This is a genomic window from Vibrio porteresiae DSM 19223, assembly GCF_024347055.1.
Classification (GTDB): domain Bacteria; phylum Pseudomonadota; class Gammaproteobacteria; order Enterobacterales; family Vibrionaceae; genus Vibrio; species Vibrio porteresiae.
Genome location: NZ_AP024895.1, coordinates 2,937,052 through 2,994,722 on the forward strand (window position 1 = coordinate 2,937,052; position 57,671 = coordinate 2,994,722).

The 57,671-nt window shown below is 44.2% G+C and carries 47 protein-coding genes, 3 tRNA genes, 3 rRNA genes and 1 other annotated feature (2 of these 54 only partly in view); of the genes, 15 read left to right on the top strand and 38 right to left on the bottom strand.

Going from position 1 to position 57,671, the window contains the following annotated elements:
* The 7 genes from hscA to trmJ form a co-directional block, all read right to left on the bottom strand.
* A protein-coding gene (gene hscA / locus OCV11_RS13380; RefSeq protein WP_261893437.1) for a Fe-S protein assembly chaperone HscA crosses the window boundary here: on the bottom strand, positions 1 to 1,597 show its 5' portion. 257 nt of this gene lie to the left of the window's left edge; only the first 1,597 of its 1,854 coding nucleotides appear in the window; its start codon is at positions 1,595 to 1,597; its stop codon lies off the left edge, out of view.
* A gap of 21 nt (positions 1,598 to 1,618) precedes the next feature.
* Positions 1,619 to 2,134 carry a co-chaperone HscB gene (gene hscB, locus OCV11_RS13385; protein WP_261893438.1) on the bottom strand — a complete coding sequence of 172 codons (516 nt, stop codon included), beginning with the start codon at positions 2,132 to 2,134 and terminating at the stop codon, positions 1,619 to 1,621.
* 69 nt (positions 2,135 to 2,203) lie between these two features.
* On the bottom strand, positions 2,204 to 2,527 hold the full coding sequence (iscA, locus tag OCV11_RS13390; RefSeq protein ID WP_261893440.1) for an iron-sulfur cluster assembly protein IscA: 324 nt from the start codon (positions 2,525 to 2,527) through the stop codon (positions 2,204 to 2,206).
* Between the two features lie 65 nt (positions 2,528 to 2,592).
* Positions 2,593 to 2,973 carry a Fe-S cluster assembly scaffold IscU gene (gene iscU, locus OCV11_RS13395; protein ID WP_261893442.1) on the bottom strand — a complete coding sequence of 127 codons (381 nt, stop codon included), beginning with the start codon at positions 2,971 to 2,973 and terminating at the stop codon, positions 2,593 to 2,595.
* A 37-nt stretch (positions 2,974 to 3,010) separates the two neighbouring features.
* Positions 3,011 to 4,225, bottom strand: a complete 1,215-nt coding sequence (locus OCV11_RS13400; RefSeq protein ID WP_261893443.1) for an IscS subfamily cysteine desulfurase — start codon at positions 4,223 to 4,225, stop codon at positions 3,011 to 3,013.
* A gap of 26 nt (positions 4,226 to 4,251) precedes the next feature.
* Positions 4,252 to 4,773 carry a Fe-S cluster assembly transcriptional regulator IscR gene (gene iscR / locus OCV11_RS13405; RefSeq protein ID WP_261893444.1) on the bottom strand — a complete coding sequence of 174 codons (522 nt, stop codon included), beginning with the start codon at positions 4,771 to 4,773 and terminating at the stop codon, positions 4,252 to 4,254.
* 112 nt (positions 4,774 to 4,885) lie between these two features.
* On the bottom strand, positions 4,886 to 5,617 hold the full coding sequence (trmJ, locus tag OCV11_RS13410) for a tRNA (cytosine(32)/uridine(32)-2'-O)-methyltransferase TrmJ (RefSeq protein ID WP_261893446.1): 732 nt from the start codon (positions 5,615 to 5,617) through the stop codon (positions 4,886 to 4,888).
* A gap of 180 nt (positions 5,618 to 5,797) precedes the next feature.
* Between trmJ and suhB the strand changes: the two genes are divergently transcribed.
* Positions 5,798 to 6,601: an inositol-1-monophosphatase gene (gene suhB, locus OCV11_RS13415; RefSeq protein ID WP_261893448.1), complete on the top strand. Its 804-nt coding sequence runs from the start codon at positions 5,798 to 5,800 to the stop codon at positions 6,599 to 6,601.
* Positions 6,602 to 6,720: 119 nt separating this feature from the next.
* Here the strand turns inward: suhB and OCV11_RS13420 are convergent, their stop codons facing one another.
* The 6 genes from OCV11_RS13420 to queA form a co-directional block, all read right to left on the bottom strand.
* Positions 6,721 to 7,272 (bottom strand): isochorismatase family protein, encoded by a 552-nt coding sequence (locus OCV11_RS13420; RefSeq protein ID WP_261893450.1) that lies wholly within the window; start codon positions 7,270 to 7,272, stop codon positions 6,721 to 6,723.
* A gap of 78 nt (positions 7,273 to 7,350) precedes the next feature.
* Entirely contained in the window at positions 7,351 to 8,298 is a 948-nt protein-coding gene (gene secF, locus OCV11_RS13425; RefSeq protein WP_261893452.1) for a protein translocase subunit SecF, read from the bottom strand.
* A gap of 14 nt (positions 8,299 to 8,312) precedes the next feature.
* Positions 8,313 to 10,166, bottom strand: a complete 1,854-nt coding sequence (gene secD / locus OCV11_RS13430) for a protein translocase subunit SecD (RefSeq protein ID WP_261893454.1) — start codon at positions 10,164 to 10,166, stop codon at positions 8,313 to 8,315.
* Between the two features lie 21 nt (positions 10,167 to 10,187).
* On the bottom strand, positions 10,188 to 10,526 hold the full coding sequence (gene yajC, locus OCV11_RS13435) for a preprotein translocase subunit YajC (RefSeq protein WP_068714755.1): 339 nt from the start codon (positions 10,524 to 10,526) through the stop codon (positions 10,188 to 10,190).
* A 100-nt stretch (positions 10,527 to 10,626) separates the two neighbouring features.
* Complete coding sequence (tgt, locus tag OCV11_RS13440) at positions 10,627 to 11,766, bottom strand: tRNA guanosine(34) transglycosylase Tgt (RefSeq protein WP_261893457.1); 1,140 nt, start codon at positions 11,764 to 11,766, stop codon at positions 10,627 to 10,629.
* Between the two features lie 106 nt (positions 11,767 to 11,872).
* The gene (gene queA / locus OCV11_RS13445) at positions 11,873 to 12,925 is read right to left on the bottom strand and encodes a tRNA preQ1(34) S-adenosylmethionine ribosyltransferase-isomerase QueA (protein WP_261893458.1); all 1,053 of its coding nucleotides are present in this window, start codon (positions 12,923 to 12,925) and stop codon (positions 11,873 to 11,875) included.
* 337 nt (positions 12,926 to 13,262) lie between these two features.
* Here queA and OCV11_RS13450 point away from each other — a divergent pair, with 337 nt between their 5' ends.
* Complete coding sequence (locus tag OCV11_RS13450; protein WP_261893460.1) at positions 13,263 to 13,718, top strand: CBS domain-containing protein; 456 nt, start codon at positions 13,263 to 13,265, stop codon at positions 13,716 to 13,718.
* A gap of 210 nt (positions 13,719 to 13,928) precedes the next feature.
* On the opposite strand, the gene aceA is transcribed toward OCV11_RS13450, so the two are convergent.
* The 3 genes from aceA to OCV11_RS13465 form a co-directional block, all read right to left on the bottom strand.
* Complete coding sequence (aceA, locus tag OCV11_RS13455; RefSeq protein ID WP_261893461.1) at positions 13,929 to 15,239, bottom strand: isocitrate lyase; 1,311 nt, start codon at positions 15,237 to 15,239, stop codon at positions 13,929 to 13,931.
* 101 nt (positions 15,240 to 15,340) lie between these two features.
* Positions 15,341 to 16,963, bottom strand: a complete 1,623-nt coding sequence (aceB, locus tag OCV11_RS13460) for a malate synthase A (RefSeq protein WP_261893462.1) — start codon at positions 16,961 to 16,963, stop codon at positions 15,341 to 15,343.
* Positions 16,964 to 17,537: 574 nt separating this feature from the next.
* Positions 17,538 to 18,443, bottom strand: coding sequence for a hydrogen peroxide-inducible genes activator (locus OCV11_RS13465; RefSeq protein ID WP_261893463.1), 906 nt, complete (start codon positions 18,441 to 18,443; stop codon positions 17,538 to 17,540).
* A 197-nt stretch (positions 18,444 to 18,640) separates the two neighbouring features.
* On the opposite strand from OCV11_RS13465, the gene OCV11_RS13470 reads away from it, so the two are divergent.
* Both OCV11_RS13470 and OCV11_RS13475 read left to right on the top strand, forming a co-directional pair.
* Entirely contained in the window at positions 18,641 to 19,255 is a 615-nt protein-coding gene (locus OCV11_RS13470) for a peroxiredoxin (protein ID WP_261893465.1), read from the top strand.
* 169 nt (positions 19,256 to 19,424) lie between these two features.
* On the top strand, positions 19,425 to 20,174 hold the full coding sequence (locus OCV11_RS13475) for a copper homeostasis protein CutC (protein WP_261893466.1): 750 nt from the start codon (positions 19,425 to 19,427) through the stop codon (positions 20,172 to 20,174).
* Here OCV11_RS13475 and phoU read toward each other — a convergent pair.
* Genes phoU through OCV11_RS13495 form a run of 4 tightly spaced genes read right to left on the bottom strand, consistent with a single transcriptional unit; the run spans position 20,171 to position 25,574 of the window.
* Positions 20,171 to 20,869, bottom strand: coding sequence for a phosphate signaling complex protein PhoU (gene phoU, locus OCV11_RS13480; RefSeq protein ID WP_261893468.1), 699 nt, complete (start codon positions 20,867 to 20,869; stop codon positions 20,171 to 20,173). The genes OCV11_RS13475 and phoU overlap by 4 nt on opposite strands.
* A gap of 27 nt (positions 20,870 to 20,896) precedes the next feature.
* A complete protein-coding gene (gene pstB, locus OCV11_RS13485) occupies positions 20,897 to 21,718 on the bottom strand; it encodes a phosphate ABC transporter ATP-binding protein PstB (protein ID WP_261893469.1) in 822 nt (273 codons plus the stop codon).
* Between the two features lie 2 nt (positions 21,719 to 21,720).
* Positions 21,721 to 23,373, bottom strand: a complete 1,653-nt coding sequence (gene pstA / locus OCV11_RS13490) for a phosphate ABC transporter permease PstA (protein WP_261893470.1) — start codon at positions 23,371 to 23,373, stop codon at positions 21,721 to 21,723.
* A gap of 11 nt (positions 23,374 to 23,384) precedes the next feature.
* On the bottom strand, positions 23,385 to 25,574 hold the full coding sequence (locus OCV11_RS13495; protein WP_261893471.1) for an ABC transporter permease subunit: 2,190 nt from the start codon (positions 25,572 to 25,574) through the stop codon (positions 23,385 to 23,387).
* 188 nt (positions 25,575 to 25,762) lie between these two features.
* Here OCV11_RS13495 and ppk1 point away from each other — a divergent pair, with 188 nt between their 5' ends.
* Together ppk1 and ppx are read left to right on the top strand one after the other, a co-directional pair.
* A complete protein-coding gene (gene ppk1, locus OCV11_RS13500; protein ID WP_261893472.1) occupies positions 25,763 to 27,868 on the top strand; it encodes a polyphosphate kinase 1 in 2,106 nt (701 codons plus the stop codon).
* Positions 27,852 to 29,351: an exopolyphosphatase gene (gene ppx / locus OCV11_RS13505; RefSeq protein ID WP_261893473.1), complete on the top strand. Its 1,500-nt coding sequence runs from the start codon at positions 27,852 to 27,854 to the stop codon at positions 29,349 to 29,351. Before ppk1 ends, ppx begins: the two co-directional genes overlap by 17 nt.
* Positions 29,352 to 29,411: 60 nt before the next feature.
* Here the strand turns inward: ppx and OCV11_RS13510 are convergent, their stop codons facing one another.
* Genes OCV11_RS13510 through phoB form a run of 3 tightly spaced genes read right to left on the bottom strand, consistent with a single transcriptional unit; the run spans position 29,412 to position 32,397 of the window.
* On the bottom strand, positions 29,412 to 30,395 hold the full coding sequence (locus OCV11_RS13510; protein ID WP_261893474.1) for a PstS family phosphate ABC transporter substrate-binding protein: 984 nt from the start codon (positions 30,393 to 30,395) through the stop codon (positions 29,412 to 29,414).
* A complete protein-coding gene (phoR, locus tag OCV11_RS13515) occupies positions 30,373 to 31,689 on the bottom strand; it encodes a phosphate regulon sensor histidine kinase PhoR (protein WP_261893475.1) in 1,317 nt (438 codons plus the stop codon). The genes OCV11_RS13510 and phoR overlap by 23 nt, the downstream gene beginning before the upstream one ends.
* Positions 31,690 to 31,707: 18 nt before the next feature.
* Positions 31,708 to 32,397 (bottom strand): phosphate regulon transcriptional regulator PhoB, encoded by a 690-nt coding sequence (gene phoB / locus OCV11_RS13520; protein WP_261893476.1) that lies wholly within the window; start codon positions 32,395 to 32,397, stop codon positions 31,708 to 31,710.
* Positions 32,398 to 32,587: 190 nt separating this feature from the next.
* On the opposite strand from phoB, the gene rdgC reads away from it, so the two are divergent.
* The 3 genes from rdgC (at position 32,588) to OCV11_RS13535 (ending at position 35,300) form a co-directional block, all read left to right on the top strand.
* Entirely contained in the window at positions 32,588 to 33,502 is a 915-nt protein-coding gene (rdgC, locus tag OCV11_RS13525; protein WP_261893477.1) for a recombination-associated protein RdgC, read from the top strand.
* Positions 33,503 to 33,642: 140 nt separating this feature from the next.
* Entirely contained in the window at positions 33,643 to 35,043 is a 1,401-nt protein-coding gene (trhP, locus tag OCV11_RS13530; RefSeq protein ID WP_261893478.1) for a prephenate-dependent tRNA uridine(34) hydroxylase TrhP, read from the top strand.
* A gap of 2 nt (positions 35,044 to 35,045) precedes the next feature.
* On the top strand, positions 35,046 to 35,300 hold the full coding sequence (locus tag OCV11_RS13535; RefSeq protein WP_261893479.1) for a YfhL family 4Fe-4S dicluster ferredoxin: 255 nt from the start codon (positions 35,046 to 35,048) through the stop codon (positions 35,298 to 35,300).
* Positions 35,301 to 35,339: 39 nt separating this feature from the next.
* On the opposite strand, the gene nfsA is transcribed toward OCV11_RS13535, so the two are convergent.
* From nfsA to rluD, 13 genes are all read right to left on the bottom strand, one after another.
* Positions 35,340 to 36,062 carry an oxygen-insensitive NADPH nitroreductase gene (nfsA, locus tag OCV11_RS13540; protein WP_261893480.1) on the bottom strand — a complete coding sequence of 241 codons (723 nt, stop codon included), beginning with the start codon at positions 36,060 to 36,062 and terminating at the stop codon, positions 35,340 to 35,342.
* Positions 36,063 to 36,080: 18 nt separating this feature from the next.
* Positions 36,081 to 36,413 (bottom strand): DUF1904 domain-containing protein, encoded by a 333-nt coding sequence (locus OCV11_RS13545; RefSeq protein ID WP_261893481.1) that lies wholly within the window; start codon positions 36,411 to 36,413, stop codon positions 36,081 to 36,083.
* Between the two features lie 321 nt (positions 36,414 to 36,734).
* On the bottom strand, positions 36,735 to 37,634 hold the full coding sequence (locus OCV11_RS13550) for a dienelactone hydrolase family protein (protein ID WP_261893482.1): 900 nt from the start codon (positions 37,632 to 37,634) through the stop codon (positions 36,735 to 36,737).
* A 99-nt stretch (positions 37,635 to 37,733) separates the two neighbouring features.
* Positions 37,734 to 38,912, bottom strand: coding sequence for an AAA family ATPase (locus OCV11_RS13555; protein ID WP_261893483.1), 1,179 nt, complete (start codon positions 38,910 to 38,912; stop codon positions 37,734 to 37,736).
* Positions 38,913 to 39,566: 654 nt separating this feature from the next.
* Positions 39,567 to 39,643, bottom strand: a tRNA-Trp gene (locus OCV11_RS13560).
* Between the two features lie 8 nt (positions 39,644 to 39,651).
* Positions 39,652 to 39,728, bottom strand: a tRNA-Asp gene (locus OCV11_RS13565).
* Positions 39,729 to 39,817: 89 nt separating this feature from the next.
* A 5S ribosomal RNA gene (gene rrf, locus OCV11_RS13570) occupies positions 39,818 to 39,933 on the bottom strand.
* 86 nt (positions 39,934 to 40,019) lie between these two features.
* A 23S ribosomal RNA gene (locus OCV11_RS13575) occupies positions 40,020 to 42,906 on the bottom strand.
* Between the two features lie 330 nt (positions 42,907 to 43,236).
* Positions 43,237 to 43,312: transfer RNA gene (locus OCV11_RS13580), tRNA-Ala, on the bottom strand.
* A gap of 98 nt (positions 43,313 to 43,410) precedes the next feature.
* Positions 43,411 to 44,953 (bottom strand): 16S ribosomal RNA (locus OCV11_RS13585).
* Together the 16S, 23S and 5S rRNA genes with 3 tRNA genes alongside form the textbook arrangement of a ribosomal RNA operon.
* A gap of 498 nt (positions 44,954 to 45,451) precedes the next feature.
* A complete protein-coding gene (gene clpB / locus OCV11_RS13590) occupies positions 45,452 to 48,025 on the bottom strand; it encodes an ATP-dependent chaperone ClpB (RefSeq protein WP_261893484.1) in 2,574 nt (857 codons plus the stop codon).
* 106 nt (positions 48,026 to 48,131) lie between these two features.
* On the bottom strand, positions 48,132 to 48,863 hold the full coding sequence (gene pgeF / locus OCV11_RS13595; RefSeq protein ID WP_261893485.1) for a peptidoglycan editing factor PgeF: 732 nt from the start codon (positions 48,861 to 48,863) through the stop codon (positions 48,132 to 48,134).
* A 2-nt stretch (positions 48,864 to 48,865) separates the two neighbouring features.
* Positions 48,866 to 49,840 carry a 23S rRNA pseudouridine(1911/1915/1917) synthase RluD gene (gene rluD, locus OCV11_RS13600; RefSeq protein ID WP_261893486.1) on the bottom strand — a complete coding sequence of 325 codons (975 nt, stop codon included), beginning with the start codon at positions 49,838 to 49,840 and terminating at the stop codon, positions 48,866 to 48,868.
* A 158-nt stretch (positions 49,841 to 49,998) separates the two neighbouring features.
* On the opposite strand from rluD, the gene bamD reads away from it, so the two are divergent.
* The 6 genes from bamD to yjjX all read left to right on the top strand — a co-directional run bounded on the left by bamD (position 49,999) and on the right by yjjX (position 56,908).
* Positions 49,999 to 50,727: an outer membrane protein assembly factor BamD gene (bamD, locus tag OCV11_RS13605; RefSeq protein WP_261893487.1), complete on the top strand. Its 729-nt coding sequence runs from the start codon at positions 49,999 to 50,001 to the stop codon at positions 50,725 to 50,727.
* 385 nt (positions 50,728 to 51,112) lie between these two features.
* Positions 51,113 to 51,436 carry a ribosome hibernation-promoting factor, HPF/YfiA family gene (gene hpf / locus OCV11_RS13610; protein WP_261893488.1) on the top strand — a complete coding sequence of 108 codons (324 nt, stop codon included), beginning with the start codon at positions 51,113 to 51,115 and terminating at the stop codon, positions 51,434 to 51,436.
* 100 nt (positions 51,437 to 51,536) lie between these two features.
* Positions 51,537 to 51,656: a sequence feature (Phe leader region), on the top strand.
* Between the two features lie 16 nt (positions 51,657 to 51,672).
* Positions 51,673 to 52,848 carry a prephenate dehydratase gene (gene pheA, locus OCV11_RS13615; protein WP_261893489.1) on the top strand — a complete coding sequence of 392 codons (1,176 nt, stop codon included), beginning with the start codon at positions 51,673 to 51,675 and terminating at the stop codon, positions 52,846 to 52,848.
* Between the two features lie 188 nt (positions 52,849 to 53,036).
* Positions 53,037 to 54,077, top strand: a complete 1,041-nt coding sequence (locus tag OCV11_RS13620) for a polyamine ABC transporter substrate-binding protein (RefSeq protein ID WP_261893490.1) — start codon at positions 53,037 to 53,039, stop codon at positions 54,075 to 54,077.
* Positions 54,061 to 56,418 carry a putative bifunctional diguanylate cyclase/phosphodiesterase gene (locus tag OCV11_RS13625; RefSeq protein ID WP_261893491.1) on the top strand — a complete coding sequence of 786 codons (2,358 nt, stop codon included), beginning with the start codon at positions 54,061 to 54,063 and terminating at the stop codon, positions 56,416 to 56,418. Before OCV11_RS13620 ends, OCV11_RS13625 begins: the two co-directional genes overlap by 17 nt.
* A complete protein-coding gene (gene yjjX / locus OCV11_RS13630) occupies positions 56,381 to 56,908 on the top strand; it encodes an inosine/xanthosine triphosphatase (protein ID WP_261893492.1) in 528 nt (175 codons plus the stop codon). Before OCV11_RS13625 ends, yjjX begins: the two co-directional genes overlap by 38 nt.
* 37 nt (positions 56,909 to 56,945) lie before the next feature.
* Here the strand turns inward: yjjX and trpR are convergent, their stop codons facing one another.
* Positions 56,946 to 57,242 carry a trp operon repressor gene (trpR, locus tag OCV11_RS13635; protein WP_261893493.1) on the bottom strand — a complete coding sequence of 99 codons (297 nt, stop codon included), beginning with the start codon at positions 57,240 to 57,242 and terminating at the stop codon, positions 56,946 to 56,948.
* 54 nt (positions 57,243 to 57,296) lie between these two features.
* Positions 57,297 to 57,671, bottom strand: the final stretch of a protein-coding gene (locus OCV11_RS13640) for a transglycosylase SLT domain-containing protein (protein WP_261893494.1). 1,572 nt of this gene lie beyond the right edge of the window; the window shows 375 of its 1,947 coding nt (coding positions 1,573-1,947); its start codon lies off the right edge, out of view; it ends in the stop codon at positions 57,297 to 57,299.

The following is a 57,671-nucleotide window of genomic DNA, read 5'->3' on the forward strand; positions in this document are numbered from 1 at the left end:
GTTGTTCAACAAGAGCACGAGCTTTCATGTCTTCTTCAGCGAAGCTCATTGAATCACGCAGCATATTAGCCACTTCATCATCGCTCAAACCGTAAGAAGGCTTCACTTGAATCTCTGATTGAACGCCAGTGCTTTTTTCCATCGCTGTGACAGACAGCAATCCGTCAGCATCAACTTGGTAAGTCACGCGGATATGTGCAGCGCCAGCTGCCATTGGTGGAATACCTTTTAGCGAGAAACGTGCTAGTGAACGACAGTCATCGACCAATTCACGCTCGCCTTGCACTACGTGCACGCTCATCCCAGTTTGACCATCTTTAAAGGTGGTAAATTCCTGAGCACGAGCAACAGGGATAGTGGTATTACGCGGGATGATTTTTTCCACCAAACCACCCATGGTTTCAATACCAAGGGAGAGAGGAATCACATCCAGCAGCAGCATTTCTGCATCAGGCTTATTACCGACTAACACATCAGCTTGCAAAGCAGCACCAATCGCAACCACTTCGTCTGGGTTGATACTGGTTAGTGGTGTGCGACCAAAGAATTCGCCAACCATTTCACGAACAAGTAGCGTACGTGTTGAACCACCCACCATAACGACTTCAAGAACATCATCGTTTGTGACATCGGCATCTCGTAGAGCGCGACGACAAGACATCAAGGTTTTCTTAACCAGTGGCGTGATCAGATCATTTAGCTCTTCGCGAGCTAAAGTACCTTGCCAGCCCAATACATCGATAGATGCCTGTTCTTGCGTCGACAAATCAATCTTCGCTTGAGTTGCAGCGTTAAGCAGTGCTCGATAATCTTCGGCACTAAGTTTACCGCTAAGGCCCATCTGCTCTTTTAAATGATCAGCAACTAAATGGTCAAAGTCATCGCCACCTAAAGCAGAATCGCCACCCGTGGCAAGAACTTCAAAAACGCCTTTGGATAAACGCAAAATGGAGATATCAAAAGTACCGCCACCCAAATCATAAACTGCAATTACGCCTTCTTGACCAGAATCTAGACCGTAGGCAATTGCTGCAGCCGTCGGTTCATTGAGCAAACGCAGCACATGCAATCCTGCCAAATTCGCCGCATCTTTAGTACCCGCACGCTGCGCGTCATCGAAGTATGCTGGAACCGTGATAACCACACCAGCTAGCTCACCATTGAGTGCTTCTTCTGCTCGAGCGCCTAAAGAACGTAGGATGTCGGCTGAAATCTGAATTGGATTACGATCACCTTGCGCAGTCTCGATGATTGGCAAGCCTTTCTCACTCGCTTTAAAACGATAAGGCAAATTTGGGTAACGCGCTTGAATGTCGCTAAGCGAGCGACCAAGAAGACGTTTTACCGAAATTACGGTGTTCTCTGGATCCACTTTTGCACGTTCACGCGCTTCATAACCGACGCATACCTCTTCTTGTGAATAGTTCACAATCGAAGGAAGAATGCTACGTCCCTCAACATCATTAAGAGTAATCGCGGTACCACTGCGTACAGAGGCCACTAAGGAATTGGTCGTCCCAAGATCGATCCCTACCGCCAATTTATGTTGATGCGGAGCAGAGCTTTGACCTGGTTCTGCAATTTGAAGTAATGCCATGGATGGGTCCTTGTTCTTGAATTAGCCGAGTAGTTTTTCTTCTACTTTGGCCACTTCATCTTTTAATTTTGCGATAAATTTCAGCTTACGTACGGTGTCAGCAGCGATGTCCCATGTGGCATCGTTCAACTGTTGTTCCACTAGTTGGAGATAGCTTTTCAACATACGCGAAACTTTACTGTCAAAATCAAACAAGGCACTTTCAGCATCAGCACTTTGTTCTACTGCCTCAAGCTCTTCGCGCAGCTCCATCTGTTCCATGAGAAACATTGGATCTTGAAGGGTTTGCTGTTCACCACGTAATTCGATGCCGTGCAATAAAATAAGATATTCAGCCCGGCTAATCGGGGCTTTTAACACTTGATAGGCATCGTTGATCTCCGCAGCCTTTTGCACTGCCATTAAACGGTCACGTTCAGAAGCAGCAGCAAAATTGTCCGGATGAAAACGTTTTTGTAACTCTCTAAATTGAGAAGAAAGAAGGCTACCATCCAGTGCAAACTGAGTTGGTAGCCCAAATAATTCGAAATAATTCATAACAGAAGCCGGTCCTTTATTTCGGCTTCGGAACGCAAGTGAACGTTCCGAACTACCGAGGATTAACCGTTAAACGTTGAAGCTTTCACCACAACCACATTCGCCTTTGACGTTTGGGTTGTTAAACTCAAAACCTTCGTTTAACCCTTCTTTTTTGTAATCCAGCTGAGTACCGTCGAGGTAAACCAAACTTTTGGTATCAACAATAACTTTCACGCCATTGTTCTCAAAAACCTGGTCTTCTTCGTTAAGTTCATCAACGAACTCCAGTACGTACGCCATTCCAGAACAACCCGTCGTTCTTACGCCTAGACGTAAGCCGATCCCTTTTCCACGATTATCGAGAAAAGATCTCACACGATTCGCTGCGCTCTCTGATAGGGTAATGGCCATACTACAACCTTAGTAATCTAAATTAATAAACAGAGTGGGATTATCTCCCACTCGCTGGCAAATGACTATTGATGTTTTTTCTTGTAGTCAGCAACCGCTGCTTTGATTGCATCTTCAGCCAAAATTGAACAGTGAACTTTCACTGGTGGCAACTCTAGCTCTTCAGCAATTTCAGCATTTTTGATCGCTGCCGCTTCATCAAGAGACTTACCTTTTACCCATTCAGTTACGAGTGAGCTAGATGCGATAGCACTGCCACAGCCATAGGTTTTAAATTTTGCATCTTCAATGATACCTTCAGGAGATACCTTGATTTGCAGACGCATAACGTCACCACAAGCAGGCGCACCTACCATACCACTACCGACGCTTGGATCTTCTTTGTCGAATGAGCCAACGTTGCGCGGGTTCTCATAGTGGTCAATTACTTTTTCGCTGTATGCCATGGTATTTTACCTCGAATCCTTAATGTTTCTGGTGTGCTTAGTGGCTAGCCCACTCAACAGTGTTTAGGTCTACACCTTCTTTGTACATATCCCAAAGAGGTGACAGTTCACGTAGCTTAGTTACTGCTGAACGGATCTGAGTCACTGCATAGTCCACTTCTTCTTCCGTTGTATAACGACCGAATGAGAAACGGATTGAGCTGTGCGCAAGTTCATCATTTAGGCCTAAAGCACGTAATACATAAGATGGCTCTAAACTTGCTGATGTACATGCACTACCTGAAGAGACAGCAATGTCTTTCAGTGACATCAATAGTGATTCACCTTCAACAAAGGCAAAACTGATGTTCAGGTTGTTTGGAAGACGTTGTTCTAAATCACCGTTAACGGTCACGGCTTCCATATCTTTTAGACCATTAAGTAGGCGGTCACGTAGTGCTTTTGCATGGTCGTAATCATGTTGCATTTGCTCTTTAGCGATGCGGCATGCTTCACCAAAACCAACGATTTGATGAGTAGCTAGTGTACCTGAACGGAAACCACGTTCATGACCACCACCGTGCATTTGCGCTTCAAGACGAACACGAGGTTTACGACGAACATACAGTGCGCCAATACCTTTAGGTCCATAAATTTTATGCGCAGAAAGAGAGATCAAATCGACTTTCATTTCTTGCACATCAATTGGCAATTTACCCGCTGATTGAGCTGCATCAACGTGGAAAATAATTTTGCGCGAGCGGCAAAGTTCACCAATCGCAGCGATATCTTGAATCACACCGATTTCATTGTTTACATGCATGATTGAAACCAAAACGGTATCTTCGCGCATTGCTGCTTCCAGCTTCGCCAGATCAATAAGACCATTGGTTTCTGGTTGCATGTAAGTCACTTCATAACCTTCACGTTCAAGCTGACGACAAGTGTCTAGAATCGCTTTGTGCTCAGTTTTAGAAGTGATGATGTGTTTACCTTGCTTACCGTAGAAGTGCGCAGCACCTTTAAGTGCAAGGTTATCTGATTCGGTAGCACCAGAAGTGAACACGATCTCACGCGGGTCTGCGTTAATTAAATCTGCTACTTGCTCACGAGCAGTATCAACTGCTTCTTCTGCCTGCCAGCCATAACGGTGTGAACGCGACGCCGGGTTACCAAAGGTGCCGTCCATCGTCATGTACTGAACCATCTTTTCAGCAACGCGAGTGTCAACAGGACAGGTCGCTGAATAGTCTAAATAAATAGGCAGTTTCATTTTCTACTCCAATGTATAAATTGCCGCTACGAGCGTGCATTAATACCTACGGGTGCCGCACCGACGGTGACAGAGTTCGAATTCTTGTGTGTCAGCCCGTGGTTTACCGCAAGACCAAAGTCTTGACGATCTGAAATTTCTAGCACTTCATTGTCAATCATTAACTCGCCAAGAGTAATGTTGTTCAAGAAGTCGCTGATACGTGAGCTTAGGTCACGCCAAAGAGTGTGCGTTAAACAACGCGTGCCACCTTGACAGTCGCCTTTGCCATTACATTTAGTTGCATCAACGGATTCATCAACTGCGGCAATAACAGTGCCAACAGAAATGTCGGTTGCTTCAGCACCTAAACGATAACCGCCCCCTGGGCCACGAACAGAAGCCACTAGCCCAGCTTTGCGCAGTTTGGAAAATAACTGCTCTAAGTAGGAAAGTGAAATTCCTTGTCGTTCTGATATATCTGCCAAGGGTACTGGGTTCTGTTGCGAGTGAAGAGCCACATCCAGCATGGCTGTCACAGCATATCTTCCTTTTGAGGTCAGTCTCATATCACACCGTATCCACATTGATTATGTGGAGTAAGTGTTCCATACCCGACAAATTTGGTCAAGTATTTATTTGACTAATTTACTCAACTATTCATCCCTGAGATATATAGGGTTACTTCTTATTCAGCAGCTGCTTTTCTACTGAAGTCAAAATACCACGTAGGATATTCAGCTCTTGTGCTTCAGGACGAGCACGGCTAAACATTCTGCGTAGCTTATTCATCACTAACCCTGGCTGCTCTTTAGAGATAAATTGAGTCTCTGTAATGACTTTTTCAAGATGCGCGTAGAACAATTCCAGCTCTTGTTGCCGTGGATACTCTTGCTCTTGTACCTCAGCATATTGCTGCGCTTCTAGCGCTAAGTGCGCAACTCGAATTTCATAACAGAGTGTCTGCACCGCCATCGCCAGATTCAGCGAACTGTATTCTGGATTAGCGGGAATGCTGACGTGGAAATGACAGGTCTGCAGCTCAGTATTGGTTAAACCGGTGCGCTCACGACCAAACACAATCGCAACAGGATACTGGCGACCTTCTTGGGCGAACTTCTCACCGCACTCTCTTGGATTGAGCATTGGCCAATCCAATGTGCGAGAACGGGCACTCGTGCCTACCACTAGGCCACAATCTTTTACTGCTTCATCTAAGCTAGACACGATCTGTGCATTTAACGCAATATCACTCGCGCCAGCTGCTAAGGCAATCGCCTGAGCATCGACTTCACATTGAGGATTCACTAACACCATTTGGCTTAGACCCATGACTTTCATCGCACGAGCAGCTGAACCGATGTTACCGGAATGAGATGTTTCAACTAAAACGACTTTAACATTGTCTAACATGAAATAATCACACCACTCTCTAATTAGCCGCAGCAGTTTACCATAAACCTGAGTAAAATGGTCAGACCCTTTTTTACACACAGGCTTTAACTGACCAGAAAATAATCACTTCCCTTTTCTCTAACTTTTGGTATACTGCCGCCCGCTTTTTCGTTCTTTAACATCCGTTGGGAAACTCGTATGCATCCAATGCTAAATATTGCTATTCGCGCAGCGCGAAAAGCAGGCAACCATATCGCTAAATCTTTAGAAAACGCTGAGAAAATCGAATCAACTCAGAAAGGCACAAATGACTTTGTTACTAACGTAGACAAAGAAGCCGAATCTATCATTATTCATACCATTCAAAGCTCATACCCAGAGCACTGCATCGTAGCGGAAGAAAGCGGTCTTATCGAAGGTAAAGATAAAGACGTACAATGGATCATCGACCCACTGGATGGCACCACTAACTTTGTAAAAGGTTTACCTCACTTCGCTGTATCTATCGCAGTTCGTATGCGTGGTAAAACTGAAGTAGCTTGTGTTTACGACCCAATGCTAAACGAGCTATTCACAGCTCAACGTGGTGCGGGTGCTCAACTAAACAACGCACGTATTCGCGTTAAACAATTGAAAGACCTTCAAGGTGCCGTTCTAGCGACTGGTTTCCCATTCAAACAAAAACAACATTCAGAATCTTACCTGAAAATTGTTTCTTCTCTATTTGTTGAATGTGCGGACTTCCGTCGTACTGGTTCTGCTGCATTGGATCTTTGCTACCTAGCTGCAAATCGCGTTGACGGTTATTTTGAGCTAGGCTTAAAACCATGGGATATGGCAGCTGGTGAGCTTATTGCTCGTGAAGCTGGTGCAATCCTAACTGACTTTGCTGGCGGTACTGAATACTTGAAGTCTGGCAACATCGTTGGTTCAAGCGCTCGCGGCGTGAAATCAATCCTAAAACACATCCGTGAAAACGGTAACGACGCGATCCTTAAATAATCAATAACATATCAGCTTAAGTCTGGTATGACATTCCGTCACAGCTGAAAAAGCCCGAGTTAAACTCGGGCTTTTTTTTATCTCGTTTAGGTCTCACAAGACCTACAACTCTCACTTTCTTATTTGAGTAGTGACAGTAATTCCTGAGTCGTGCCAATTTCACCCAACATTGGGAAAATACACTCAACGGAATTTTTATGATTCACTAAGCTCTTATCTGTCATAGCATCTTCAATTAATACTACGTTATAGCCGAGTTCATAACCTTGGCGCGCTGTCGATTCTACGCCCATGCTGGTTGCAATCCCTACCACCACAATTTGCGATACATTGCGTGCTTGAAGCTGCTCATGCAAATCGGTATTAATGAATGCACCCCAGTTGTGTTTGGTGATCATGATATCGTCTTGATGCTGAGGCACTTGTTCAATCAAGGTCGCCCAGTTAGCGGGTAAAGAGCCGCCAGAGCGCGGCAAGCTAGTGCGTCCTGGCGCACCACCAGCAACGTTGACAAGCACCACTGGCTGAGCTTTGGCGTGAAATTCGTTAATCAATTCAACCGAATGTTTTATCGCTAAATCGGCATTTTCTTTTGGTGGTAAAGGGACAATCCCTTCTTGAAGATCGATAACAATGAGTGCCACATTTGAATCGAGTTGCGTAATAGCCATAGGACTCTCCCTTTTAGATAATGGATGACAATTATAGTTATATAAAAAAAGCCACTGCATGCAGTGGCTTTTTTTCATTTATGGGCGACTTTCTAAGTCGGCGCCCTCTTTTTCGACTTTCACCGGCATCAAGTGCTCTTTGGTGATTCCGAGCTTCAAGGCCAAGGCCGAAGCAACGTAAATCGATGAGTAGGTACCAACCGTAATACCCAACAGCAATGCAGCAGCAAAGCCATGAATCATTGCGCCACCTTCAACAAACAGCGCAATAACCACAAACAGCGTAGTACCTGAAGTAATCAGAGTACGGCTTAGAGTTTGTGTAATCGAGGTGTTCATGATTTCCGCAGGCTCACCTTTACGAAGCTTACGGAAGTTTTCACGAATACGGTCAAATACCACGATAGTATCGTTCAATGAGTAACCCACCACCGTGAGCAGCGCAGCAACAATAGTCAAATCGACTTCGATCTGCATGAACGAAAATACACCGATAGTAATGATAACGTCGTGCGCCAATGACATAACTGCACCAGCAGCTAAACGCCATTCGAAACGAGCAGATACGTAGATAAGAATACAGATCAAGGAAACCAAAATAGCTAGGCCACCGTTTTCTGCCAACTCACCACCTACGTTAGGTCCAACAAACTCAATACGACGCATTTGAACGTCTTTACCCGTTCCTTCTTTGATCGCACCGATGATTTGGTTACCAAGCACTTCGCCTTTCACGTTATCGCGTGGACGCAAACGCACCATGACTTCACGTGCAGAACCAAAGTTTTGCACCGTTGCATCATCAAAGCCTTTCGCTGTAAGTGAAGTACGAACTTCATCGAGGTTAGCTGCTTGATCGAAACTCACTTCAATCAATGTGCCCCCGGTAAAGTCAAGACCCCAGTTCAAGCCTTTCATGCTAATCACCACAATAGAAGCAATGATCATCAAGCTTGAAAGAACGAAGGCGTATTTAGACCGACTCATAAAGTCGATCATTTTTCCTGGTTTAAGAATTTGAAACATTGTGATTCCTAACCTTAGATCGACAATTTCTTGATACGTTTACCACCGTACAGTAAGTTCACGATACAACGTGTACCCACAATAGCGGTAAACATGGAGGTTAAGATACCGATCGACAATGTCACGGCAAAACCTTTAATCGCACCTGTACCGACAGCGAACAAAATAATCGCAGTGATCAAGGTGGTGATGTTGGCATCGGCGATAGTACTAAATGCGTTAGCATAGCCTTGGTGAATCGCTTGTTGAGGGTTACGTCCCTCAGCAATCTCTTCACGAATACGTTCGAATATCAACACGTTGGCGTCGACCGCCATACCCACTGTCAATACGATGCCGGCAATACCTGGCAAGGTCATCGTTGCACCTGGAATCAATGACATCACACCGATGATCAATACCAAGTTCGCCATAAGAGCGATATCAGCAATCAAACCAAATTTACGGTAGTAAACAAAGGTAAACAACATAACGGCGATTAGGCCCCATACACAGGCTTGAACACCCATGTCGATGTTTTGTTGTCCCATTGATGGGCCGATGGTACGTTCTTCAACGATTGAGATAGGCGCAATCAATGCACCGGCACGTAATAGCAGAGCTAAGTTGTGCGCTTCAGATACCGAATTAATCCCTGTAATACGGAAGTTGCTACCCAATGCAGATTGAATGGTGGCTTGGTTGATGACTTCTTCGTGTTTTTCCAAAATCACATTGCCAGCTGGAGTTTTCTTACCACTGTCTTTGTATTCAGCAAACACGGTTGCCATTAGCTTACCGATGTTTTTCTTAGAAAACGCAGCCATCTTGCTACCACCTTCACTATCCAGTGAGATGTTTACTTGAGGGCGACCATATTCATCCGTGCTTGAGCTTGCATCAGTGATGCTAGCGCCATTGAGGATAATGCGTTTTTTGAGAACCACAGGCCGGTTGTTGCGGTCAAACTTCACTTCGCTACCAGCAGGAGCACGTCCAGCTGCCGCAGCGGCTAAATCTGCACTCTCATCCACTTCACGAAACTCAAGTGTCGCAGTCGCACCCAAAATTTCTTTAGCGCGAGCAGTATCTTGCACACCTGGCAGTTCCACTACGATACGTGTCGCACCTTGACGTTGAACCAATGGTTCAGCTACGCCCAGCTCGTTAACACGATTACGTAAGATAGTGATGTTTTGTTCTACTGCGTAATTACGAATCTCTTGCATGCGAGCTTCGGTAAAGGTAGCAGTTAGCACATAACGACCTTCTTCATCCGCCGGAGTAAATGTCATATCCGGATGTTTGCTGGTCAGCAATGTTTGTGCTTCGTCTAACTGTTCGTCATTACGTAAAGTGATTTCAACAGACTGTTTTTGAGCACGAACGGCACGATAACGAATTTTGCCTTCACGCAACTCGTTACGGAACGCATCTTCTTGTTGACCGACCAGTTTTTCCATCGCTGCATCCATGTCCACTTCCATTAGGAAATGCACACCGCCACGAAGGTCAAGACCTAGCTTCATTGGTGCAGCACCAATATCTTGGAGCCATTTAGGTGTGGATGGTGCGAGGTTCAGTGCTACGATCTTGTCTTTGCCAAGCGCTTCACTGATCACATCACGAGCAGTTAATTGAGTATCCGTATCTTTGAAACGAACCAGTACAGAGCCATTTTCAAGAGCAACGGATTTATGAGAAAGTTGCGCTGTATCGAGCGCTTTGGTGACAGAGTCCAGCGTTGACATATCAACAGAGGCGCCACGCGCCCCTGTAATCTGAATAGCCGGATCTTCACCGTATATATTTGGAAGTGCATAAATCGCTGCTACCAGAATAGCAAACAGCACCATTAAATACTTCCATAAAGGATAACGGTTTAGCACAGCGAGGATCCTTGAGCTGTCTTATAGAGATTTCAGTGTACCTTTAGGTAGCACTGCTGAAACGAAGTCTTTTTTGATTACTACTTCGTTGTTTGCATTCAGTTCGATCGCAATGTAGTCATTGTCGTCAGAGATTTTGCTGATTTTGCCAACAAAACCACCGCTAGTTAGCACTTCATCACCTTTGCTCATAGAAGACATTAGGTTTTTATGCTCTTTGGCGCGTTTTGCCTGTGGGCGATAAATCATGAAGTAGAAGATGACTGCAAACATGCCAAGCATGATGATCATGCTGAATTCACCGCCAGGTTGTTGCGCGGCACCTTCGCCTGCTGCATGCGCTACAGAAATTAGACTCATTGAGAAACGTCCTCTAAGTTATTGTTTGTTAAATCTGATTTTTAATTGGGCCAAATTGGACCAAATTCAAGCCTAGAGCCTCAATTGGTCCAACTTAAAATTACGCTTTGTCTTTTTGTAACGGTGGCACTTCGCGATCACGACGTGCGTAGAAGTCTGTTACAAACTGTTCAAAACGATCTTCATCAATTGCCTGACGGATACCCGCCATTAAGCGTTGATAGTAACGTAAGTTATGAATCGTGTTGAGACGTGCGCCAAGAATTTCGTTACAACGATCTAGATGGTGCAAATACGACTTCGAATAATTTTTGCAAGTGTAACAGTCACACTCAGGATCCAGTGGTGTTGTATCCGTTTTATGTGCCGCATTACGGATCTTGATCACACCTCCAGTCACAAATAGGTGGCCGTTGCGTGCATTTCGAGTCGGCATCACACAGTCAAACATGTCGATACCACGACGTACACCTTCAACTAAATCTTCCGGTTTGCCAACCCCCATTAAGTAACGAGGTTTGTCTTCTGGTAGTTGAGGACATGTATGTTCGAGAATACGGTGCATGTCATCTTTAGGTTCACCCACAGCCAAACCACCGACTGCGTAACCATCGAAACCGAGTTCGGTAAGACCTTTTACTGACACATCGCGCAAATCTTCGTAAACACTACCCTGAACGATGCCAAATAGCGAGTTTTGGTTATCCAGTTTTTCAAAATGATCACGTGAGCGTTTTGCCCAACGTAATGACATTTCCATCGATTTTTTGGCTTCATCGTGTGTTGCTGGATATGGAGTACATTCGTCAAAAATCATAACGATATCAGAACCTAAGTCTTTCTGAATCTCCATTGATTTTTCCGCATCCATAAAGATTTTTTCGCCGTTTACTGGGTTACGGAAATGTACCCCTTCTTCGGTGATTTTACGAATATCACCTAGGCTGAAAACTTGGAAGCCACCGGAATCGGTAAGAATCGGACCTTTCCAGTTCATAAAGTCATGCAGGTCACCGTGCAGTTTCATCACCTCTTGTCCAGGGCGAAGCCACAGGTGGAAAGTATTGCCGAGTAGGATTTCAGCACCAGTTTCTTTCACTTCTTCTGGTGTCATACCTTTAACCGTACCGTAGGTACCCACAGGCATAAATGCCGGAGTTTGCACGGTACCGCGTTCAAAAGTAATTTGACCACGACGGGCATTACCCTCTTTTTTCTTAAGTTCGAACTGTAATTTCACATAGCCTCCAATGTCAGAGAAACAGTCTGACGGGGTATCAGTCACTAAGTTTACAACCCTAGTCACTGGGTATTAATAAAGATAAAACAATTAGATAAACACAATATTATTGCGTTTTTTTGCTGATAAACATCGCATCGCCGTAACTAAAGAAGCGATATTTTTCAGCTACCGCATGGTGGTAAGCCGCCATGGTATGATCATAACCTGCGAAAGCGCTCACGAGCATAATCAATGTAGACTCTGGTAGATGGAAGTTGGTAATCAAACAATCCACCAATTGATACTCATATCCAGGGTAGATAAAAATCTCAGTATCACCAAAGAACGGAACCAATTCAGTGCCTTTTTTCAATGCATCTTGCGCTGCGCTCTCTAATGAACGAACGGAAGTCGTACCCACCGCAATAATGCGACCACCACGAGCTCGTGTTGCTTGAATCGCGTCAACGACTTCTTGTGGCACTTCAACATATTCCGAATGCATATGATGATTTTCAACATCATCAACACGCACTGGTTGGAATGTACCTGCACCCACATGCAAAGTCACATAAGCGAACTCAACACCTTTTGCTTTGATTTGCTCAAGCAACGGATTATCAAAGTGTAATCCAGCGGTAGGAGCAGCCACTGCACCTGGTTTCTTGTTATAAACCGTTTGGTAACGCTCTTTGTCCGCATCTTCATCAGGACGGTCGATATACGGAGGTAACGGCATATGTCCGATGGTATTGAGGATATCTAGCACGGCGGTTGCCGAGGTAAAACGAATTTCAAACAGTGCATCGTGGCGAGCCACCATTTCCGCTTGAAACTCATCGTTTTCACCTAGGAACAATTCGGTACCTGGTTTTGGCGGTTTTGAACAGCGAACATGAGCCAAAATAGAGTGCTCATCAAGCATACGTTCAACTAGTACTTCTAGCTTACCGCCTGAGGCTTTACGGCCAAACATACGAGCAGGGATAACGCGAGTATTGTTAAATACCAGCAGATCTCCTGGCTGAACGATTTCAAGGACATCTTTAAACGTTCTATCCGTCAATTCACCGCTGTTGCCATTGAGCTGCAGCAGACGACTGGCGGTTCGTTCTGTTTTTGGATAACGAGCAATAAGCTCATCGGGAAGTTCAAAATTAAAATCTGAAACGTGCATGACTTCTGATTCTTTATTGAGTGAATTTGTGCGATGGTAATTTCGCGGCGCGCTAGTATATACCGATAGCCAGATGACTTCAAAACGCCAACTACCTTGTGGCAACATATCATTCAAACGACACGTCGTAGCGATTTGTTATCAAGTTCTACAACTCTTTTCTTTCCTGAAAAATTTGTCATATTACTTGGTTAGATAGACTCACTGCTTAGAGCAACAAAATGTGCCATTTCCTACTTTTGTCACGCCTCATCACCACAAAAAACGATTCACATCTCACTCTATCTTGAGCAAAAAAACTATAGTCTGATCATTCAATGGGCAATAGGAGATGGCCATGATTAAAGTGGAAGATATGATGACTCGCAACCCACATACGTTGCTGCGTACCCACACTCTGTCCGATGCTAAAAGCATGATGAAAGCGCTTGATATCCGCCATATCCCAATTGTTGATGCCAATAGACAATTGCTTGGCGTAGTGTCACAACGCGATATTTTGGCAGCGCAAGAATCGAGCTTGCATCATGTTCCGGATGATTTGTCTTATACCGCAGACACACCGCTGTATGAAGTGATGCATGAGCATGTGATGAGTGTAGCGCCTCAAGCAGGACTCAAAGAGAGTGCGCTGTATATGCAAAAACATAAGGTGGGATGCTTACCTGTGGTCAGTAAAGGTCAATTGGTCGGCATCATTACCGAAACCGACTTTATTGCCATTGCGATTACTCTACTGGAGCTACAAGAAGAATCAGAACCTGACGAGTACGATGAAGAAGAGGATGATTAATCACTAGCTCAAGTGATTAAGGTAAAAATTGAGGCCATATTGGTCGTGGTGACGCCTGTGTCTAAAAAGCCATATTGGACTTTAGACTGTCTCCGTGATGTCATCACAATAGAAAAAAAGGAGCGGCTCACGCCGCTCAAAAGGATATGATACAAAGGTATCGAACATATAAGGAATAAGATAACAAAAGATCAGTGGAGTCGGTTTAGGCTAGAACTGGTCTTCTTCAGTCGAGCCTTTCAATGCCGTTACCGACGAGTTTCCACCTTGAATAGTGTTGGTCACTTTATCAAAGTAGCCAGTCCCCACTTCTTGTTGGTGTGCCACGAAGGTATAGCCTTTTTCTGCCGCAGCGAACTCTTTACGCTGCACCATTTCAACATAGTGACGCATACCTTCACCTTGAGCATAAGCATGTGCCAATTCAAACATGTTAAACCACATGTTATGAATGCCTGCCAGCGTAATAAATTGGTACTTGTACCCCATATCAGACAATGCTTGTTGGAACTCAGCAATCGTCTTGGCATCAAGGTTTTTCTCCCAGTTAAACGATGGAGAACAGTTATACGCCAATAGTTGGTCTGGGTATTCTGCCAAAATAGCTTCAGCAAACTTACGTGCTTCTTCTAGGCAAGGTTTTGCTGTTTCACACCACACAAGGTCTGCATAAGGTGCGTAAGCTAGGCCACGCGAAATGGCTTGATCAATACCCGCTTTAACACGGAAGAAACCTTCAGAGGTACGCTCGCCAGAGAGGAAGTCTTTGTCATATGGGTCACAATCCGAGGTCAACAAGTCAGCCGCGTTTGCGTCTGTCCGTGCAATGACCAGTGTCGTCGTGCCTGCAACGTCTGCTGCCAAACGTGCAGCAACTAACTTCTGAACCGCCTCTTGGGTTGGAACAAGGACTTTACCTCCCATATGTCCACATTTTTTCACAGAAGCTAATTGGTCTTCAAAGTGAACACCAGCAGCCCCCGCTTCAATCATTGATTTCATCAGCTCATAAGCATTCAGTACGCCACCAAAGCCGGCTTCTGCATCCGCCACGATAGGTAGGAAGTAATCAATGCCACCTTCATCAGTCGGTGACTTACCATTAGTCCATTGAATTTGGTCAGCACGACGGAATGAGTTATTGATGCGGCGCACCACAGCAGGTACGGAGTCAACAGGATAGAGAGATTGGTCTGGGTACATGGTTGAGGCAGTATTGTTATCCGCAGCCACTTGCCAACCTGATAGATAAATTGCTTCGATGCCAGCTTTGGCCTGTTGCACCGCTTGCCCACCAGTCAACGCGCCAAGACAGTTAACATACCCTTTTTTGGCGCTACCATTGACCAACGACCATAGTTTATCAGCTCCGCGCTGAGCAATAGTGTTGGCAGGAAGCAAAGAACCTCTTAGGTTCACTACTTCTTCAGCAGTGTAGGTACGTTTCACATTTTTCCAGCGTGGATTGGTTGCCCAATCTTTTTCCAAGGCTTCGATTTGTTGACGACGAGTCAATGTCATGGTCTTTCCCTCTATTATGTGCGCTATGAAGCGCTTCATTGTCCTCTACCGCAGTGACCCTTGGCGGAGGTTTCCTGTTTCACGTTCTTTGGCTGTTTGGTTTACGACAAGTAGTCGTATCCCGGAATCGTTAAGAAATTTGGTAATTCGTCACTAGTTGTGATTCGTTCCATCAAGTCAGCTGCCTCAGCAAAACGCCCTTGAGTAAAACGCTCATTTCCGACTTCCGTTTTGACAACTTCAATCTCTTGCTTGAGATACTCTCTAAACAGGTCTTTAGAGACCACTTTGCCGTTATCAAGAGTTTTACCGTGTTGAATCCATTGCCAAATTGACGCTCGAGAAATTTCGGCAGTCGCGGCATCTTCCATCAAACCGTAAATTGGCACACACCCATTACCCGAGATCCACGCTTCGATGTATTGCAGGGCAACACGAATATTGTGACGCATACCCTTTTCAGTTCGTTCACCATCACATGGTTGAAGAAGATCTTTGGCGGTGATGGGCGCATCAGACATACGTGATACATCCAGCTGGTTTTTACGCCCCGCAAGCACTTCATCAAATACAGCCATGGCTGTATCAGCAAGTCCTGGGTGCGCAACCCAAGTGCCATCGTGGCCATTGGTGGCTTCAAGACGTTTATCACGTTGAATTTTCTCTAATACTGCCGCATTTTCTTGGGGATCTTTTGCTGGAATGAAGGCCGCCATGCCTCCCATCGCAAACGCTCCACGGCGATGACAGGTATAGATAAGCAGACGCGAGTAAGCATTAAGGAACGACTTATCCATGGTCACGACTTGGCGATCGGGCAGTACGCGATCGGAGTGCTTTTTCAACGTTTTGATATAGCTAAAGATATAATCCCAACGTCCACAATTCAGTCCAACGATGTGTTCTTTGAGTGAAAACAGAATTTCATCCATCTGGAATACCGCAGGCAAAGTCTCGATCAGCACCGTTGCTTTGATCGTTCCAGTATGTAAACCGAAATACTCTTCCGTGAAATGGAATACATCGCTCCACCATTTCGCTTCGTGGTACGACTGCAGTTTAGGCAAGTAAAAATAAGGGCCGCTGCCTTTGGCTAATAAAGCTTTATGGTTATTGAAGAAATACAACGCAAAATCAAATAAACACCCAGGAATAATTTTTTCTGCATAGTGAACGTGTTTTTCAGGCAAATGAAGACCACGCACTCGACAGATGAGTACCGCAGGGTTTTGTTTTAATTCATAAACTTTGCCGTTATCTGGATTGGTATAACTGATGGTTCCAGTAATCGCATCACGCAAATTAATCTGCCCATCTAAAACCTTATCCCACGCTGGCGACATTGAGTCTTCAAAATCCGCCATAAAAACTTTTACGTTAGCGTTAAGAGCGTTAATCACCATTTTACGGTCGGTAGGACCCGTAATTTCAACACGGCGGTCTTGCAGATCATTAGGGATACCCATGATTTTCCAACTGCCTTCGCGAATATCGACGGTGTCTTGTAAAAAATCGGGCAATTTGCCTTGATCTATTTGCGTTTGAAATACAGTGCGTTGTTTTAACAACTCGTCTAAACGTGGGGCAAATTTCTGGCACAAAGCGGCAAGAAAAACCTGCGCAGGCTCGGGAAATATCTGTTCATGTGTCTCGCTTAGTGCACCAACAATCTTAAGTTGTTCGTTAATTTGAGTCGGGTTAGTTTCGCGTGTTTCTGCCAACATATTCCATCCTTAAAGTTAACCAAAATCACATTTGTAATTTTAGAACTACAAAATTCCATTTAAATTTTGAGAAGGGCTTAACATTTAATATTATTTTCAACCAACAACATTTAACTTTCACTTATCGCCAGCATCTCTTCAACGCCTTTAAAATTAACCCACAACCAAGATTAAATAAAGACTCAACAAGAGCAAAAATACAACTTTGAAGTTTTATTCCGATCAGTAACTTGCACTATTTACGAGTTAATATTTGTAATTACTTACGTAATTAAATTACACATTAAAACACGAATTTAACGTGCTAATAAAAAGATGAAATGGGGAAATATGAGGATATGGAGAATTGATTTTGCTAACAATTTAATAACGAACGTAAACCTAGCACTCAAAGAAACTGATTGCACATCTGTAAAATTGACAGTGTTAACATTGCCGATTTTATGAAAGCTTCATCCAGTAAAAGCTGTAAAATTTTACAATAAAAAAATCACTATCAGAGTTAAATGCTACCAATGCGGATATTTAATAGTTAAAAAAACTAGCATTGGTAGCAAAAGATAACATAGCCACACTAAAGTAGCTCACTGACCACCTCAGCTAACTGGCTAAATGTGGCCGTTCGAGATGAGCTTGGGCGCCAAACCAGACCAATATTTCGATAAGCCTGCTGACCAGGCGGATCAACCACCAACAAATTTTGATTGTCTAGCAAGCCGTGATCTATTGCCATTTGCGGGATAAATGTCGTGCCAAGACCATTAGCGACCATTTGCACTAAGGTGTGCAGACTAGTGGCGGTAAATGGATTAATCTTCTCTTTATCGGTTAACTTACAGGCTGAAACAGCATGCTCTGTTAAACAGTGCTCATTCTCTAGCAGAAATACCGATTGATCGGGCAGATCTGCGTATTTAATGGGCACGCGAATAGAATTGGCTTGATTGCGACTGATCACCATCCTAAATGGGTCTTGACCAACCACTTGGCTTTCCATTTCACCGATATCGACCGGAAGGGCTAACACCAATACGTCTAGCTCACCAGAACGTAAAGCAGTCAACAAATTCGCTGTCGTATCTTCTCGCAGCAATAAATGCAGTTTAGGAAAGCGAATGTTGATCTCTTGTACTAGGTCACCAAGCAAGAATGGCGCTATGGTAGGAATACATCCCAACTTAAGCTGCCCTTCCATGACGCCACCATGGCAAAGCTTGCCCAGTTCAACTAAGTCTTGCCCTTTAGCAAGCAACTCACGACCTTGCTTAACCACGGCTTCGCCTGCTTGGGTAAATACTAATGGGCTTTTCTTATCTTTTTTTTCGTAAAGTGCACAGCCGATGAGCTCTTCAAGGTTCTGAATACCTTTACTTAGCGTCGACTGACTAACAAAACATCGCTCAGCAGCTTCACTAAAATGCCTAGTTTCATGTAAGGTAACTAGGTAATGTAGCTGCTTTAAGCTGGGCCATTTATTCATAGTTTATGTCGCTCTTACTCTTATCATCGCTTCTCTTTCTATAGAGAGTCTATCATCGCTTTTTTCGATTAACACAATCTATTTTATTCGCTTTTTTCTATCCTACTCTTTGTACTATAGTTTGTCTTGTAGTTACACGGAATGAGTCATTTCAACCCTATATGACTCAGCAAAAACTAAATTATTAGGAGCAAAAAATGGTACTAGTAGGTCGCAAAGCCCCTGACTTTACTGCTGGAGCTGTTCTAGGCAACGGTGAAATCGTTGACAACTTTAACCTTTTCGAACACATCAAAGGTAAAAAAGCAGTTGTCTTTTTCTACCCACTAGACTTCACTTTCGTTTGCCCATCAGAAATCATCGCATTCGACAAACGTCTTGCTGACTTCCAAGAAAAAGGCTGTGAAGTAATCGGTGTTTCTATCGATTCAGTATTCTCACACAACGCATGGCGTAATACTGCTGTAAACAAAGGCGGTATCGGTGAAGTGAAATACACTCTAGTTGCAGACACAACTCACGAAGTTGTTAACGCATACGACGTAGTTGATCCAAACGGCCCTGGAATTGCACTTCGCGGTTCATTCCTAATCGATGAAGAAGGTATTGTTCGTCACCAAGTGATCAACGATGGTCCTCTAGGTCGTAACATCGACGAAATGCTACGTATGGTTGACGCACTAGCGTTCCACCAAGAGCACGGCGAAGTATGTCCTGCACAATGGGAAAAAGGTAAATCTGGTATGAAAGCGTCTCCAGACGGTGTTGCTTCTTACCTAACTGAACACACTTCAGACCTAGATAAAAAATAAGCATAATTCGTAGCCCGCGCTCAACACGGGTCGATGGTTGGAATATAGAGCATTAAAGCCATACCAATCAGTTACGAAGTAAAGTCTTATCAAATCCCGATACTCTTGAGTATCGGGATTTTTTGTTATTGAATAGACCTAAGCTATTTATCCCATTCTAGGAATCCCAATGAAATACCAAATGGAAGTGTGTATTGATAACATCGAATCACTGACTAATGCGATGCAAGGTGGAGCGACCCGCATTGAGCTTTGTTCTTCTCTGGCTTTAGGGGGATTAACACCCAGCTGGGGATTGATGCGCAGTGCTAGCGAATTTAGTGTCATTCCTGTTTTCGCGATGATTCGACCAAGACAAGGGGATTTTCTCTACCTACCGGCAGAAATCGACCAAATGATGTGGGATATCGAAATTGCTGCGCAGGCAGGCTTGCAAGGAGTGGTATTTGGGGTATTAACCGCTAATGGAGATGTAGACAAAGAGGCGACCCAAAAGCTCACCTCTCATGCTCATGCTCTCAATTTACAAGTGACCTATCACAGAGCCATCGACCAGTGCCGAGATTATCATCAAGCCATTGAAACTTTGCTTGAAATTGGTGTTAATCGTGTGCTTACTTCAGGTACCGCGACATCAGCCGAACAAGGGTGTGACGTCATCGCCAAAATGGTCGAACAAGTTCAAGATAACATGGTCATCATGGCTGGTGCTGGCGTAAACGCGAACAACGTGACAAAAATAGTGACTCAAACCGGAGTCAATGAAGTTCACCTATCGGGGAAGACGGTACGCCCAAGTGGCATGAAGTTAGCGCAGCATCAAGCTCGAATGGGCAATGCTGATTGTGATGATTTCAGCATTCCCATTACCAGTATCAGCGCACTTGAAGCGGTGGCAAAACAACTTAAAACGCTTTAACGAATCGCATCATCTATCGACTGATCGCCGATATGGCGCACATCTTTACCTTTCACAAAATAGATGATGTATTCACAAATATTTTGGCAACGATCGCCAATTCGCTCAATGGCTCGCGCTGACCACATGACCTGTAAAATATGAGGAATGTTTTTCGGGTCTTCCATCATATAAGTCATGAGTTGGCGAATCACTGCATCAACTTCGTTATCTAAAGAATCATCCAGCTTATAAATCTGGGCGGCGGCTTCTACATCCATCCGCGCAAAGGCATCCAGCACCTGATGTAACATTGAAATCGCAGAGCGGCACAAAGGTTCTAATGAGACCTGAAATTGGCGCTCTCGAGTCGATGGACTTTCGATAACCACAAACGCCATTTTGGTTGCCACATCACCAATACGTTCAAGATCGGTAATGGTCTTGATGATCGCCATGATTAAGCGCAAATCTTTCGCCGTCGGTTGGCGCTTAGCAATAATGCGCGTGCACGCCTCATCAATTGAGACTTCCATTGAGTTCACTTTATGATCGTCTTCGACCACTTTACGTGCCAACTCAACATCATCTGTATGTAATGCATGCATTGCGTAAGAGAGCTGCTGTTCAACCAGTCCACCCATGGTTAATACATGAGTTCGAATAGCTTCTAGCTCGGTATTAAATTGACCAGAGATATGACGACCTAGCTGCATAATATATCCTTAAATACAGACAATAAATTAACCATAGCGACCTGTAATATAATCCTCGGTTTGTTTTTTTGATGGTGATGTGAAGATGGAATCCGTATCCGAGTATTCAATCAATTTTCCCATATGAATAAAGGCAGTATAGTCACTAACCCGCGCTGCCTGCTGCATATTATGTGTCACGATCACCACAGTATATTGGGTTTTCAAATCGTGAATAAGTTCCTCAATGGTGAGCGTGGAAATAGGATCCAGCGCCGATGTTGGCTCATCGAGTAACAAAATCTCTGGTTCAATCGCAATCGCACGAGCAATCACTAAACGCTGCTGCTGACCTCCAGATAGACCAAATGCATTTTCGTGTAAGCGATGTTTCACTTCATCCCACAACGCTGCCGCTTTGAGCGCAGCTTCAGCAGCATCGTCTAAAGTCCGACTATTTTTTACCCCTTGCAGACGTAAACCATAAACCACGTTTTCATAAATCGATTTAGGAAATGGGTTAGGACGCTGAAACACCATTCCGACTCGACGACGCAATGCTGCTACATCAACGTCACGTTGATAGATATTTTTCCCATGCAGTCGCACTTCCCCCTCAATATGACACCCCTCAACAAGGTCGTTCATACGATTGATGCAACGCAGTAACGTTGACTTACCACAACCGGACGGGCCGATAAAAGAAGTCACTTTGCCTCTGGGTATGCGCATCGTAATGTCGGTTAACGCTCGTTGATTGTGCTGATAGAGAAGACTTAACTTTTCTATCGCGATTGCTGTCTGCGCATCCGACAAATTGTGTACATCCAATGGAGGGGCATAACCCAACGTTTGGTTAACAGAGAGCATAATTAATCTTGTCCTAATGTCCGATATTTTTCGCGCAAATTGTTTCGAATACTGATAGCCGTTAAGTTCAGCAACACAATCACCATGACGAGCAAAAACGCTGTCGCATACACTAATGGGCGAGCCGCTTCGATATTGGTGGTTTGAAAACCCAAGTCGTAAATATGAAAACCTAAATGCATGAACTTACGTTCTAAATGAAGATAGGGAAACTGATTATCGACCGGGAGATTAGATGCTAACTTCACTACCCCCACCAGCATCAACGGAGCCACTTCACCAGCCGCCCTTGCAATAGCAAGAATCAATCCTGTAATCATAGCAGGGCTTGCCATAGGCAAAACAATGCGCCAAACCGTTTCGAACTGAGTTGCTCCAAGTGCCAAAGAGCCATGACGAATTGAGTTAGGAATACGGGTTAACCCCTCTTCCGTTGCCACAATCACCACCGGCAGCGTCAATACCGCGAGAGTTAATGCCGACCAAAGCAACCCCGGCGTCCCAAAAGTTGGGGTTGGCAGATTCTCAGCAAAGAACCACTTATCTATCGTGCCACCAATCGTATAGACAAAAAATCCAAGGCCAAAAACACCATACACAATCGATGGCACACCAGCTAAGTTAATCACAGCCACGCGGATTAAACGAGTAAAGGCATTATCTTTAGCGTATTCGTGCAGATAAACTGCAGCAATAATCCCAAGCGGCATCACCACAATCGACATCAGTAACACTAAGAGTACGGTTCCAAAGATAGCTGGGAATACGCCACCCTCAGAGTTAGATTCACGAGGATCATCGGATAAAAATAGCCAAACTCCATGTGCCCAATGCACAATTTTCTCACTCAACGACATCTGGTTGGGATACCAAAATCGCAAAATTTGGCCAATAGGTAACTGGACTTGCTCACCTGACATATCTTCCATAATCAGTGCTTGCTTACCCAGTTTGTCGCGCAAATCATCAATGTCTTGTTCGGTAAGAGCCAATTCATTATCGAGCTGATTTTTCTCTAATTCATATTCAGTAAGATACTTTTTAGTCACCTGACCATTGAGCTCTTTACGCCGTTTTTCATGTTGTAACTGTTCCACTTGGTGACCAAGCATGGCCACTTTATCCGTGATCAACAGATGAATTTGCTGACGGATACTCTCGGCTTGCTCAATTCCCATCGCAACAGCAGCATCAACATCTTTTGCGTGCGAGCCATCTTGCAGCACATACCCCACAGGACGACCGTAAAACTGACCATTGCGCTCTCTATCAACCACAGCCCAATCTTTAGGCTGAGTTTTATCTTTTAGATGAATATCCAAAATGGAGATAAAATCAGAGGTATTGCGCTCACGGTTGGCAATCTTCACACTCAAGCGAGCAATACTGCCCCGCTCTATCTGCTCTTGGGTTAATGGCAGATCCAAGCTATGTAAATGGCTTAATGGCACCCACTCTTGGTCATAGAGCTGCCCCACTAAACGAGCCCCTTGATCCGTTTGCCACATGTAAAGCGGTGCAGGCCAAAAATAGGTCAATCCCTTCCAGCCAATAAAGAGCATCAAGCCTAATACCGACAGTAAACTGATACTGACTGCACCTCCGGTAAGCCAAATCCAAGGAGAGCCAGACTTAATCCAACTTGATAGTCTCATTCTTTCCTCGCTTACAATGCTCGATATTTTTCACGGAGTCGTTGGCGTACCCATTCCGCAATAGAGTTCACGACAAACGTAAACGCAAATAGGATAAGCGCTGCCAAAAATAGAATGCGGAAATGAGAGCTGCCAACGGCTGATTCTGGCAACTCGACAGCAATGGTGGCAGACAAAGTGCGCATACCTTCGAAAATATTCCAATCCAAAATCGGTGTATTACCTGTCGCCATCAGCACAATCATGGTTTCGCCAACCGCTCGCCCTAGTCCCATCATGATCGCAGAAAAAATCCCAGGACTTGCCGTCAATAACACCACTCGTGTCAACGTCTGCCAAGGTGTAGCCCCCAGCGCAAGCGAGCCATCAGAGAGGTGTTTTGGCACCGAGAAAATGGCATCTTCAGCAATGGTAAATATGGTAGGAATCACAGCAAAACCCATCGCTAACCCCACCACCAGCGCATTACGTTGGTCAAAATCAATACCATGCTGCACAAGGAAAACTCGGACATCTCCACCAAACAGCGATGTTTCTATCTGCTGACTATGTGACATCACCAGCCATGTCACCAAAACCAATACCGGCATGAGAATTACGACGTGCAAACCATTAGGCACATAGCGCTTCCAATCATCGGGTAATAGGGTCCAAATAAGACCTGCAACAATGGTAGACAAAGGCAATATCACCATCAGACAAAGCACCGCCGTTAAATGACTTTCCACTAGTGGAGCCAACCATAATCCAGCTAGAAAGCCGATGATGACAGTGGGTAGCGCCTCCATCAATTCGATGGTCGGTTTCACCACTCGGCGTAGCTTGGGCGTCATAAAGTAAGCGGTATAAATGGCACCAAAGACAGCGATAGGTACGGCGAATAGCATGGCATAGGTCGCTGCTTTTAGCGTACCAAACGCAATGGGTACTAAACTGAATTTCGCTTCAAACTTGTCACTGGCTGAAGTCGACTGCCACACATATTGTGGTTCAGGATAATGCTCATACCAGACTTTTTGCCACAGAGCAGAGAAAGAAACCTCCGGATAATCGTTACTGATTTTAGCGAGGAACGCCTTTTTACCATCCCAAGTCACTATGAAACGCTCATTATCAGACATCGTCGCAATCAGCGGCGTTTGGTTTTCAATTTTCTTAGTTAAAACCGTTTTAGCGCTGGTCGTAAAATGATTTTGCACTACACCTTGAGCATGAAAACTGTAAAAGCCTTTGCGGTAAGTATCCGGTAATAAGAAACGAGTTCCCTTGGCTAATTGGAGAGTGCGAATCTGCTGTAACCGTCTCTCGCCCTCTTTTAGCACATCAAACCACTGACTGACTTGGTCGTTGTTGTAAGTCACTAATAGGGAGTAAGCACCCGCTAACAAATCAATGTTAGTAACCACTTGCCCTTGATGTGCCTCGCTAAGATCCACCAGTTCTCTTACAACAAACTGGTTGGCTTTACGTTCTGCCACCACCAACTCATTACGATCGCGGATATAAAGGGTTTGACCATCAGGAGTCATTAGCAGTTGATCCACATTATCTAACACTACGGGGAATCGGTATTGATAAGGCAACTGCGACTCGTTGAGCGTTCCCCAGTAAATCGTTAAAGAACCATCTTGGCGATAAGTGGCGACCGTTACTTCATCGTCATTAACAGCGAACGTAAATCGTTTTTCTGCACTACTTATCTCATTAAAAGAGTAATGATGCGTGACCAAAGCAGGTTTTAACTCTCGTCCCGCACTGGTAATCTTATAATTGAACTTTGGTTTGAACAGGGAGAAATGGTGGTTATTATCCAGAGTGGCGAACCATCCATAATCAACAGGCATACTCGCGATAAGTGCATCATCGGCAGATACTTTTTGGCTAAAAATCGCTGAATTAGCAGGTTGGCTTAATGACCAAAACTGCGCATTGCCTGCTGAAGAAAAGGTGAATAGTGCTTGACCGTAGTCATCAACGGCTAGTGCCTTTACTTGACTAACAGGTAACGAAGCACTCACTTGATTGGCTTCAAATTTTGCCCCACTAAATAGTGGCGTTACTACCATGGCAAGATAGACAAACATAAGGACTAAAGCCCCTAGAACTCCCACTCCACCACAAGTGACGGCAATACGAACCACTCGATCTTTCCATAATCGCTGCTGGTCCCTGTTGCTGAGTGAGAAATCAATATTTGCCATGAAGAACTCTAGTTAGAAAGCCTTGCTGAAATTGTATGTCGATTAGGTGACAATTTTATTACAACGGTTATTTAACCACCTGATAAAACAACAACTCTTCATATTGTGACATCATGTAATATAACTGTCATATAAAAACCCTAGTTTGCGAATGTTCAAATCGTTTATTCCAGTCGAAGGTATGGTACATGAGTGCGGAAAAGCTCTACTTAGATAAAGAGTTAAGTTGGTTATCTTTTAACGAAAGGGTTCTCCAAGAAGCGGCTGATAAAAGTGTCCCGCTGATCGAGAGAATTCGCTTTCTTGGTATATTTTCTAATAACTTAGATGAATTTTACAAGGTTCGCTTTGCGGATGTAAAACGTCGAATCGTGATCAACAGTGAGCAAGGTGGTAACAACAGTGCCAAACATCTGCTCAGTAAAATGCAAAGTAAAGCGTTCAAACTTAACCAAGACTTCGACAATCTTTATAACGAGCTTATTTTGGAAATGGCTCGTCGCCGCATTTTTCTGGTAAACGAAACCCAACTCGATGAGAATCAGCAACGCTGGATAGCCAACTACTTTCGCGATCAAGTGCTTCCTCACATCACACCACTGTTGATGAAAGATGACATTGATGTCATGCAGTTCCTTAAAGATGAATACGCCTATATCGCTGTCGATTTGAAAAAAGGAACTGATTCTAAGTATGCTCTGGTTGAAATTCCAACCGATCAACTCCCTCGCTTTGTTCTGGTTCCCGAAGCCAAAGGCAAACGCCGTAAGACCATTATTTTATTGGATAACATCATTCGCTTTTGCTTAAACGATATTTTTAGTGGCTTTTTCGATTACGACAGTTTAAGTGGCTATGCAATGAAGATGACTCGTGATGCGGAATACGATTTAAGTCACGAAGTCGAATACAGCTTACTGGAGCAAATGTCCGAAGGCTTGAGTCAGCGCTTAAGTGCTATGCCTGTGCGTTTCGTTTATGAACGTGAAATGCCAAGTGAAATGCTCAAATTCTTGTGCGACAAACTTAAGATATCCCATTACGACAGCCTATTACCGGGCAGTCGTTACCATAACTTCAAAGACTTTATTGGCTTCCCAAACCTTGGCCGCGACTACCTAGAAAACAAACCATTGCCTCCGATGCGTTGCGCTGATTTTGAAGGATACGCTAACTCTTTTGACGCGATTCGCGACAAGGATATTCTGCTCTATTATCCATACCATCAATTTGATCATATTACGGAATTAGTGCGCCAAGCCTCGTTTGATCCTAAAGTCATCTCGATCAAGATCAACATCTACCGCGTTGCAAAGGATTCCCGCTTAATGAATTCTTTGGTTGATGCAGTTCATAACGGCAAACGTGTGGTTGTAGTAGTGGAGTTGCAAGCGCGCTTTGATGAAGAAGCAAACATCGAATGGTCCAAGATCCTTACCGAAGCTGGAGTGCAAGTCATCTTTGGTGTTCCGGGCATGAAGATTCACTCCAAGTTACTGCTGATCTCCCGTAAAGAAGGCGACGAATTCGTTCGTTATGCCCACATCGGCACCGGTAACTTCCATGAGAAAACCGCGCGCATCTATACCGACTTTGCCCTATTAACGGCAGATAAAGAACTGACCAATGAAGTGCGCAATGTCTTTGGTTACATTGAAAATCCATTTCGCCCGGTGAAGTTTAACCATCTTATTGTTTCACCTCGCAATTCACGAACACAACTTTATCGCATTATCGATAGTGAAATCGCTAATGCGAAAGCAGGTAAAAAAGCTCAAATCAAACTGAAGGTAAACAATCTGGTTGATAAGGGCTTGATCAATAAACTTTATGGAGCCAGTGCCGCTGGCGTAAAAGTGGACATGATCATTCGCGGTATGTGCTCATTGGTTCCGGGTGTCGAAGGTGTCAGTGATAACATTCGGATTATCAGTATTGTCGATCGTTACCTTGAGCACCCACGGGTGATCATCACTCATAATGATGGCGATCCTCAAGTGTGGATCTCGTCAGCTGACTGGATGACTCGCAATATTGACTATCGCATTGAAGTCGCAACTCCGATTCGCGATACACGCCTTAAACAAAGAATCATCGATATCATCAATATTCAGTTTACCGATACGGTAAAAGCTCGTTTAATAGATAAAGAGATGAGCAATACTTACGTCGATAGAGGTAATAAGAAGAAAGTGCGCTCGCAAATCGCCATCTATGATTACCTAAAGAATGTTGAGAAACAGACTCGTAGTAAACTGAAGAACAAAGAAGAGACCAATGAATCAACCTTATGACTCTAGAGATATCGCGGCAATCGATCTTGGCTCCAATAGCTTTCATATGGTCGTCGCCAAAGTCATCGATAAGGACTTACAGATTGTCAGCCGTCATAAACAACGTGTTAGGCTCGCATCGGGTTTAGATGACAACAAAAATATTGATGAAGATGCGTTCTCCAGAGGACTTGATTGCTTAGCTATGTTCGCTGAGCGTCTGCAAGGATTCCCAACAGAAAATGTCAGAATTGCCGCGACGCAAACACTGCGCATTGCCAATAATGCTCATATGTTTTTGCAACGTGCCCGTGATGTTCTGCCATTCCCTATCGAAATCATTCCTGGTACGGAAGAAGCACGTCTCATTTATCTTGGGGTTGCTCATACTCAACCTCAAGCTGAATCTATGTTAGTGGTTGATATTGGCGGCGGTAGCACTGAGATTATCATTGGTCAGGGGTTTGATGCTGAGTTGGTAAGCAGTAAGCAGATGGGCTGCGTCAGCTATACCAACCGATTCTTTGCGGACAATAAGTTGTCGAAAAAGAACTTTGTTGATGCCATTCTCGCCGCGCAACAACGCCTCGAATCCATCGCCAGCAAATATCGGAAGAAGGGCTGGAAGATGGCATTTGGTTCATCAGGAACGACTAAAGCCATATATGAAGTTCTGGTCGGCATGGGCTTTAATGATGGATTAATCACCCTGGAACGCCTAGATAAATTGATCGACCGCCTATGTCATTGGAACAATATTAGTGAAATTCAGTTAGATGGTTTAAATGATGAGCGTAAGCCTGTGTTCGCTGCTGGCGTTGCAATCATGGCGGCTATCTTTCGCGATCTAAAAATCAAAGAAATGCACTTCTCCGATGGCGCTTTACGTGAAGGGCTACTCTATGAAATGGAAGATCGCTTTAAATACAGTGATATCCGTTTACGTACAGCAGAAGCTCTTGCGAATAAACATGCTGTTGATCTTGAACACGCAGCGAAAGTCCGTGGCTATGCGAGTGAGTTTTTAGAGCAGGTTGCAGGTGATGTCGGCATCAAAAAAGAGAGTGAACTCTCTACTCTTTTGGAATGGAGCGCGCTGCTGCATGAAGTGGGGTTAAACATCAGTTACCAAGCCTTTCACAAGCATTCAGCATACATATTGCGTTATACCAACATGCCTGGTTTTAACAATGAGCAACAACAGGTTCTCGCCACTCTAGCTCGCTTTCAGCGCAAAACGCTTAAACTCAATGAAATGGAATCCTTTTCTCTATTTAAGAAAAAACAGATTCTTGGTTTGATTCGCATTTTACGTTTAGCCATATTGGTTAATGGTCAACGTAACGACGATCCCCTTCCTGAGTTACAACTCTCAGTAAAAGATGATGTATGGACTCTGCGTTCAGAAAACACTAATTGGTTAGAAGACAATAAGTTGCTCCAAGCCGATTTACAAACAGAGCAGCAATACTGGTCAAATGTCGGGTGGGAATTGGTATTCTAATCCGTGCTCCCTTCCCAACGAACTTAGGCTTGGGAAGGGATAGACTATAAAAGCTAAAGATTACGGTTCGATACCTACTTTCGCTAATTCTGTCTGCGCAACTTCTGCCGGCACAGCTAAATACCCTTCACGCTGAACTAAAGCTTGACCTCGTTTAGAGTAAATAAAACGTACAAATTCTCGCGCCAAAGGTGAAAGCGGCTCTAACGGATTTTTATTCACATAGACATATAAATAGCGAGATAGTGGGTATTTGCCAGCAACAATGTTGGCTTTAGTCGGCTCGACAAAGTTCTCGCCCTCTTTTGCTATCGGAATCAGTTTGACACCAGAAACTCGATATCCCATACCAGAATAGCCAATCGTCGTGATCGAAGAAGCAACCGACTGAACGACGGACGCCGAGCCTGGCTGCTCATTCACACCGCGCCGAAAATCCCCACCACAAAGCGCAACCTGTTTGAAATACCCATACGTACCAGACACGGAGTTACGACCAAACAGTTGGATACTGCGTTTCGCCCATTCATAGGGAATCCCTAACTGAGCCCAAGTATTCACTCGTTGCGAGCTGCCACAATTGAGTGTGGATGAAAAAATACTATCGATTTGCTGGAAATTCAGCCCTTTGATTGGGTTATCTTTGTGTACAAACACACCAATAGCGTCAATCGCAATGCGCAGCTCCGTGGGTTTATAACCATGTTCGCGCTCAAACGCATCCATCTCTCTTGCTCGCATTGGACGACTCATAGGACCAAACTGAGCAGTCCCATCGGTTAAAGCCGGAGGTGCAGTCGCAGAGCCAGAGGCTTGAACTTGAGCATTCACGTTTGGGTAAATAGACTTAAAATCTTCGACCCACGCAGTGGTTAAACCGGCTAACGTATCAGAGCCGACGGTACTTAAACTCCCAGTAATACCAATACTTTTGGTGTAATCAACCAATTCGCTCTCTTGAGCCAATGCTGAACTGGCACACAACAAAAAACCGAAAGCGCTTACTCGCAGCCAAGCCGAGTTAATTCGTTTTCTTATTGTCATGTATCACTAATCTCTTCGGTAAAATAAAAGAAAACTTACTTCCCACACCCACTTCACTTTGGATTTCCAAGCGAGAGTCATGATGTGACAACGCATGTTTTACAATCGCTAATCCTAAACCACTGCCCCCAGTATCACGGGAACGAGCTTTATCCACACGATAGAAACGCTCAGTCAATCGATGTAAATGCTGGGGTTCTATACCATCCCCCGTATCGATCACTTCTAAACAAGCTCCCTGCTTAGACTCAAACCATTTCACCGTTATCGAAGCACCAGGAGGGGTATATTTCACAGCGTTATAGACCAGATTCGAAATGGCACTACGTAACTGATCTTCATCCCCCAGCACCGTAAGCTTTTTATCCACTTCAAAACGGAATATATGTCCGGCATCACCACTTAAGCTTTGCGCTTCTTTTTCTAAAATCTCTAACATCATTGGCACTTTGACTTCCTGATCCAGCTCGTGCATTGGCGAGGCTTCAATCTTTGAGAGAGTCAGAAGTTGATTGACTAAACTATTCATTCGCGCCAATTGCTGAGACATGACACCATGTGCTTTAGTCCACATTGGACCAACGAGCATGTCAGGGTCTTCGGTCATTTCCAGATACCCTTGCAATACCGTCATCGGTGTACGTAGCTCATGAGAAACGTTAGCAAAGAAATTACGGCGCATCCCTTCAAGCTGTTTTAGTTGCGTCACATCGCGCACCACCATCAGATGCTCACCTTCGGTATATGGCACGATACGCAGTTCTAACGAACGTTCAACGTTGAGCGGAGAACGCATCTCTAGTGGCTCAGTAAAATCATCTTTTTGCAGATATTTTATAAAATCAGGTGTACGAATCAGGTTAGAAATGGGCTGACCAGAATCGTCAGGCCAATGAAAACCAAGTAGATGTTGCGCTAAACGGTTGCACCAAACGATATTCCCCTCAGAACGGAAAACGACAACTGCATCAGGGAGAGATTCTGCACCATTACGGAAACGACGGATGAGGTTACTCAGCTCTTTACGCTTTTTGCGTTGGCGCTGTTGCAAACGGTATAAACCGTTAAACAAAGACTCCCATTGCCCAGAACCAGAGGGTGGAGTTAAACGCTTTTCATCCCAAAGCCAAGCGGAAAGACGAATTTGATTGTGCAGATGCCATAATAACTGCATTGCTGTTGCAGCTAAAAGTAGCCAAGACATATAGCCGAAGATCCAGCCAATGACGATCCATGGTAAGTAAAAAAAAGCCAGCTCCCAGGCCAGCTTTTTCCAAGTAAGTCGTTCAACCATAATCTCGTTGAAATTTCCTTATGCTTTGGTTGAGAACCGGTAACCCGCTCCACGCACCGTTTGAATCAGTCGGTCATGACCTGCATCTTCCAAAGCTTTACGTAGACGACGAATGTGAACATCGACAGTGCGATCTTCTACATACACGTTGGTTCCCCAAACGTTATTCAGAAGTTGCTCACGACTGTACACACGCTCTTGGTGAGTCATGAAGAAATGCAACATCTTAAATTCAGTTGGCCCCATATCTAAAGGCACATCTTCTGCTGTCACACGATGAGATACAGGATCCAATTTTAATCCTTGTACATCGATAACGTCTTCAAGTGCAGTAGGTGTAACACGGCGAATAACCGCTTTTAGTCGAGCAACCAGCTCTTTGGGTGAAAAAGGTTTGGTGATGTAGTCGTCTGCACCGACCTCTAAACCACGGACTTTATCTTCTTCTTCACCGCGAGCCGTTAACATCACCACAGGGATGTTACGCGTCATATCTTCGCGTTTCATATGCTTGATAAAGTTGATCCCACTACCGCCAGGTAACATCCAATCTAGCAAAACAAGATCAGGGAAGGGTTCGCAGAGTTTGTTGACCGCAGTATCATAATCTTCTGCTTCAACAGCTTGATAGCCTTTCTGTTCGAGTACGAAACAAAGCATCTCACGAATAGGCGCTTCGTCCTCTACAACCAGAATCCTTCTAGACATAATTGAATAACCTTTGCTTTTAATCAACGCTACGCATTATCAGAAATAATTATGACACTTTTGTGACCTTTGCAAACAATTTTTCATATAACTTTCGCAGCAAATTCATGATCAATATCTGACTATTCCATAAGACATTAGGATTCAAATCTCCTATTATGTTTCGCTTTCGAACAAGGAAAAGAAAAATATGTGGTTTAAAAACTGTATGGTTTACCGCGTCAATCGCGATGTAAATTTCAATGCTGATAAGCTAGAGCAACAGCTGGCTGAGTTTAACTTCACCCCATGTGGCAGTCAGGATAAACAGAAATTTGGCTGGGTTCACGCTATGGGAAAACATGGCGACATGATGACTCACGTCAGTGAAGACCGCATTTTAATCTGTGCCAAAAAAGAAGAAAAAATGCTTCCAGCGTCAGTGATAAAAGATTCTCTTGCAGAAAAAGTGTCACAAATGGAGGCCGAAGAAGGTCGTCCTCTTAAGAAAACAGAAAAAGACAATATCAAAGACGATATTATCATCGATCTATTGCCACGCGCCTTTTCACGCAGCCATTTAACCTATGTACTTATCCTTCCAAGCCAAGGCTTAATTCTGGTTGACGCCAGCAGCTACAAAAAAGCCGAAGATGTGTTGGCTCTCCTACGTAAAAGTATGGGCAGCTTGCCAGTGGTTCCTGCCATTCCAGAAACTGCCGTAGAAACAACAATGACTGAATGGGTCAAGAGTGGCAACCTACCGCAAGGCTTTGGCCTTCTGGATGAAGCAGAACTTAAATCACTGCTTGAAGATGGCGCAACGATTCGTTGTAAGAAACAAGAGCTCACTAGTGATGAGATTCTAAGCCATATTCAAGCGAATAAAGTGGTCACCAAGCTTGCACTAAACTGGCAAGATCGAATCAGTTTTATCCTTGGCGATGATTGCAGCATTAAGCGTATTAACTTCAGTGATGAACTAAAAGATCAGAACGAAGATATTCCACGTGAAGATCAAGCGGCTCGCTTTGATGCCGATTTTTCACTCATGTGTGGTGAATTAAGCACTCTATTGCCTAACTTATTCGATGTATTAGGTGGTCTTCCTAATACCAACGAATAAAACCACAGTCACTCTGATGATATTTATCAGGGTGACTGCCTCTCACTACTATTCATTCGCTTCAATTTGACGTAAAATTTGCGCCCCTCAATACCATCAGGTGGTATTGAACTGACTTGAGATCAGACAGAGAAGAAGCAATGACCACAGAAAAAACATTCGTTCCAGAGCTATTGTCACCCGCTGGCAGCCTAAAAAACATGCGTTATGCCTTTGCTTACGGTGCTGATGCCGTTTATGCAGGCCAACCTCGCTACAGCCTTCGTGTACGTAACAACGAATTTAACCACGAGAATTTGGAAATCGGCATCAATGAAGCCCATGCCCTTGGTAAAAAATTCTACGTGGTATGCAACATACAACCACATAACTCGAAGCTTAAAACCTTCATTCGCGATTTAAAACCTGTTGTCGACATGGGTCCAGATGCACTAATCATGTCTGATCCAGGTCTGATTATGATGGTTCGCGAAGCATTCCCAGAAATGACGATTCACCTCTCAGTACAAGCAAACGCAGTTAACTGGGCGACAGTAAAATTCTGGGCAGCAAATGGTGTGGAACGCGTTATCGTTTCTCGTGAATTATCTCTAGAAGAAATTGAAGAAATTCGTGAGCACTGCCCTGACACCGAAATCGAAGTATTTGTTCATGGTGCTCTATGCATGGCTTACTCTGGTCGTTGCCTACTATCTGGCTACATCAACAAACGCGACCCTAACCAAGGTACGTGTACCAACGCTTGCCGTTGGGAATACAAAGTAGAGCAAGGTAAAGAAGACGCTGCAGGTCAAATTGTTGAAGCATTCGATCCAAACGAAGCTCAAGCTATTGAGGTTCAGGAAGAACGTCCAGACAATACGATTGGTCTTGGTAAACCTTCTGATGAAGTTGTCCTGCTATCCGAAAGCCACCGTCCAGAAGAAAAAATGGCAGCCTTTGAAGACGAGCATGGTACTTACATCATGAACTCAAAAGATCTTCGTGCAGTTCAACACGTTGAGCGTCTAACCAAGATGGGCATTCACTCGCTGAAAATCGAAGGCCGTACAAAATCGTTCTACTACTGTGCTCGTACGGCACAAGTTTATCGTAAAGCGATTGATGATGCCGTTGCTGGAAAACCATTTGATGAGTCATTGATGTCCACATTGGAAAGCCTTGCTCACCGCGGTTATACCGAAGGGTTCCTTCGTCGCCATACGCATGATGCATACCAAAACTATGATTACGGTTACTCAGTGTCTGATGCACAACAGTTCGTTGGTGAATTTACCGGCAAGCGTCGTGGTGACCTAGTTGAAGTTGAAGTGAAGAACAAATTTGTCCTTGGCGATAAACTTGAGTTGATGACCCCTAAAGGTAACGTTGTCTTTACTTTAGAAGCGATGGAAAACCGTAAAGGTGAATCTGTTGAAGATGCTAAAGGTAATGGCCACTTCGTATTCATCCCTGTACCAGAAGAGATGAATCTAGAGTACGCGCTGCTAATGCGTAACCTAAACGATGGGCAAGATACTCGTAACCCAACAGGCAAATAGTCATGGCATTACTTATCACAGCAAAATGTACCAACTGTGATATGTGTGAGCCAGAGTGCCCGAACAGCGCAATATATATGGGGGATGAAATTTATGAAATTAACCCCGATTTATGCACTGAATGTAAAGGGCACTATGAAAAGCCGACATGTCAATCTGTCTGCCCGATCAATAATTGTATTATTACTGATCCTAAACGTATTGAGACAGAAGAGCAGCTCCTTGAGAAATTCGTTATTATTCAAGGTCTCGCATAATAGTTAACAAAAAGCCCAATCATACGATTGGGCTTTTTACTATTTTTTCGCTAAACCTTTTGACTGCAAATAGCCCAATATAAACGGGCGAGACTCTTTAGAAAGATACGCGGTAATCTCTTTCGACCAGCCAACTTGTTTTACATTGCTACTACGAGACAAATAGTACTCATGCATCGTTTGATCATAACCATCAATCAAAGTCTTATCTAAAGGATGGTAGCTATCAGTATGAACTACAACATCTAATGGTAAGCGTGGCTTTTGCTCTGGACGCTGCGCTGGATGCCCCAAGCACATACCAAATAAAACAGCGGTGTGCGCAGGCAACTCCAGTAATGCATCCACTTCGACAGGATTATTTCTTAACCCGCCAATGAACACTCCACCTAATCCTAGAGATTCGGCAGCGAGTAAGCAGTTTTGCGCCATGATTCCTGCATCCACAGCACCAACAAGAGTCAGCTCCATAAATTCAGGTTTAACATCCGCATTTAACTCGCAGTGACGTTGAAAATCGATACAAAACACCAAAAATTCGGCGGCCGATTCAACATAGGCCTGGTTCCCCGCAAGCTGTGCTAGCTTCTTACGTTTATCAGCATCCTTTACACGGATTACGGACAGCACCTGCATAAAATGAGAGGAAGACCCTGACATTCCTGCCTGAATAATTGTTGAAAAGTCTGACTCGGTAATCGCTTCATCAGTGAATGCACGTATTGAACGATGTGCCATTATGGTATCAATAACTGAATTCATAACTTAGCCTCTAATTGATTAATAATGCTCCGCATTATCGTAATAGCCTTTAGGATCCAAAGCGGTAAAAATAACAGCGATATTCGTTTCTGCACCAACAATCGCTTTTAATTGTTCAGTCAGAATTTTGGCCACTTTATCTTGTGTTTCTTGCCCACGATCGAACCAAAGTACTTCAACAAATGGATACGCAGGTGCTACAACCCCTTCAAAAAAGAAAGTGGTATAGATGTATTCGAATGTAAAATCTTGGCGGGGAGAGTTCATCAAAGGTTGAAGTTCATCGATCAAAACATTCGACAAAGCTTGTACGGTTTGCGGTTCGACCGCTCTAAAACGAAAATGTGGCATCAGTAAATCCTTCTGTTTTGCTTGATGATAACAGCTAAGGATGCTTGCTGCGAATGCTGATTAGTTAACGAGAGGTGAACAGTGCTGCGAAAATCAGTAATAAAAAAGGCGATCATTCAGCCTTGATCGCCTTTCAACCAATCTTCATTAGAGTGTCTAAATGATTGGTTTGAGATTATCCCTAATGTCTAACTAACCACAGTGGACTTGATAATCTGTCGAGAAATGTACTCAACAACGACGACTTTATCACAGTCATGGATTTTTTAAAATGATAATAATTATCATTTAATTTTTATTGGCAATATATCACATGAAAAATTAGGCATCACGTAAGTGTTTTTTGAAGAAATCTAAGGTTCTTTGCCACGCCAATTCAGCCTCTTTGTCAGCATATCGAGCGGTAGAGTCGTTATGAAACCCGTGATTTACCCCTTCATAAACAAAAGCTTGGTACTGAGCATGATTTTCTTTAAGTACCCTTTCATAACCTGGCCACGTTTTGTTTACACGGTCATCCAATGATGCAAAATGTAACATCAGTGGTCCCTTAACTTTAGGAACCAAACTTTCAGCAGCTGGAGTGCCATAAAAAGGAACACCTGCATCAAGCGTTTGGGGAAGTGAAGCCGCTAACATATTTACGATATAGCCACCAAAGCAGAAACCAACCGCCCCAAGCTTACCATTTGATTGTTCGTGTTTTTTCAGATAGAGAGCTGATGCGATAAAGTCGTGTTCTATCTTAGTTCGATCAAGTTTACTTTGCATGGCTCTTCCCTCATCGTCATTACCTGGATAACCTCCGACGGGGAAAAGCGCATCAGGCGCTAACGCCATGTAGCCAACTTTAGCTAATCGACGCGCAACATCTTCAATATACGGATTCAATCCTCTATTTTCATGAACAACAAGCACCACCGGATAAGGCCCAGCTGATGTAGGTCTAACTAAATACCCACGAGCCTCTCCATAGCCTTTCGGAGAGGAGTAGGTTACGTAGGATGCAGTTATATCAGGGTCGTTAAAAGAGACTTGCTCAGCTAATGCATAATTTGGCAACAATGCGGAAGTCAATGTTGCCATAGAAAATCCTACAACAGCTAACGCACTTAAACGCCGCATAAACTCACGACGGTCAATCACTCCATGAGCATATTCGTCATACCAATCAAAAGCTTCTTGAGGTATGGCATTATCCTTTTTACTGCACTCCATCATTCTATCCTTAATAAAATAAGCTCAGCGCCTAACTCTATTAAGGCAATACCCAACTTTATTAGTCAAGTATCATAACGTAACTATTTCTAACTTAGTGCTTCAACTCGGCCAATGCCACACAGGAGTATCAAACATACCTTGGTCACATATGTAGGTTTCCCCAAGTTCTTTATCTAGACGAATAGCATTGCATTCGGGGTATTCTTCCAGAGCCCAAACGAGTTCTTGTGCATGTGAAACCACCCAAACTTGGGTTTCATTAGCAGCTTTAATAATGAGACGCCCTAAGGCAGGAAGCAAATCAGGATGCAGGCTTGTTTCTGGTTCATTTAACACCAGTAAAGAAGGTGGACGAGGAGACAACAAAGCGGCAACAAGTAACAAATAGCGCAATGTCCCGTCAGATAGCTCAGCGAGCGACAGTGGGCGTAGTAGACCATGTTGGTTGAATTCGAGGGAAAAACGCGACTCATACACTTTGGTAAACGATATGCTCGCACCAGGAAATGCATCGCTAATCGCACTCTGCATACCTTCTCTATCCCCTATTTCATGGATCGTACGTAAAGCGGCTACCAGATCATGACCATCGTGGCTTAAAACGGGTGTACGAGTACTGATTTGAGGCTGGCGAATAGGAGAGTCACGATCCGTGCGAAAGGAATCATAAAAACGCCAGCTATCAATCTGTTTCTTGACAGCAAACACCTCTGGGGCTGCCATAGGATCCGCAAGTTCAGATAAGAGACTGTCGAATGTAGCTAAATGCTGAGCATGAACCTGCCAACTACGCCCTTGTCTAACCTTCGCTGCAGGACCAACACGATCCACTAAACAGCTAGCAGGTCGATAGTAATCTCCTACCCAGATACATTCTCGACGAACCACAGGATCAGCAGTAAACATTGTTAGATCGCGCCCTCCACCAACAGGGGGTGGCGGAAGACCCAAAGAAATACAAAAGCCAAAATCATCACTGGAAAATCCAAGGTCAATACGAGTCAATGCCTTTTCATGCTTGCCTTGAACGTCACTTTTACCAGCTAATTCCGCTTTGGTAAAACTGGTGGGGCCCGCCCAAAATGAAGATAGGATACCGCCATCATGAGCTATCGAGGATACAACGTTACCTTTAGCTACGTCAGATAACAGTCGCAGTGATTTATAGAGGTTCGACTTACCACTGCCATTAGGACCAGTCACGACATTAAGGCGATTCAATGGAATGATAACTTTTTTAAGTGAGCGGAAATTGCTGACAGAAAATGATTTGAGCATACTAACCAACGGAATTTCATTTCATTATGAATTGATTATCATAAATAAATATCCTGAAGACTACCCCATTAAAAACATTAAGAAAATTTAATATAAGGGAAAAGTCATCTTAAATGACATAAGGTTAAGGATAACTCTCATCACTGGTCATACAGCTTATCTTACGGCTTTACCAAAAAATGAATACAGAAAACCTTTACTCTCGCTAAGGTTCATTGTTTTGAAAGGATTGTTTTGAAAGAGGAAATAAAGAGGTGTATCGAAAACTTGGCTGAACTAATTGTCCAGACATCATTTTTCATCAACATAAAAATATAAAGCCCCAAATATCTCTGAGGCTTATCGCAATCGTAGGCATTGGTAATGTAAAAATAAAAAGCCCCAGCATTGCTGATAAGGCTTTAAATTATGGCAGGGCGGACTGGGCCGGCACTCCGGAGATTCGACTGGACTGGCAATCCAGCGCTCGAAGCGGATTCTTCTAAGCCAAAAAATAAAAAGCCTCAGTATTACTGCTAAGGCTTTAAATTATGGCGGGGGTGGACTGGGCCGGCACTCCGGAGATTCGACTGGACTGGCAATCCAGTGCTCGAAGCGGATTCTTCTAAGCCAAAAAATAAAAAGCCTCAGCATTACTGCTAAGGCTTTAAATTATGGCAGGGGTGGAGAGATTCGAACTCCCAACACGCGGATTTGGAATCCGCTGCTCTGCCAATTGGAGCTACACCCCTAAAATTTGTGGCGGAACGGACGGGACTCGAACCCGCGACCCTCGGCGTGACAGGCCGATATTCTAACCAACTGAACTACCGCTCCACAAATTGTTACTAAAGAATAGTCTTACTTAAATAATGCTAGTTCTTCAGTTTTGCTTTTAGACCTTAAGACCTAAAGGCAGTATTAAAGCCTGGCGATGTCCTACTCTCACATGGGGAAACCCCACACTACCATCGGCGCTAATTCGTTTCACTTCTGAGTTCGGCATGGAATCAGGTGGGTCCAAATCGCTATGGTCGCCAAGCAAATTCTTTAATTTAGAAAGCTGTTTCAAGTCTCAACACAATTCAAGTGTCTTAATCGAGTCCTACAAAACCCTTTTGGTGTTGTATGGTTAAGTCTCACGGGCAATTAGTACAGGTTAGCTCAACGCCTCACAACGCTTACACACCCTGCCTATCAACGTTCTAGTCTCGAACAACCCTTTAGGACGCTTATAGCGCCAGGGAGAACTCATCTCAAGGCTCGCTTCCCGCTTAGATGCTTTCAGCGGTTATCGATTCCGAACTTAGCTACCGGGCAATGCGTCTGGCGACACAACCCGAACACCAGAGGTTCGTCCACTCCGGTCCTCTCGTACTAGGAGCAGCCCCTTTCAATTCTCCAACGCCCACGGCAGATAGGGACCGAACTGTCTCACGACGTTCTAAACCCAGCTCGCGTACCACTTTAAATGGCGAACAGCCATACCCTTGGGACCGACTTCAGCCCCAGGATGTGATGAGCCGACATCGAGGTGCCAAACACCGCCGTCGATATGAACTCTTGGGCGGTATCAGCCTGTTATCCCCGGAGTACCTTTTATCCGTTGAGCGATGGCCCTTCCATTCAGAACCACCGGATCACTATGACCTGCTTTCGCACCTGCTCGAACCGTCATTCTCGCAGTTAAGCGGGCTTATGCCATTGCACTAACCTCACGATGTCCAACCGTGATTAGCCCACCTTCGTGCTCCTCCGTTACTCTTTGGGAGGAGACCGCCCCAGTCAAACTACCCACCAGGCACTGTCCTTGTCCCAGATAATGGGACTAAGTTAGAACATCAAACATACAAGGGTGGTATTTCAAGGTCGACTCCACGAAAACTGGCGTCTTCGCTTCATAGCCTCCCACCTATCCTACACATGTAGGCTCAATGTTCAGTGCCAAGCTGTAGTAAAGGTTCACGGGGTCTTTCCGTCTAGCCGCGGGTACACTGCATCTTCACAGCGATTTCAATTTCACTGAGTCTCGGGTGGAGACAGCGTGGCCATCATTACGCCATTCGTGCAGGTCGGAACTTACCCGACAAGGAATTTCGCTACCTTAGGACCGTTATAGTTACGGCCGCCGTTTACCGGGGCTTCGATCAAGAGCTTCGCTTGCGCTAACCCCATCAATTAACCTTCCGGCACCGGGCAGGCGTCACACCGTATACGTCATCTTACGATTTTGCACAGTGCTGTGTTTTTAATAAACAGTTGCAGCCACCTGGTATCTGCGACTCTCAATAGCTCCATCCGCAAGGGACTTCACCGTCGAGAGCGTACCTTCTCCCGAAGTTACGGTACCATTTTGCCTAGTTCCTTCACCCGAGTTCTCTCAAGCGCCTTGGTATTCTCTACCCGACCACCTGTGTCGGTTTGGGGTACGATTCCTTACAATCTGAAGCTTAGAGGCTTTTCCTGGAAGCATGGCATCAATGACTTCACACCCTTAGGTGCTCGACATCGTGTCTCAGTCTTAGGTGTCCGGATTTGCCTAAACACCCAACCTACGCACTTGAACTTGGACGACCGTCGCCAAGCCCACCTAGCCTTCTCCGTCCCCCCATCGCAATTGTAAGAAGTACGGGAATATTAACCCGTTTCCCATCGACTACGCATTTCTGCCTCGCCTTAGGGGTCGACTTACCCTGCCCCGATTAACGTTGGACAGGAACCCTTGGTCTTCCGGCGTGGAGGTTTTTCACCCCCATTATCGTTACTCATGTCAGCATTCGCACTTCTGATACCTCCAGCAAGCTTTACAACTCACCTTCAACGGCTTACAGAACGCTCCCCTACCCAATACAATAAATTGCATTGCCGCAGCTTCGGTTTATAGCTTAGCCCCGTTACATCTTCCGCGCAGGCCGACTCGACTAGTGAGCTATTACGCTTTCTTTAAATGATGGCTGCTTCTAAGCCAACATCCTAGCTGTCTAAGCCTTCCCACATCGTTTCCCACTTAGCTATAATTTGGGACCTTAGCTGGCGGTCTGGGTTGTTTCCCTCTTCACGACGGACGTTAGCACCCGCCGTGTGTCTCCCGGATAGTACTTACTGGTATTCGGAGTTTGCAAAGGGTTGGTAAGTCGGGATGACCCCCTAGCCTTAACAGTGCTCTACCCCCAGTAGTATTCGTCCGAGGCGCTACCTAAATAGCTTTCGGGGAGAACCAGCTATCTCCGAGTTTGATTGGCCTTTCACCCCTAGCCACAAGTCATCCGCTAATTTTTCAACATTAGTCGGTTCGGTCCTCCAGTTGATGTTACTCAACCTTCAACCTGCCCATGGCTAGATCACTCGGTTTCGGGTCTATATCCAGAGACTGTGCGCCCAGTTAAGACTCGGTTTCCCTACGGCTCCCCTAAACGGTTAACCTTGCCACTGAATATAAGTCGCTGACCCATTATACAAAAGGTACGCAGTCACCCCACAAAGGAGGCTCCTACTGCTTGTACGTACACGGTTTCAGGTTCTATTTCACTCCCCTCACAGGGGTTCTTTTCGCCTTTCCCTCACGGTACTGGTTCACTATCGGTCAGTCAGGAGTATTTAGCCTTGGAGGATGGTCCCCCCATGTTCAGACAGGATAACACGTGTCCCGCCTTACTCGTTTTCACTTACTGTGCGTTATCAGCTACGGGGCTATCACCCTGTATCGCGGCCCTTTCCAGAGCCTTCGCCTGACGCATAATAAGCTTAAGGGCTAATCCAATTTCGCTCGCCGCTACTTTCGGAATCTCGGTTGATTTCTTTTCCTCGGGGTACTTAGATGTTTCAGTTCTCCCGGTTCGCCTCTTTAACCTATGTATTCAGTTAAAGATAACTGCTTATGCAGTTGGGTTTCCCCATTCGGAAATCGTAGACTCAAGTGGCTCTTACTGCCTCATCTACGCTTATCGCAAGTTAGTACGTCCTTCATCGCCTCTGACTGCCAAGGCATCCACCGTGTACGCTTAGTCACTTAACCATACAACCCAAAAAAGTTTCGAGTTGAACTATTTGTCTCCACTTTTAAAAAGTGAAATCAAAGGTTAGTCACCAAGGTTGTCTGCATTTTTATACATGTTGCAGACTCGATATTGCCGGACTCAATTTTGAATATTCACTGTAAAAGTGAATCCAAGAACACTTGAATGTGTTTTTGTTTGTCTTCTTTAAGAAGACAATTGAGAACTTTACAAACAATCTTCTATTTCAATGAAATAAAACATTGTTTTGTCAGCTTTCCAAATTGTTAAAGAGCAAAGATTTCTTTCGAAACCATTTTTAAGAACACTATCGCTAATGCGCTTAAAGATGGTGGAGCTATGCGGGATCGAACCGCAGACCTCTTGCATGCCATGCAAGCGCTCTCCCAGCTGAGCTATAACCCCAATCCTTTGCATGTAACTACGTTACATGGGCAAACTTCATGCTCTAACTAATAAACCGTATCAATCTGTGTGAACACTCATCGCAATAATCTTCGTATTAAGGAGGTGATCCAGCGCCAGGTTCCCCTAGCGCTACCTTGTTACGACTTCACCCCAGTCATGAACCACAAAGTGGCAAGCGTCCTCCCGAAGGTTAAACTACCTGCTTCTTTTGCAGCCCACTCCCATGGTGTGACGGGCGGTGTGTACAAGGCCCGGGAACGTATTCACCGTGGCATTCTGATCCACGATTACTAGCGATTCCGACTTCATGGAGTCGAGTTGCAGACTCCAATCCGGACTACGACATACTTTTTGGGATTCGCACACTTTCGCAAGTTAGCCGCCCTCTGTATATGCCATTGTAGCACGTGTGTAGCCCTACTCGTAAGGGCCATGATGACTTGACGTCGTCCCCACCTTCCTCCGGTTTATCACCGGCAGTCTCCCTGGAGTTCCCGACATGACTCGCTGGCAAACAAGGATAAGGGTTGCGCTCGTTGCGGGACTTAACCCAACATTTCACAACACGAGCTGACGACAGCCATGCAGCACCTGTCTCAGAGTTCCCGAAGGCACCAAAGCATCTCTGCTAAGTTCTCTGGATGTCAAGAGTAGGTAAGGTTCTTCGCGTTGCATCGAATTAAACCACATGCTCCACCGCTTGTGCGGGCCCCCGTCAATTCATTTGAGTTTTAATCTTGCGACCGTACTCCCCAGGCGGTCTACTTAACGCGTTAGCTCCGAAAGCCACGGCTCAAGGCCACAACCTCCAAGTAGACATCGTTTACGGCGTGGACTACCAGGGTATCTAATCCTGTTTGCTCCCCACGCTTTCGCATCTGAGTGTCAGTGTCTGTCCAGGGGGCCGCCTTCGCCACCGGTATTCCTCCAGATCTCTACGCATTTCACCGCTACACCTGGAATTCTACCCCCCTCTACAGCACTCTAGCCTGCCAGTTTCAAATGCGATTCCGAGGTTAAGCCCCGGGCTTTCACATCTGACTTAACAGACCACCTGCATGCGCTTTACGCCCAGTAATTCCGATTAACGCTCGCACCCTCCGTATTACCGCGGCTGCTGGCACGGAGTTAGCCGGTGCTTCTTCTGCAGCTAACGTCAAATGATGAGAGTATTAATCTCACCATCTTCCTCACTGCTGAAAGTACTTTACAACCCGAAGGCCTTCTTCATACACGCGGCATGGCTGCATCAGGCTTGCGCCCATTGTGCAATATTCCCCACTGCTGCCTCCCGTAGGAGTCTGGACCGTGTCTCAGTTCCAGTGTGGCTGATCATCCTCTCAGACCAGCTAGGGATCGTCGCCTTGGTGAGCCCTTACCTCACCAACTAGCTAATCCCATCTGGGCGTATCCGATAGCGAAAGGTCCGAAGATCCCCTTCTTTGCTCTTGCGAGGTTATGCGGTATTAGCCATCGTTTCCAATGGTTATCCCCCTCTATCGGGCAACTTCCCAGACATTACTCACCCGTCCGCCGCTCGCCACCCAAGGAACAAGTTCCTCTGTGCTGCCGCTCGACTTGCATGTGTTAGGCCTGCCGCCAGCGTTCAATCTGAGCCATGATCAAACTCTTCAATTAAAAGTTTTTTCGGCTCAATGAATACTGTTTTGTTTGTTTCCACTTTTAAAAAGTGAAATCAAAACGAATTGACTGTGCTAAGTCCGAAGACTTAATTGGTCACTCAGTTCATTGAAACCATTGTGCTTCCTAAGAAGCTATGATTATCATCAACGAGTGCCCACACAGATTGATAGGTTTAAATTGTTAAAGAGCTTTGCTTTTCGATTTCATCTCAAAGCGGACGGTCATTTTAGCGATTAGCTTTCGTTAGTCAACCACTTTTTTCATTTAATTTCTTAAACTTAATCGTCCAGTTGTTTTGGCGTGAAACTCATTACTGCCTGACAACGGAAGCGAATTATAGGCACTTTTAATAACGAAGCAAGGGGCAATGTTAGAAAACTTCCTCTTTTTGGTTTGAATGATTAAAACTCATCCAAAGAGAACATTATTAGTGCAAATAAATGCAAAAGGAGAGCCTCAAAGGCTCTCCTAGTAACTTATTTGATGCTCGAATTATTGGTAAGCATCAATGTGGCCATCTTTGACACTTAGGTGAATTGCCTGACCAGGGACAAATTTACCCGCCAAAATCGCTTTCGCTAATGGGTTTTCGACATTCTGTTGAATTGCCCGTTTCAAAGGTCGAGCACCATACACAGGATCAAAGCCTACATCAGCAATCAAAGCTAAAGCTTCATCGCTCACTTTCAATTCGTAGTCTTTATCCAATAGACGTTTACGTAAACGTTCCAATTGGATAGAAGCAATAGAACGAATATGAGCTTGACCTAGTGGGTGGAAGACTACCGTTTCATCCACACGGTTTAGGAACTCTGGGCGGAAATGCTGACTTACCACTTCCATAACTTGCTCTTTAATACCTTGATAATCAAGATGAGCAAAGTTTTCCTGAATACGCTCAGACCCCAAGTTAGATGTCATGATCACCACAGTATTGCGAAAATCAACCGTGCGGCCCTGTCCATCTGTCAAACGACCGTCATCTAGCACCTGTAACAGTATGTTGAACACATCCGGGTGCGCTTTTTCCACTTCATCCAGCAAAATGACTGAATAAGGTTTGCGACGTACAGCTTCCGTTAAATAGCCACCTTCTTCATAACCAACATAGCCTGGAGGTGCGCCCACCAAGCGAGCCACAGAGTGTTTCTCCATAAACTCAGACATATCGATACGAACCATGGCATCTTCGCTATCAAACATGAAGTTTGCCAGTGTCTTACATAATTCGGTTTTACCAACCCCAGTTGGACCGAGGAATAGGAAAGAACCAATTGGTCGATTAGGGTCTGACAAACCTGCTCGACTACGACGAATTGCGTTAGCAACCACTTCTACTGCTTCCACTTGGCCGATCACACGTTCATGCAATACATCTTCCATACGCAGCAGTTTTTCTTTTTCTGCTTCCAACATTTTGGAAACCGGAATACCCGTTTGCTTAGAGAGCACTTCTGCGATTTCAGCATCTGTGACTTTATTACGCAACAAAGTCATCTCTTGCATTTCCGCTTGAGCGGCAAGGTCGAGCTGTTTTTCCAACTCAGGGATACGCCCGTATTGCAACTCAGACATACGACTCAAATCACCTGCACGACGAGCCACTTCTAAATCAAGACGCGCCTGCTCTAACTCAGATTTGATGTGCTGAGTTCCAGACAATGCAGCTTTTTCCGCTTTCCACACTTCTTCTAGTTCAGCGTAGTCACGTTCTTTTTCCTGTAACTCTTCGTTAAGGATGTTCAATCGTTTTTCGCTAGCGTCATCATGTTCATTCGACAAAGCCTGCTGTTCGATTTTCAATTGGATGATTTTACGCTCCAATTTATCTAAAGCTTCTGGTTTTGAGTCAATCTGCATACGAATGCTAGATGCCGCTTCATCAATCAAATCGATCGCTTTATCAGGCAATTGACGATCTGAAATATAACGGTTTGATAATGTTGCCGCCGCAACAATAGCTGGGTCAGTAATTTCAACGTGGTGGTGCAGTTCATAACGCTCTTTCAATCCACGTAAAATCGCCACGGTATCTTCTACCGATGGTTCATCTACCAGCACTTTTTGGAAACGACGTTCCAGTGCAGGATCTTTCTCTATATATTGACGATATTCATCAAGCGTTGTCGCACCCACGCAGTGTAACTCACCACGTGCCAATGCAGGTTTTAACATGTTACCTGCATCCATAGAGCCTTCACCTTTACCAGCACCTACCATTGTATGTAGTTCATCGATAAAGAGAATAACGTTACCTTCTTCTTTAGAAAGCTCGTTTAATACTGATTTCAGACGTTCTTCAAATTCACCACGATATTTAGCACCAGCAACCAGCGCCCCCATATCCAAGGCAAGAACTCGACGACCACGCAAACCTTCTGGAACTTCATTATTGATAATACGTTCCGCCAAACCTTCCACGATTGCCGTTTTACCTACACCCGGTTCACCAATAATCACTGGGTTATTCTTGGTTCGACGTTGCAGTACCTGAATAATTCGACGGATTTCATCATCACGCCCAATCACAGGGTCAAGCTTACCTTGTTCTGCACGTTCAGTGAGATCGACAGTGTATTTTTCCAGTGCTTGTCTTAGCTCTTCTGCATTTGGATCGTTAACCGTTTGTCCACCGCGAATTTTCTCTATCGCGTCATTCACTTTTTTCTCGGTTAAACCTAGGTCTTTTAGCAATTGACCTAAAGGACCTCTATCTTGCAGTGCTGCTAATAGAAAAATCTCAGAAGAGATATAAGCATCTTTACGCTTCTGCGCGACTTTGTCGCAAGCATTAAAAAGAGTGCCTAAATTATTTGAAAGCTGAACATCACCGCCGATACCGCTTACTTTTGGTAAACGATCGAGCATCTCACCGAGTTTAGAACGAAGCTGCATCGCATCAACGTCGAGCATGGTGAGCAGTGGTCGAATTGGACTGCCATTTTGGTCCATTAATGCGACCATCAGATGAACAGGTTCAATGTATTGATGATCACGCCCAAGCGCGAGCGACTGAGCGTCGGAAATGGCTATTTGAAATTTGCTTGTAAATCTATCAAGACGCATAACAACCTTCCTAACCTCAAATGAGTTAAATTAATTACGTTAGGAAAATGGTAATGCGAGCAACAAATTTCAAGGGGAATTGGTCAGATTATTTACAGAAATTAGATCACTCTTCGATCCAGATGAAAGAAGCTTGCCTTCCAGTGATTCCTTCTCTGCGGTAGGAATAAAAACGCGCAGCATCATTAAAGGTGCAGAGGTTAGAGGAGAATATTTGGGTTACACCCAGATCATTTAACCGGATACGTGTAATCAAATCCATATCGGCCAACCATTTACCAGCAATGCCTTCACGAGGAGTAAAAGCTTGTTCGGTGTCACTATGCATAGATACAAAAGCGGTTAGCACGTCTTCGCCAACTTCAAATGCGCTCGGTCCAATCGCAGGACCTAACCAAATAAGTGGTTCACCACTCATTTTTTTCAACGCATTTTCAATAATGCCATTAGCCAATCCACGCCATCCAGCATGAACAGCAGCAACCTGAGTTCCTGCAGTATTGGTAATCAACACCGGCAGACAATCGGCTGTCATTACAGAACAAACCACCTGCGGCGTTGAAGTCACCACCCCATCAGCATCAACGACAGCTGATGTAGATTCTTCACAAACAGCCACCACGTTTGAATGCGTTTGATTTAACCACACTGGCAAACTTGGCATGTTTGCATCTTGAACCAGCTTGCTACGATTACGTTCAACCGTAGCAGCATCATCCCCAACATGCATTCCCAAATTAAGTCCTTGATAAGGTCCTTGGGAAAAGCCCCCTACTCGAGTTGAGCCAAACGCTTTAACTTGTTTAGGTGCAGGCCAGTTGGGAATGACGTGATTCATGATTAATACTCTTCGATCGGGTTAGCTAATGCATCTTGGCGTAATGCTTCAGCCATTTCTACCATATCATCTGGAACGGGAGCGTGAAATTCGAGTGGTACACCTGTAATAGGATGGTCAAATTTCAACATTACCGCGTGCAGAGCTTGGCGATCAAATCCGCGAATCATCTCTGTCAATTCTTCTGAAGCACCTTTAGGAATACGAGCACGACCACCGTATGCACTGTCACCTAGCAATGGATGCTGGATATAAGACATATGCACACGAATCTGGTGGGTACGGCCCGTCTCTAGACGCAGGCGAATACGAGTATGTTCACGGAAGTGCTCCGCAACACGATAGTGAGTCACGGCTTCGCGACCTGTTGGACTAACCGCCATCAGAGTACGTTTTGTCGAGTGACGACCGATTGGTTTGTTAACCAAACCACCAGCAGTCATGCGGCCAATCGCAATCGCTTCATATTCACGGGTGATATTACGTTTTTGCAGTTCACGTACCAGCTTAGTTTGTGCTGGGACGGTTTTAGCAACCACCATCAAACCTGTTGTGTCTTTATCGAGACGATGCACGATACCTGCGCGAGGTACTTCTGCGATCGCTGGATAATGAAATAGCAACGCGTTTAATACGGTGCCATCAGGTGTACCAGCACCTGGATGTACAACAAAATCGCGAGGTTTATTGATAACAATAATGTCATCGTCTTCGTAAACGATATCCAATGGGATATCTTGCGCTTCCCAGCGTTCTTCATCTTCCAATTCAGCGATAACAGAGATTACCTCACCACCGAACACCTTAGTTCTTGGTTTAGTGATCACATTACCGTTAAGGGAAACTTTCCCTTCTAATAACCATTCTTTTAAACGAGAACGGGAAAAATCGCTGAATAATTCAGCCACCGCTTGGTCAAGACGTTGACCAAGTTGACTTTCTTTGACTGTTTGAGTTAATTCAATCTGCTGAGCCATATCGAACTTTTTTAAAAACCGTGGGACTAATGCCACTAGTATGGATAATATATGACGCCATTGTATCTGTTACTGAATAGAAAGTAACGTCACGTTTTACGGAGCGCACTTAGCTCTACTGTTTAAGAAGCACTAATTTCAAGGAAGTTTCTCCTGACATGAAATATAAGACTATAACTGGCCTAATCGCTTTAACCCTTTTAGCTGGCTGCTCAAGCAGCAAAAAAGTGGTTCCTGACGTTCCACCTTCCCAACTGTATTCGGAATCTCAGGAGTCGTTACAATCAGGAAGCTGGCAAACCGCGATCGAAAAATTGGAAGCTCTCGATTCTCGCTATCCATTCGGTGCTTACTCTGAACAAGTTCAGCTAAACCTCATTTATGCGTACTACAAGAGTGATGATTTGGCGATGGCGTTAGCATCTATCGAACGTTTCATTCGCTTAAATCCGACTCATCCAAAAATGGATTGGGTATTGTATATGCGTGGCTTAACGTATATGGCGCAAGACGCAAACTTTATGCAGAGCCTGTTTAACGTAGACCGTAGTGACCGCGATCCTGAGCCGGCAAAATCTGCTTTTGCTGATTTTAAAAAGCTACTGGAACGTTATCCAAATAGCCAATATGCCGCCGATGCGCAAAAACGCATGTTTGCTTTAAAAAATCGTCTAGCCGATTACGATCTTGCCACTGCTGATTTCTACTTACGTCGTGAAGCTTGGATTGCTGCCATCAACCGCGCTCAAGAAATCCAAAAAACGTATCCAGATACCGAAGCGGCAAGAAAATCTCTCAGCATCGAATTAGAAGCCTATAAGAAGTTAGGTTTAACGGATTCCGCTCAACGCACCCAACAGCTAATGACGCTAAATCCTCTGCCATAGTGGTTAGAAGTAAGTGTTACTCAAGGCGAGGCCACTTCAATGAAGTGGCCTTACTTTATGAGGAAATAAAGAAAAAAATGCTCCCTAATGAATAGTGACTTGAGTCACACTTTATTAGAGAGCATTTTTTGCACTACCTTATTTTTAGCACGAAACAAATCCCTAAAAACGTTAGGATTTTTAGTTTCCACTCTCTCCAATGTAACCCGTTATTTACGAATCTCAAGCTTTTTTTGATCTTTTTAATCCCACTCCTTGCGGAAGATCACGTTCAGATTGACTGCGCAAAATCTCACACCATAAAGTGATGTAGATCACATTATTTGATGCTTTGATCATGCAATCTGAATTCACCCAATGAGGGATATATCAGAGGAAAGGCACTATGCAATTGAACATTACTGGTAAAAACATCGACGTTACCTCTGCCATCCGTAATCACATTGAGAGCAAATTTAAAAAGCTAGAGAAATGGCAAGTGGACATCATTAGCTGCCAAGCAAGTTTCAGCGAAGAGCCAAACAAGCAGAAAAAATTTGACGCCAGTGTGAGTATTCCAAAAGGACAACTAAACGCTTCTGCAATCAATGAAGATCTCTATCTAGCCATTAATGAGGTAGAACAAAAGCTAGAACGTCAGTTGAATAAACTACGTCACAAACCAGAAGCACGACGTACAGCCACTCCGGCTCCCGATATTCTTGAGTAAACGATTTCATAATAGCGCCGTAAGGCGCTATTTTTTTGCTTGACGCCTTACCAAGCCTTGCTTATTGTGAGGACTCTATAGTGAGCATGTAGACTAAAACTATGACCCCATTCCCGTTCTTTTTTGACTTCTTTTTTCTCCGATAATTCTTGGAGGCTTGCTCGTTGGCATAAAGAAGTCAAAAACGAACAGAAAGCCTCCTTCGGGAGGCTTTTTTCATATAAGGATAATGTGTTATGACAGACAACTCTCTTTCTCTTGATGAGATTAGACTGCGCTTAAATGAACTGGATGATCAGCTTCTTGCTCTGTTATCTGAGCGCCGAAAACTCAGCATCGATGTAGCCAAAAGCAAAGTAAAAACCGCAAAACCGGTACGCGATGCCAAACGCGAGCAGCAGCTTCTAGTCAAACTAATCAATTCTGGTAAAGAAAACTACGACCTAGACGCTCAATACATTACTAAGCTTTTTCACACCATCATCGAAGACTCTGTACTGCTACAACAAGCTTACCTCCAGGAATTGGCTAATCCACAGTATTCAAAACCTTTAGCGCGTGTTGCGTTTCTAGGCTCGAAAGGTTCCTACTCTCATCTAGCAACTCGCGAGTATTTCAGCCGTAAACACTCAGAATTGATTGAGATTAACTGCCAGCACTTTCGTGATATCACTGAAACCGTAGAAGCGGGTCATGCTGACTATGGTGTTTTACCTATCGAAAACACGAGCTCAGGTTCAATCAATGAAGTTTACGACTTACTACAACACACAACTCTCTATATCGTCGGTGAAATCACTCAACCGATTGAGCACAGTCTACTCGCAACTTCTGATGTAAAACTTGAAGACATTAAAGTGCTCTACTCTCACCCGCAACCTCACCAACAATGCAGTGAATTTTTGCGTCATCTAAAAGACGTTCAACTTGAGTCATGTGTGAGTACGGCAGATGCGATGAAAAAAGTCGTTGAGTTAAATCGTACCGATGTTGCAGCAATTGGCAGTGCAGCCAGCGGTAAACTTTATGGACTGCAGTCTATAAAATCCCATATTGCTAATCAGACGGAAAACTACACTCGCTTTATTGTTGTTGCACGCAAACCAATTGATGTGTCATTACAAATTCCAGCGAAGACAACATTAATTATGTCGACAGCGCAAGAAGCCGGTTCATTAGTTTCTTCTTTATTAGTTCTACAGCGTTACGGTATTAACATGACTAAATTGGAATCACGTCCAATTATGGGTAACCCGTGGGAAGAAATGTTTTATGTTGATTTGGAAGCACATCTTGATTCACCAGAAATGCAACAAGCTCTCAGTGAATTAACTAAATTAACAACTCATTTAAAAGTTCTTGGTTCTTACCCTATTGAAAATGTAAAACCGACCCAAATTAAACTGAGTTAATAGGGTTTAATTGCAACATTGAACAAAAGAGCTGGCAGCATCATTTTGATTACTTTACAATCGAAGAAATCGATTTCACAGTGGTATCAATGAGTTCGTCTGTCAGCTTTTCTCTCCCTCGGTTAACGAACAGCATTCCATACCACCTTTATTTCAGTGCTTTCAATTACAAGGTCTAACAACTTTTTATGAAAAAGGGTGTCATTATTTCCTTGCTGGTGAGTCTGTTATTCACCAAATTCGCTTTTTCTACTGAACTCAATATTTATTTATGGGAAGACACGCTTTCTAAACGTGTTATAAATAAATGGAATGAAAGTCACGATATTAAGCTTAATCTATATCATTTTGATAATGATGATGAACGAAGCTTATTAATGTTAAAGAGTTTACAGCTGCCTTTCGATATTGTTGTCTTAGATAACATCTCTGCACATTTATTTTCGCGTCAACACGTTTTCGAAGACTTAACCGACCTAACCAATCGTAAAAACAACCTTCCTCGTTGGAACCAAGCCTGTGGTACAGCCGCCATTCCATACTTTTGGGGATCGGTTGGAATTGCCTATCGTAAAAGCAAAGTCGACCATGTTCCGCAATGGAGCGACATGGTTAACATCGAACCGTCGCAGCGTGGTCACGTGGGAATGATTCAAGACAGTGTTGAAACACTTTTGCCAGCACTTTACAGCTTCAACTACTCGCCAATTACCGACAATGAGCACGCGCTAAAACAAGCTTATGAAGCAATGCTCAAAGCCAATCCAAACATTCTTACTTATGAGTACTTGCTGAGTTATGTTCGCAGTCATAAAAACAGTGACAAACTTCATATGGCGGTTGCCTACAGTGGGGATCAGTATTCACTTAACCGCTATTTCAATACAAATGATTGGGATTTTGTGACTCCGCATGGAGAACCGTACTTGTGGATTGACTGTATGGCAATAAACAGTAATTCTCATGTCAAAAAAGAGGCTAAGCAGTTCCTAGAGTTTCTAATGAAACCTGAAATAGCCAAATTGAATGCTCTAGATATAGGAGCAGCAACACCAAATACAGAAGCAATTAAATTACTACCGAAATCTTACGCTAATGATAAGTCGATCTTTCCTCCTGAGGCTTTACAGGGGGGCGGTCTTATTGACAGTGAGCTTACTCCGGAGAATTTAAATGTCAGGGCTAAAATCATAAACAGTATTATCAACCAGCATGAAGTTAAACCATAGAATACTCCTGCTTATCGCTCCGGTTATCCTTTTAAGCTCCGCGGCGTCAAGCTACATTATTTATAACAGTCAAAAAGATGCACTGATTAAGCGCACGGACAGTTATCTACAACTCAATATGGAAAAACTGGCCAGCCACTTTCAACAAACCAAAGCGCTGGTCAGTAGCTATTCGTTTACTTTGTCGAAAAGTGACATCATTCGTTATTACTTTTCTCATAAGCAGAACCCTTATCGAGAACTAGAACTGGTGGATAATATGCATGAAACCCTGCATATCCTACAGCCTAGTGAACAGCAATTTGTTGCCCTCTCGATTTTGGATGGCAATAAAAAGGTTCTTTACTATGCAGAAAACAGTAATGACCCATTTGCGCAGATCGATCCAACCGTAAAGAAATACGTTGATCAGCAATTTGAAAAGACTCGTAAAACCTCAAACGTCAGCTATACCACTAACTCCGCAGGAGAAGGTGTCTTAGTCCGTTATGATGTGCTTGATACCCAGACGCTTGAAACTCCTTTGAGTTACAACCGTAATCAGGTTTTCTTCGTAGTGGTCTATGTCAAACTGGATCAATTCAATGCACTGCGTAAAAAGATGGAGTTTGACAACAAGACTCTCATTTACTTTTCTCATCAGCTACCAAAGAAAGATCATGAGCTCTTGCAAACAGCAGAATTGATGCCGGGCTACTACGCCATTCTCGATCCTGCCCCTATGATCTTGAAAAATCAGCTCAATGGCATTCAAAAAGATCTGCTAGTCTCCTTCGCAGTCTCTTCGTTTGTCACTGTATTATTGCTGCTACTCTTACTCTATCGCCATGTGATTAACCCCATACTGCGGCTAGATACCCAACTGCAAGAAGTAGAAAATAAGAAACGACGTAACATCGAAAAGCTCAATACTAACGACGAAATTGGCCGCCTATCGACACGTTTCTATGCTATGTACACTGAGCTAGAAAGCACGTATCAACGTACTAAAATTTTGGCAGAAAATGACCATCTAACTAAGTTAGCGAACCGCCACCAGTTCCAAGTTCAAGCGCAAAAAACTCTTGCAGAACTGCCAGCAAAACATCACGCTTGGGTACTGTACGTCGATTTAGATAACTTCAAATATGTCAACGATAAGTATGGCCACCAAGTAGGTGACTCTCTATTAATTAGCTTTGCTACTCACATGCGCTTGTTGTGCGACGAATTTAATCGGACGTATGGTGTATTTAGCATCGCATCACGTCTCTCCGGTGATGAGTTTGCCATTTTGATCGGTGGTCCACAGCGCTTAAATGATTGCGCTCTCGATTTTGCCCAACGCCTATTAGAACCAATACGTAACAACGATAATTCATCACTGTCGAACTTTCCGATCACTGCTAGTATCGGCATTTCTACTTTTATGGTTGATGGAGATCATATCGATAAACTTCTAATCCACGCTGATGCCGCGATGTACCAGGCAAAGAACTCTGGTAAAAATAAAATCGCTTTCTATTCCCAGAAGCTGGATGAAGAAGTGCAACGACGCAACAGCGTCGAACGTGCATTACGCGCCGGCAATTTTGATGAGGAATTTTCGCTGGTCTACCAACCTTATTTTTCGCGTAGCAACGGTAAAGTCGTTGGCGTGGAGGTGCTATTACGTTGGCATTCGGCGCTATTGGGTGAAGTGTCCCCCGCCGAGTTTATTCCGATTGCGGAGCAAACTGGACTGTTCGGTCTTTTGGACCAATGGGTGATTAAAAATGCCTTTGCTCAGTTTGCCAATTTAAAACACCATATTGGCGGGCATATTCAGCTCTCCATCAACCTATCTTCCGCTTCGTTGACCTCTTTGGATTTAGCTGGATTTATCGTAAAACAGGCGAGAATCAATGGCACTTTACCAAGTGATGTTGCCTTTGAGGTTACCGAGACATTTGCCGCAGATATCCAAAACTATCCTTTACTCAAAGAGTTAAGCCAACTTGGCTTTGGGCTAACCATTGACGATTTTGGTGTCCACCATACCTCTTTGTCACAATTGATTCAGTATCCAATCAAAAACATCAAGTTCGGTCGCAGTTTCTTAGAAACTCTGTTTAAAGAAAATAAACAAAGTGTCATTAAACCATTGATCGAGCTATGCCACTCACAAGGAATGACGGTTACCGCTCAAGGTATTGAAAATGCCGCGAGCCATCAGTGGGTTGTGAACTATTCTTGTGATTTTCTGCAAGGGTATTACTATGCTCACCCTATGTCTTTTAACGACATCTTGCAGTGGCAAATATCAGACCAAGAGAACGGAATTCATGAGCCAAGTTATCATATCGTCACTCAATCCAGCTAAAATCAATGCGGTAAAAAGCGCGTTTGAAGCGGTATTTCCAGAGCAGACCTTTGAATTTGTTGGCGTTGCTGTCAGCAGTGACGTCCCTGATCAACCGATTGGAGACGAAGAGACTCATTTAGGAGCGGTGAATAGAGTTAAAAATGCCAAAGCGCATACCCCAGGTGCTGACTACTATGTAGGTCTTGAAGCTGGTATTGCAGGCAATCGCACCTTTGCTTGGATGGTCATCGAATCCATGACTCGTCGCGGTGAATCTCGCTCAGCTAGCCTTGAACTGCCACCAGCAGTCATTGAAAAACTGTCCCATTCGCATGAATTGGGCCACGTAATGGATGAGCTGTTTAATACCGATAATATTAAGCAGAAAGGCGGAGCCATCGGACTACTAACCCAGTTCCAGCTCACTCGAAGCAGCGTGTATCATCAAGCTTTAATTCTTGCGTTAGTGCCGTTTATTAACCCAAAGCATTACCCTGACAATCTTTAAATGAAAAAGTAAAACGCTAGCCTAGGCTAGCGTTTTATTAAGATTTCAGAATCAAATTAGATAACTCTTGCTTCTCAGCATCGGTGCGGGATTTTAGCTCATTAGAGCCTCGGGTTATCGTTGCAATACCAACCCCAAGCATTTGGCTAATTTGCCTTTGTGACAAATCGCCCTTCATCAACTCACCAAAAATATTAACTCGAGCGATCAGCGCATCCCGTTCGTCTGCGGTCATTAGCATGGTCAATAACATCTCATGTTGACCATCTTGAACAGCTCGCGCAATCAAATCCATTAACTGCTGCCACTCGTGATATTGTGGTTGCTCTGTCATAACTGTACTCATAAAGCGATACACCGCACTATTGTAGATAACCCCTCAAAAGAATCAATATTTTGCCTTCATTTCATCTGAAGTCAAAAACTGACCTTGAGCCCCCATCAAATCCCGATAATAGACTTCAAACATCAATATATTTTGTACGTAACCTCGAGTCTCTTTAAATGGAATCGCTTCAATAAACGCCATTGGCCCCAACTTACCTTTCGTCTCTTTGCGCCAGTTATCGACCCGAAGTGGACCAGCGTTGTAAGCGGCTAATGCAAAAATACGGTTCTTATCGTACCGTTTAAGCAAACTACTAAAGTAATGGCTACCAATCTCGATATTTTTGCTCACATCATAGAGATCGTTCACGCTGGTATACTCTATCTGATATTTCTTAGCGGTATATTTAGCCGTAGAAGGCATGATCTGCATAAT

Bases quoted from the DNA above. Each gene is read 5' to 3' on its own strand.
- hscB (WP_261893438.1), bottom strand. From the start codon at position 2,134: ATGAATTATTTCGAATTATTTGGGCTACCAACTCAGTTTGCACTGGAT.
- iscA (WP_261893440.1), bottom strand. From the start codon at position 2,527: ATGGCCATTACCCTATCAGAGAGCGCAGCGAATCGTGTGAGATCTTTT.
- iscU (WP_261893442.1), bottom strand. From the start codon at position 2,973: ATGGCATACAGCGAAAAAGTAATTGACCACTATGAGAACCCGCGCAAC.
- OCV11_RS13400 (WP_261893443.1), bottom strand. From the start codon at position 4,225: ATGAAACTGCCTATTTATTTAGACTATTCAGCGACCTGTCCTGTTGAC.
- iscR (WP_261893444.1), bottom strand. From the start codon at position 4,773: ATGAGACTGACCTCAAAAGGAAGATATGCTGTGACAGCCATGCTGGAT.
- trmJ (WP_261893446.1), bottom strand. From the start codon at position 5,617: ATGTTAGACAATGTTAAAGTCGTTTTAGTTGAAACATCTCATTCCGGT.
- suhB (WP_261893448.1), top strand. From the start codon at position 5,798: ATGCATCCAATGCTAAATATTGCTATTCGCGCAGCGCGAAAAGCAGGC.
- OCV11_RS13420 (WP_261893450.1), bottom strand. From the start codon at position 7,272: ATGGCTATTACGCAACTCGATTCAAATGTGGCACTCATTGTTATCGAT.
- secF (WP_261893452.1), bottom strand. From the start codon at position 8,298: ATGTTTCAAATTCTTAAACCAGGAAAAATGATCGACTTTATGAGTCGG.
- yajC (WP_068714755.1), bottom strand. From the start codon at position 10,526: ATGAGTCTAATTTCTGTAGCGCATGCAGCAGGCGAAGGTGCCGCGCAA.
- queA (WP_261893458.1), bottom strand. From the start codon at position 12,925: ATGCACGTTTCAGATTTTAATTTTGAACTTCCCGATGAGCTTATTGCT.
- OCV11_RS13450 (WP_261893460.1), top strand. From the start codon at position 13,263: ATGATTAAAGTGGAAGATATGATGACTCGCAACCCACATACGTTGCTG.
- aceA (WP_261893461.1), bottom strand. From the start codon at position 15,239: ATGACATTGACTCGTCGTCAACAAATCGAAGCCTTGGAAAAAGATTGG.
- aceB (WP_261893462.1), bottom strand. From the start codon at position 16,963: ATGTTGGCAGAAACACGCGAAACTAACCCGACTCAAATTAACGAACAA.
- OCV11_RS13465 (WP_261893463.1), bottom strand. From the start codon at position 18,443: ATGAATAAATGGCCCAGCTTAAAGCAGCTACATTACCTAGTTACCTTA.
- OCV11_RS13470 (WP_261893465.1), top strand. From the start codon at position 18,641: ATGGTACTAGTAGGTCGCAAAGCCCCTGACTTTACTGCTGGAGCTGTT.
- OCV11_RS13475 (WP_261893466.1), top strand. From the start codon at position 19,425: ATGAAATACCAAATGGAAGTGTGTATTGATAACATCGAATCACTGACT.
- phoU (WP_261893468.1), bottom strand. From the start codon at position 20,869: ATGCAGCTAGGTCGTCATATCTCTGGTCAATTTAATACCGAGCTAGAA.
- pstB (WP_261893469.1), bottom strand. From the start codon at position 21,718: ATGCTCTCTGTTAACCAAACGTTGGGTTATGCCCCTCCATTGGATGTA.
- pstA (WP_261893470.1), bottom strand. From the start codon at position 23,373: ATGAGACTATCAAGTTGGATTAAGTCTGGCTCTCCTTGGATTTGGCTT.
- OCV11_RS13495 (WP_261893471.1), bottom strand. From the start codon at position 25,574: ATGGCAAATATTGATTTCTCACTCAGCAACAGGGACCAGCAGCGATTA.
- ppk1 (WP_261893472.1), top strand. From the start codon at position 25,763: ATGAGTGCGGAAAAGCTCTACTTAGATAAAGAGTTAAGTTGGTTATCT.
- ppx (WP_261893473.1), top strand. From the start codon at position 27,852: ATGAATCAACCTTATGACTCTAGAGATATCGCGGCAATCGATCTTGGC.
- OCV11_RS13510 (WP_261893474.1), bottom strand. From the start codon at position 30,395: ATGACAATAAGAAAACGAATTAACTCGGCTTGGCTGCGAGTAAGCGCT.
- phoR (WP_261893475.1), bottom strand. From the start codon at position 31,689: ATGGTTGAACGACTTACTTGGAAAAAGCTGGCCTGGGAGCTGGCTTTT.
- phoB (WP_261893476.1), bottom strand. From the start codon at position 32,397: ATGTCTAGAAGGATTCTGGTTGTAGAGGACGAAGCGCCTATTCGTGAG.
- rdgC (WP_261893477.1), top strand. From the start codon at position 32,588: ATGTGGTTTAAAAACTGTATGGTTTACCGCGTCAATCGCGATGTAAAT.
- trhP (WP_261893478.1), top strand. From the start codon at position 33,643: ATGACCACAGAAAAAACATTCGTTCCAGAGCTATTGTCACCCGCTGGC.
- OCV11_RS13535 (WP_261893479.1), top strand. From the start codon at position 35,046: ATGGCATTACTTATCACAGCAAAATGTACCAACTGTGATATGTGTGAG.
- nfsA (WP_261893480.1), bottom strand. From the start codon at position 36,062: ATGAATTCAGTTATTGATACCATAATGGCACATCGTTCAATACGTGCA.
- OCV11_RS13545 (WP_261893481.1), bottom strand. From the start codon at position 36,413: ATGCCACATTTTCGTTTTAGAGCGGTCGAACCGCAAACCGTACAAGCT.
- OCV11_RS13550 (WP_261893482.1), bottom strand. From the start codon at position 37,634: ATGATGGAGTGCAGTAAAAAGGATAATGCCATACCTCAAGAAGCTTTT.
- OCV11_RS13555 (WP_261893483.1), bottom strand. From the start codon at position 38,912: ATGCTCAAATCATTTTCTGTCAGCAATTTCCGCTCACTTAAAAAAGTT.
- clpB (WP_261893484.1), bottom strand. From the start codon at position 48,025: ATGCGTCTTGATAGATTTACAAGCAAATTTCAAATAGCCATTTCCGAC.
- pgeF (WP_261893485.1), bottom strand. From the start codon at position 48,863: ATGAATCACGTCATTCCCAACTGGCCTGCACCTAAACAAGTTAAAGCG.
- rluD (WP_261893486.1), bottom strand. From the start codon at position 49,840: ATGGCTCAGCAGATTGAATTAACTCAAACAGTCAAAGAAAGTCAACTT.
- bamD (WP_261893487.1), top strand. From the start codon at position 49,999: ATGAAATATAAGACTATAACTGGCCTAATCGCTTTAACCCTTTTAGCT.
- hpf (WP_261893488.1), top strand. From the start codon at position 51,113: ATGCAATTGAACATTACTGGTAAAAACATCGACGTTACCTCTGCCATC.
- pheA (WP_261893489.1), top strand. From the start codon at position 51,673: ATGACAGACAACTCTCTTTCTCTTGATGAGATTAGACTGCGCTTAAAT.
- OCV11_RS13620 (WP_261893490.1), top strand. From the start codon at position 53,037: ATGAAAAAGGGTGTCATTATTTCCTTGCTGGTGAGTCTGTTATTCACC.
- OCV11_RS13625 (WP_261893491.1), top strand. From the start codon at position 54,061: ATGAAGTTAAACCATAGAATACTCCTGCTTATCGCTCCGGTTATCCTT.
- yjjX (WP_261893492.1), top strand. From the start codon at position 56,381: ATGAGCCAAGTTATCATATCGTCACTCAATCCAGCTAAAATCAATGCG.
- trpR (WP_261893493.1), bottom strand. From the start codon at position 57,242: ATGACAGAGCAACCACAATATCACGAGTGGCAGCAGTTAATGGATTTG.